General features: G+C 58.3%; 62 protein-coding genes, 1 tRNA gene and 2 pseudogenes (1 of these 65 running past the window's edge). 40 read left to right on the top strand and 25 right to left on the bottom strand.

What is annotated here, in order from left to right:
* Positions 1 to 374 precede the first annotated feature (374 nt).
* The 14 genes from BP846_RS01345 (at position 375) to BP846_RS01405 (ending at position 6,734) form a co-directional block, all read left to right on the top strand.
* Entirely contained in the window at positions 375 to 1,058 is a 684-nt protein-coding gene (locus BP846_RS01345) for a hypothetical protein (RefSeq protein ID WP_292392243.1), read from the top strand.
* Between the two features lie 88 nt (positions 1,059 to 1,146).
* Positions 1,147 to 1,278 carry a hypothetical protein gene (locus BP846_RS01350; RefSeq protein WP_292392244.1) on the top strand — a complete coding sequence of 44 codons (132 nt, stop codon included), beginning with the start codon at positions 1,147 to 1,149 and terminating at the stop codon, positions 1,276 to 1,278.
* A 312-nt stretch (positions 1,279 to 1,590) separates the two neighbouring features.
* Entirely contained in the window at positions 1,591 to 1,737 is a 147-nt protein-coding gene (locus BP846_RS01355; RefSeq protein ID WP_292392245.1) for a hypothetical protein, read from the top strand.
* Between the two features lie 112 nt (positions 1,738 to 1,849).
* On the top strand, positions 1,850 to 1,999 hold the full coding sequence (locus BP846_RS01360; protein ID WP_292392246.1) for a hypothetical protein: 150 nt from the start codon (positions 1,850 to 1,852) through the stop codon (positions 1,997 to 1,999).
* 11 nt (positions 2,000 to 2,010) lie between these two features.
* The gene (locus tag BP846_RS01365) at positions 2,011 to 2,256 is read left to right on the top strand and encodes a GNAT family N-acetyltransferase (RefSeq protein WP_292392346.1); all 246 of its coding nucleotides are present in this window, start codon (positions 2,011 to 2,013) and stop codon (positions 2,254 to 2,256) included.
* A 10-nt stretch (positions 2,257 to 2,266) separates the two neighbouring features.
* A complete protein-coding gene (locus tag BP846_RS01370; protein WP_292392247.1) occupies positions 2,267 to 2,431 on the top strand; it encodes a hypothetical protein in 165 nt (54 codons plus the stop codon).
* Positions 2,432 to 2,628: 197 nt separating this feature from the next.
* Positions 2,629 to 2,796, top strand: coding sequence for a helix-turn-helix domain-containing protein (locus BP846_RS13045; RefSeq protein WP_349680744.1), 168 nt, complete (start codon positions 2,629 to 2,631; stop codon positions 2,794 to 2,796).
* A 366-nt stretch (positions 2,797 to 3,162) separates the two neighbouring features.
* Positions 3,163 to 3,546, top strand: coding sequence for a nucleotidyltransferase domain-containing protein (locus BP846_RS01375; RefSeq protein ID WP_292392248.1), 384 nt, complete (start codon positions 3,163 to 3,165; stop codon positions 3,544 to 3,546).
* Complete coding sequence (locus tag BP846_RS01380; RefSeq protein ID WP_292392250.1) at positions 3,521 to 3,889, top strand: HEPN domain-containing protein; 369 nt, start codon at positions 3,521 to 3,523, stop codon at positions 3,887 to 3,889. Before BP846_RS01375 ends, BP846_RS01380 begins: the two co-directional genes overlap by 26 nt.
* 404 nt (positions 3,890 to 4,293) lie before the next feature.
* A complete protein-coding gene (locus tag BP846_RS01385) occupies positions 4,294 to 4,701 on the top strand; it encodes a hypothetical protein (RefSeq protein WP_292392251.1) in 408 nt (135 codons plus the stop codon).
* On the top strand, positions 4,650 to 5,366 hold the full coding sequence (locus tag BP846_RS01390) for an RNA-guided endonuclease InsQ/TnpB family protein (RefSeq protein ID WP_292392252.1): 717 nt from the start codon (positions 4,650 to 4,652) through the stop codon (positions 5,364 to 5,366). The genes BP846_RS01385 and BP846_RS01390 overlap by 52 nt, the downstream gene beginning before the upstream one ends.
* 250 nt (positions 5,367 to 5,616) lie before the next feature.
* Positions 5,617 to 5,763, top strand: coding sequence for a hypothetical protein (locus BP846_RS01395; protein ID WP_292392254.1), 147 nt, complete (start codon positions 5,617 to 5,619; stop codon positions 5,761 to 5,763).
* 319 nt (positions 5,764 to 6,082) lie between these two features.
* Complete coding sequence (gene mntA / locus BP846_RS01400) at positions 6,083 to 6,412, top strand: type VII toxin-antitoxin system MntA family adenylyltransferase antitoxin (RefSeq protein ID WP_292392255.1); 330 nt, start codon at positions 6,083 to 6,085, stop codon at positions 6,410 to 6,412.
* Positions 6,372 to 6,734, top strand: a complete 363-nt coding sequence (locus BP846_RS01405) for a DUF86 domain-containing protein (RefSeq protein WP_292392256.1) — start codon at positions 6,372 to 6,374, stop codon at positions 6,732 to 6,734. Before mntA ends, BP846_RS01405 begins: the two co-directional genes overlap by 41 nt.
* A gap of 213 nt (positions 6,735 to 6,947) precedes the next feature.
* Here the strand turns inward: BP846_RS01405 and BP846_RS01410 are convergent, their stop codons facing one another.
* Positions 6,948 to 7,061, bottom strand: a complete 114-nt coding sequence (locus BP846_RS01410) for a type II toxin-antitoxin system HicA family toxin (RefSeq protein ID WP_292392257.1) — start codon at positions 7,059 to 7,061, stop codon at positions 6,948 to 6,950.
* Between the two features lie 11 nt (positions 7,062 to 7,072).
* Entirely contained in the window at positions 7,073 to 7,462 is a 390-nt protein-coding gene (locus BP846_RS01415; RefSeq protein WP_292392258.1) for a hypothetical protein, read from the bottom strand.
* Between the two features lie 856 nt (positions 7,463 to 8,318).
* On the opposite strand from BP846_RS01415, the gene BP846_RS01420 reads away from it, so the two are divergent.
* Genes BP846_RS01420 through BP846_RS01430 form a run of 3 tightly spaced genes read left to right on the top strand, consistent with a single transcriptional unit; the run spans position 8,319 to position 9,394 of the window.
* Positions 8,319 to 8,747 (top strand): nucleotidyltransferase domain-containing protein, encoded by a 429-nt coding sequence (locus BP846_RS01420; RefSeq protein ID WP_292392259.1) that lies wholly within the window; start codon positions 8,319 to 8,321, stop codon positions 8,745 to 8,747.
* Positions 8,748 to 8,749: 2 nt separating this feature from the next.
* Complete coding sequence (hepT, locus tag BP846_RS01425) at positions 8,750 to 9,184, top strand: type VII toxin-antitoxin system HepT family RNase toxin (protein WP_292392260.1); 435 nt, start codon at positions 8,750 to 8,752, stop codon at positions 9,182 to 9,184.
* 51 nt (positions 9,185 to 9,235) lie between these two features.
* Positions 9,236 to 9,394, top strand: a complete 159-nt coding sequence (locus tag BP846_RS01430; protein WP_292392261.1) for a hypothetical protein — start codon at positions 9,236 to 9,238, stop codon at positions 9,392 to 9,394.
* A gap of 65 nt (positions 9,395 to 9,459) precedes the next feature.
* Here the strand turns inward: BP846_RS01430 and BP846_RS13090 are convergent, their stop codons facing one another.
* From BP846_RS13090 to BP846_RS01455, 6 genes and pseudogenes are all read right to left on the bottom strand, one after another.
* A complete protein-coding gene (locus tag BP846_RS13090) occupies positions 9,460 to 9,702 on the bottom strand; it encodes a type II toxin-antitoxin system HicA family toxin (protein ID WP_394339946.1) in 243 nt (80 codons plus the stop codon).
* Entirely contained in the window at positions 9,680 to 9,976 is a 297-nt protein-coding gene (locus BP846_RS01435) for a type II toxin-antitoxin system HicB family antitoxin (RefSeq protein ID WP_292392262.1), read from the bottom strand. The genes BP846_RS13090 and BP846_RS01435 overlap by 23 nt, the downstream gene beginning before the upstream one ends.
* 199 nt (positions 9,977 to 10,175) lie before the next feature.
* Complete coding sequence (locus tag BP846_RS01440) at positions 10,176 to 10,400, bottom strand: type II toxin-antitoxin system HicB family antitoxin (RefSeq protein WP_292392263.1); 225 nt, start codon at positions 10,398 to 10,400, stop codon at positions 10,176 to 10,178.
* A 16-nt stretch (positions 10,401 to 10,416) separates the two neighbouring features.
* Positions 10,417 to 10,734, bottom strand: a complete 318-nt coding sequence (locus tag BP846_RS01445; RefSeq protein ID WP_292392264.1) for a nucleotidyltransferase domain-containing protein — start codon at positions 10,732 to 10,734, stop codon at positions 10,417 to 10,419.
* 199 nt (positions 10,735 to 10,933) lie between these two features.
* On the bottom strand, positions 10,934 to 11,173 hold the full coding sequence (locus tag BP846_RS01450; RefSeq protein ID WP_292392265.1) for an arginase family protein: 240 nt from the start codon (positions 11,171 to 11,173) through the stop codon (positions 10,934 to 10,936).
* Positions 11,174 to 11,180: 7 nt separating this feature from the next.
* Positions 11,181 to 11,321, bottom strand: a pseudogene (locus BP846_RS01455) (agmatinase); the annotation flags it as partial.
* Positions 11,322 to 11,474: 153 nt separating this feature from the next.
* Between BP846_RS01455 and BP846_RS01460 the strand changes: the two are divergent.
* A pseudogene (locus BP846_RS01460) lies at positions 11,475 to 11,824 on the top strand (DUF86 domain-containing protein).
* 326 nt (positions 11,825 to 12,150) lie between these two features.
* On the opposite strand, the gene BP846_RS01465 reads toward BP846_RS01460, so the two are convergent.
* Positions 12,151 to 12,354 (bottom strand): hypothetical protein, encoded by a 204-nt coding sequence (locus BP846_RS01465; RefSeq protein WP_292392266.1) that lies wholly within the window; start codon positions 12,352 to 12,354, stop codon positions 12,151 to 12,153.
* Positions 12,355 to 12,824: 470 nt separating this feature from the next.
* Here BP846_RS01465 and BP846_RS01470 point away from each other — a divergent pair, with 470 nt between their 5' ends.
* The gene (locus BP846_RS01470) at positions 12,825 to 14,417 is read left to right on the top strand and encodes an IS1634 family transposase (RefSeq protein ID WP_292392267.1); all 1,593 of its coding nucleotides are present in this window, start codon (positions 12,825 to 12,827) and stop codon (positions 14,415 to 14,417) included.
* A gap of 282 nt (positions 14,418 to 14,699) precedes the next feature.
* Here the strand turns inward: BP846_RS01470 and BP846_RS01475 are convergent, their stop codons facing one another.
* From BP846_RS01475 to BP846_RS01495, 5 genes are all read right to left on the bottom strand, one after another.
* Positions 14,700 to 15,083, bottom strand: coding sequence for a hypothetical protein (locus BP846_RS01475; RefSeq protein WP_292392351.1), 384 nt, complete (start codon positions 15,081 to 15,083; stop codon positions 14,700 to 14,702).
* Positions 15,043 to 15,294, bottom strand: coding sequence for a type II toxin-antitoxin system HicA family toxin (locus BP846_RS01480; RefSeq protein WP_292392268.1), 252 nt, complete (start codon positions 15,292 to 15,294; stop codon positions 15,043 to 15,045). Before BP846_RS01480 ends, BP846_RS01475 begins: the two co-directional genes overlap by 41 nt.
* A complete protein-coding gene (locus BP846_RS01485; RefSeq protein WP_292392269.1) occupies positions 15,272 to 15,568 on the bottom strand; it encodes a type II toxin-antitoxin system HicB family antitoxin in 297 nt (98 codons plus the stop codon). The genes BP846_RS01480 and BP846_RS01485 overlap by 23 nt, the downstream gene beginning before the upstream one ends.
* A 238-nt stretch (positions 15,569 to 15,806) precedes the next feature.
* Positions 15,807 to 16,682 (bottom strand): agmatinase, encoded by an 876-nt coding sequence (gene speB, locus BP846_RS01490; protein ID WP_349680745.1) that lies wholly within the window; start codon positions 16,680 to 16,682, stop codon positions 15,807 to 15,809.
* Position 16,683: 1 nt separating this feature from the next.
* Entirely contained in the window at positions 16,684 to 17,061 is a 378-nt protein-coding gene (locus tag BP846_RS01495) for a translation initiation factor IF-5A (protein WP_292392271.1), read from the bottom strand.
* A 92-nt stretch (positions 17,062 to 17,153) separates the two neighbouring features.
* Here BP846_RS01495 and BP846_RS01500 point away from each other — a divergent pair, with 92 nt between their 5' ends.
* The 7 genes from BP846_RS01500 to BP846_RS01530 all read left to right on the top strand — a co-directional run bounded on the left by BP846_RS01500 (position 17,154) and on the right by BP846_RS01530 (position 22,968).
* Complete coding sequence (locus BP846_RS01500; protein ID WP_292392272.1) at positions 17,154 to 17,930, top strand: bifunctional fructose-bisphosphatase/inositol-phosphate phosphatase; 777 nt, start codon at positions 17,154 to 17,156, stop codon at positions 17,928 to 17,930.
* A gap of 7 nt (positions 17,931 to 17,937) precedes the next feature.
* Positions 17,938 to 18,750: an NAD(+)/NADH kinase gene (locus BP846_RS01505; RefSeq protein ID WP_292392273.1), complete on the top strand. Its 813-nt coding sequence runs from the start codon at positions 17,938 to 17,940 to the stop codon at positions 18,748 to 18,750.
* Between the two features lie 64 nt (positions 18,751 to 18,814).
* On the top strand, positions 18,815 to 19,531 hold the full coding sequence (locus BP846_RS01510) for a DUF169 domain-containing protein (protein WP_292392347.1): 717 nt from the start codon (positions 18,815 to 18,817) through the stop codon (positions 19,529 to 19,531).
* Positions 19,532 to 19,642: 111 nt separating this feature from the next.
* Positions 19,643 to 20,131: an amino acid-binding protein gene (locus BP846_RS01515; RefSeq protein WP_292392274.1), complete on the top strand. Its 489-nt coding sequence runs from the start codon at positions 19,643 to 19,645 to the stop codon at positions 20,129 to 20,131.
* Positions 20,131 to 21,117 (top strand): homoserine dehydrogenase, encoded by a 987-nt coding sequence (locus tag BP846_RS01520; protein WP_292392275.1) that lies wholly within the window; start codon positions 20,131 to 20,133, stop codon positions 21,115 to 21,117. Before BP846_RS01515 ends, BP846_RS01520 begins: the two co-directional genes overlap by 1 nt.
* Positions 21,101 to 22,228, top strand: a complete 1,128-nt coding sequence (locus BP846_RS01525; protein WP_292392276.1) for a helix-turn-helix domain-containing protein — start codon at positions 21,101 to 21,103, stop codon at positions 22,226 to 22,228. The genes BP846_RS01520 and BP846_RS01525 overlap by 17 nt, the downstream gene beginning before the upstream one ends.
* 92 nt (positions 22,229 to 22,320) lie before the next feature.
* Positions 22,321 to 22,968, top strand: a complete 648-nt coding sequence (locus BP846_RS01530; RefSeq protein ID WP_292392277.1) for a DUF2284 domain-containing protein — start codon at positions 22,321 to 22,323, stop codon at positions 22,966 to 22,968.
* Positions 22,969 to 22,979: 11 nt separating this feature from the next.
* Here BP846_RS01530 and BP846_RS01535 read toward each other — a convergent pair whose 3' ends face one another.
* Entirely contained in the window at positions 22,980 to 24,083 is a 1,104-nt protein-coding gene (locus BP846_RS01535; RefSeq protein WP_292392278.1) for an inositol-3-phosphate synthase, read from the bottom strand.
* 574 nt (positions 24,084 to 24,657) lie between these two features.
* Between BP846_RS01535 and BP846_RS01540 the strand changes: the two genes are divergently transcribed.
* From BP846_RS01540 to BP846_RS01575, 8 genes are all read left to right on the top strand, one after another.
* Positions 24,658 to 25,854 (top strand): radical SAM protein, encoded by a 1,197-nt coding sequence (locus BP846_RS01540; protein WP_292392279.1) that lies wholly within the window; start codon positions 24,658 to 24,660, stop codon positions 25,852 to 25,854.
* Positions 25,855 to 25,948: 94 nt separating this feature from the next.
* Positions 25,949 to 27,421: a hypothetical protein gene (locus tag BP846_RS01545; protein WP_292392280.1), complete on the top strand. Its 1,473-nt coding sequence runs from the start codon at positions 25,949 to 25,951 to the stop codon at positions 27,419 to 27,421.
* Positions 27,418 to 28,560 carry a glycosyltransferase family 4 protein gene (locus BP846_RS01550; protein WP_292392281.1) on the top strand — a complete coding sequence of 381 codons (1,143 nt, stop codon included), beginning with the start codon at positions 27,418 to 27,420 and terminating at the stop codon, positions 28,558 to 28,560. Before BP846_RS01545 ends, BP846_RS01550 begins: the two co-directional genes overlap by 4 nt.
* A 141-nt stretch (positions 28,561 to 28,701) precedes the next feature.
* Complete coding sequence (locus BP846_RS01555) at positions 28,702 to 29,856, top strand: RNA-guided endonuclease InsQ/TnpB family protein (protein WP_292392282.1); 1,155 nt, start codon at positions 28,702 to 28,704, stop codon at positions 29,854 to 29,856.
* A gap of 460 nt (positions 29,857 to 30,316) precedes the next feature.
* Complete coding sequence (locus BP846_RS01560; RefSeq protein WP_292392283.1) at positions 30,317 to 32,437, top strand: CARDB domain-containing protein; 2,121 nt, start codon at positions 30,317 to 30,319, stop codon at positions 32,435 to 32,437.
* A gap of 282 nt (positions 32,438 to 32,719) precedes the next feature.
* Entirely contained in the window at positions 32,720 to 33,922 is a 1,203-nt protein-coding gene (locus BP846_RS01565; protein ID WP_292392284.1) for a glycosyltransferase family 4 protein, read from the top strand.
* Positions 33,923 to 33,945: 23 nt separating this feature from the next.
* Positions 33,946 to 35,070 (top strand): glycosyltransferase family 4 protein, encoded by a 1,125-nt coding sequence (locus BP846_RS01570; protein ID WP_292392285.1) that lies wholly within the window; start codon positions 33,946 to 33,948, stop codon positions 35,068 to 35,070.
* The gene (locus BP846_RS01575; RefSeq protein ID WP_292392286.1) at positions 35,018 to 36,940 is read left to right on the top strand and encodes a hypothetical protein; all 1,923 of its coding nucleotides are present in this window, start codon (positions 35,018 to 35,020) and stop codon (positions 36,938 to 36,940) included. Before BP846_RS01570 ends, BP846_RS01575 begins: the two co-directional genes overlap by 53 nt.
* A gap of 40 nt (positions 36,941 to 36,980) precedes the next feature.
* Here BP846_RS01575 and BP846_RS01580 read toward each other — a convergent pair whose 3' ends face one another.
* Positions 36,981 to 37,745 (bottom strand): hypothetical protein, encoded by a 765-nt coding sequence (locus BP846_RS01580; protein ID WP_292392287.1) that lies wholly within the window; start codon positions 37,743 to 37,745, stop codon positions 36,981 to 36,983.
* A gap of 301 nt (positions 37,746 to 38,046) precedes the next feature.
* Here BP846_RS01580 and BP846_RS01585 point away from each other — a divergent pair, with 301 nt between their 5' ends.
* Positions 38,047 to 39,864 (top strand): KUP/HAK/KT family potassium transporter, encoded by a 1,818-nt coding sequence (locus tag BP846_RS01585; RefSeq protein ID WP_292392288.1) that lies wholly within the window; start codon positions 38,047 to 38,049, stop codon positions 39,862 to 39,864.
* Between the two features lie 116 nt (positions 39,865 to 39,980).
* On the opposite strand, the gene BP846_RS01590 is transcribed toward BP846_RS01585, so the two are convergent.
* The 6 genes from BP846_RS01590 to BP846_RS01615 form a co-directional block, all read right to left on the bottom strand.
* Positions 39,981 to 42,029: a sodium-translocating pyrophosphatase gene (locus tag BP846_RS01590; protein ID WP_292392289.1), complete on the bottom strand. Its 2,049-nt coding sequence runs from the start codon at positions 42,027 to 42,029 to the stop codon at positions 39,981 to 39,983.
* Between the two features lie 663 nt (positions 42,030 to 42,692).
* Positions 42,693 to 44,117, bottom strand: coding sequence for an amino acid permease (locus BP846_RS01595; RefSeq protein ID WP_292392290.1), 1,425 nt, complete (start codon positions 44,115 to 44,117; stop codon positions 42,693 to 42,695).
* 224 nt (positions 44,118 to 44,341) lie between these two features.
* Entirely contained in the window at positions 44,342 to 45,223 is an 882-nt protein-coding gene (locus tag BP846_RS01600) for a hypothetical protein (protein WP_292392291.1), read from the bottom strand.
* 336 nt (positions 45,224 to 45,559) lie between these two features.
* Positions 45,560 to 46,864, bottom strand: a complete 1,305-nt coding sequence (locus tag BP846_RS01605; protein ID WP_292392292.1) for a transglutaminase-like domain-containing protein — start codon at positions 46,862 to 46,864, stop codon at positions 45,560 to 45,562.
* A gap of 463 nt (positions 46,865 to 47,327) precedes the next feature.
* Complete coding sequence (locus tag BP846_RS01610; protein ID WP_292392293.1) at positions 47,328 to 48,392, bottom strand: hypothetical protein; 1,065 nt, start codon at positions 48,390 to 48,392, stop codon at positions 47,328 to 47,330.
* 31 nt (positions 48,393 to 48,423) lie between these two features.
* Positions 48,424 to 48,891 carry a hypothetical protein gene (locus BP846_RS01615; RefSeq protein ID WP_292392294.1) on the bottom strand — a complete coding sequence of 156 codons (468 nt, stop codon included), beginning with the start codon at positions 48,889 to 48,891 and terminating at the stop codon, positions 48,424 to 48,426.
* An 884-nt stretch (positions 48,892 to 49,775) separates the two neighbouring features.
* On the opposite strand from BP846_RS01615, the gene BP846_RS01620 reads away from it, so the two are divergent.
* Positions 49,776 to 50,564, top strand: a complete 789-nt coding sequence (locus tag BP846_RS01620) for a winged helix-turn-helix transcriptional regulator (RefSeq protein ID WP_292392295.1) — start codon at positions 49,776 to 49,778, stop codon at positions 50,562 to 50,564.
* A 37-nt stretch (positions 50,565 to 50,601) separates the two neighbouring features.
* Here BP846_RS01620 and BP846_RS01625 read toward each other — a convergent pair.
* The 3 genes from BP846_RS01625 to BP846_RS01635 all read right to left on the bottom strand — a co-directional run bounded on the left by BP846_RS01625 (position 50,602) and on the right by BP846_RS01635 (position 52,554).
* Positions 50,602 to 50,673 (bottom strand) — tRNA-Gly (locus BP846_RS01625).
* 139 nt (positions 50,674 to 50,812) lie between these two features.
* Positions 50,813 to 51,505, bottom strand: coding sequence for a PrsW family intramembrane metalloprotease (locus BP846_RS01630; protein ID WP_292392296.1), 693 nt, complete (start codon positions 51,503 to 51,505; stop codon positions 50,813 to 50,815).
* Between the two features lie 113 nt (positions 51,506 to 51,618).
* Positions 51,619 to 52,554, bottom strand: coding sequence for a DUF7544 domain-containing protein (locus tag BP846_RS01635; protein ID WP_292392297.1), 936 nt, complete (start codon positions 52,552 to 52,554; stop codon positions 51,619 to 51,621).
* 152 nt (positions 52,555 to 52,706) lie between these two features.
* Between BP846_RS01635 and BP846_RS01640 the strand changes: the two genes are divergently transcribed.
* The 4 genes in view from BP846_RS01640 to hemL are tightly spaced (each overlapping or abutting the next) and all read left to right on the top strand, a layout consistent with a single transcriptional unit that may run on beyond the window.
* Positions 52,707 to 53,333, top strand: a complete 627-nt coding sequence (locus tag BP846_RS01640) for a precorrin-2 dehydrogenase/sirohydrochlorin ferrochelatase family protein (RefSeq protein WP_292392298.1) — start codon at positions 52,707 to 52,709, stop codon at positions 53,331 to 53,333.
* Positions 53,326 to 54,597, top strand: coding sequence for a glutamyl-tRNA reductase (hemA, locus tag BP846_RS01645; RefSeq protein ID WP_292392299.1), 1,272 nt, complete (start codon positions 53,326 to 53,328; stop codon positions 54,595 to 54,597). Before BP846_RS01640 ends, hemA begins: the two co-directional genes overlap by 8 nt.
* Complete coding sequence (gene hemB, locus BP846_RS01650) at positions 54,576 to 55,559, top strand: porphobilinogen synthase (RefSeq protein WP_292392300.1); 984 nt, start codon at positions 54,576 to 54,578, stop codon at positions 55,557 to 55,559. Before hemA ends, hemB begins: the two co-directional genes overlap by 22 nt.
* Positions 55,546 to 55,676, top strand: the start of a protein-coding gene (gene hemL / locus BP846_RS01655) for a glutamate-1-semialdehyde 2,1-aminomutase (RefSeq protein ID WP_292392301.1). The gene runs 1,117 nt beyond the window's last position; 131 of the gene's 1,248 nt are visible here — the first part of the coding sequence; its start codon is at positions 55,546 to 55,548; the stop codon falls past the right edge of the window. Before hemB ends, hemL begins: the two co-directional genes overlap by 14 nt.

Here is a 55,676-nt window from a genome sequence, read left to right on the forward strand (position 1 = left end):
CTGACCTTAACCTGACGCCAGTGTCCTGTTACCGGAGTCCGAATGAGCGCCTCATCCGGACCGAAACGGTTACACGGGAGTATATGCGCAATCATGTATAAAATATTATTTAATTGCAAAGCAATTTTTGTCGTACGTGTTTTGATAATACTTGCTTGTAACAGCCCTTTTGCCGGCCTGAACTCCGGGGAGGCAAGTATTTCTAACCGGAGGTGTAACGATACGTAGAGCAGAAAACCTGTGCGGATAGCCGCCGTTCCCGGAAAAGGCGGGCCCGCGCCGGAAAAATCCCGAATTTCCCCTGCTGCAGGGAGTGCGGGCGGCAGGGGGCTGTGACCGCACTGGCGGGTCTCAACAGGTGGAGATGAACAGGTATGGCGGAGAAACAGGATTTCGTATATGTCGTTCTGGCTATCGCGGTCGTCCTCCTGATAGCCCTGGTCATCAAACCGGCGATGACCGGCGATGCGCCGGGCTTCCGGTGGCCCGGGGAGCCGGAGCCGACGGTCACCCCGGCATGGACGCCCGCCTACGTCCCCACGGCGCCGCCCGCAACCGCAACCCCGACGCCCACCCCGGTCCCCACCTGGGACGGGAAACCGCGGGGCATCGGGTTCGTCGACCCCGCGAAATATCATATCCAGCCCGGGGAGCCGCCCCTGAACCAGACCGCGCGGCAGCCGGCGGCCGCGCCCGGCATCACCCGGTGGGTGACCTACGCGACGATCGACGGCAAGTGGTCGGGGACCACCGGGATCGTCCGGATACCGTTTCCCATGTGGCGACTCGATTACTCCGGGACCACGACATCGAACTACGAGATCCCGCGCTTCAACTGCCAGGTCATGGACGCCGAAGACCCGAACCGGTTCGTCCGGATCATCACCTTGAACTTCCCCGAGTTCCTCGCCATGAAGGACAAACCCGAACTCCGGAACGAACAGTGGGTGAGCACATTCTATGAGGGAAACCACGACTACTACTTCGTCATCAACGCCCGGTGCATCGACGCCTACCACTTAAAGATCCAGGTGCCGGAGACGTATGTAGGTACATAGGTGGGTGTGATGATGACCCTCCTGGTCGAGACGGTGCAACCGGCGGCGAGGATCGAGAAGAATTTTGATAAGTTGACGATATAACGAAATGGATCTGCCCCTGGATTACGGCTCGCTGCTCCTCGAAGTCGAAGAACGCCCTACGCGCCGCTCGGTACCAGGCGTGCTCGGAGCAGTCAACAAGGAACTGGTCGGCCTGTACCGCGATATCAGGGGTTGATTTTGGAGCGACGGGCCGGTGATACCCGGGGCAAGTCAATTCTCCAACAACCGGTTGGAGATTTTCAAAAGGAGTTTCCCGGCATCGGCGGCTTTTTATCCTTCAATCTCCTGTGCATGAAGTCGTTTTCTGGATATGGTCGTCAAGACGGCGGTAGCGATTTCTCGCAAATCCGAACGGCCCGAAGGCGCTGGCTATCCCGCTCGATGCCCGGGCGAAGACGGCGATGAAGAACGGAGGAGAGATTTGACTGAGGGGAAACCTATTTGAGGTATCCGGGGACAGTATGCTGCATCCAGAGGAGAGATAGCGATGGCGAAACCGATCGAACTCGGATTGGTTCTGGAGGGGGAAGATGCCCGGCGCTTTCACGAGTACATGGAGCAGCCCACCTACACGGACGATGCGCGAAGACTGATCCGGTTCGCGGCACAAGAAGCGCAAAACCGGCGTCTGTGAACATACTATGCCTCTCCCGGCACTCCGTTTCTCGCCTCATTCGAAAGATCTGGATCTATCGTCCTTCAGTTGCGGCCATGCCGATCTGGACGGATTCCTGCTCGAGGATTCGATGGAGTATCAGCAGGAGCGGCTGTCCGTAACCCGCCTTGCGTATATCGACTCTGAGATCGCAGGATTTTTCACCCTCGTCGCCGACTGCATCGATGCGAAGCAGGTGGACCCGGAGGATGGGAACCCTACCGGAAATACCCGGCGATAAAAATTGCCCGGCTGGCGACATCGTCGAAGTACCAGAACCGGGGCGTCGGGTTTCTGATGCTCGGCGAAGTCTTGGCGCTCACGATAACGCTATCCAAGTACGTCGGCTGCAGGATCATCACCGTGGACTCGAAACGTGAATCTGTGGGATTTTACGAGAAGTTCGGGTTCAAGCGCGCAACCAGTAAACTCTCCGACCCGGTCCACCTGTACATGGACTATCATAAACTGCTGGAAGAGGAGCATCTGGCGGAGTGAGGGCTCGATTGTGTCGAGAGGGAGGAAGACGACGAAACCGATCGAACTCGGGCTTGTCCTGGAGGGGGAAGATGCCCGGCGGTTCCAGCACTACCTGGACCACCCCACCGACACCGATGACGGCCGCGAGCTGATCCGCGAAGCTGCCCTCTTCGCCCGCGAGATGCGGGTGTGACCCAAAAAATTACCCTTCGATCGTCTCTCTTTTTTATCTCTGCGGGGTGGAAGGCGGCATGAGCGGGAAGACTCTCTGCGCAAGCGGGGGGATGGGAGCGGCGCCCCTTCTTTGGTTTCACGAATCCCCCCGCACGGCTCATCGTTATGCCGAAGAACTGCAGATCGCTCATGTGATAACCGACAGGAGAGTTTCCGATGCACGTTGCCGCAAAGATCAGGATTCAGGTCACGCCCGAGCAGGAGGGCGTGCTCTGGCAGCTCTCCGAGAAGTGCCGGTTCGTCTACAATTTTGCGCCTCGCTCTGGAAACGCGTTATGGTATGTGAGTGCGGGAACACCCTTGACTCCCCTGCACCGTCGATAACTGAAAGATGGGGGCAGTCGGGGCGGGGTAAGCGTTTCCGCCGGAAATTCCGGATACAACCTTACGGTCTGGTTCCGGATCGTTGAGCCAAGCGCTCAGGTTCATGGGGCATACCGGAAGAAATCGGAAACTTACCCCGTTCCGGCAAAAGATCCTACTCGAAAACGGGCGACTTGAGGAGACCGCATCGCTGATGGCCCGAACGGGGATGATCACCTACTAATATGCATGCATCTCATTGGCAGGCCGGGTGGCCCTCTCCTCCTGCAGAGGCCATTCGAGAGGCGCCTGACCTGAAGTGCCCTCAGGTCCGTTCTTAGGAAACTGGTCGATATCTTTATCGCGCCGTCGACGCGATCAACATGTATGGTTGTCCCCGGCACCGCATGTGAGCGAAAACAGCAGCTCGAAGATGAGTTACAGGCGTTCGTCAATCGTTGGAGCCGGGATCCGTCGATCAAGAAGATCATCCTCTTCGGCTCGGTTGCCCGGGGCGATGTCCGTTGCGGTAGCGATCTCGATCTTATTATCGTCCAGGAGACGGATAAGAAGTTTTTAGCGCGCCTGGAGCCGTTCTACCGCGATGCCCGTGTCGCCATGGATATTCTGGTGTACACTCCGGATGAGTTCGCTGCCATGACTGAGGGGATCTTTCTTAAGAATGCGTTACAGGATGGTGTTTTGATATATGAAGCGGGAACCGGGAAAAGAAGGGATCAGATGGTTGAAACAGGCAGAACGCGACCTTGACGATGCGCGGTACACTTTTGCGGGCGAGAGGTATAATCTGGTCTGCTTTCTGTCCCAGCAGGCCGCAGAGAAGGCCGTCAAGGCGTTCCTTTACCTCTCGGGGGAGGAAAGAGTGCTCGGCCATTCCGTCGCGGACCTTCTTACCCGGGCCTCCTCACTCAACCATGCCTTTATTACCGTCTCGCGGGCAAGGACTCTTGACCTCTATTATATTCCCACCCGCTATCCGAACGGGATCCCGGGTGGCCTGCCGTATGAGGCGTTCGACCGGGAGGAAGGGGAGAAGGCTCTGACACTCGCCACCGCCGTTATCGACCTCGTCAAGAAAATGTTCACGGATTAGTGCATTGCAGGCGGGACTTTCGGGATTCACCATCACCTCTTGAACGCGTCGGTCTGGAGTATCTGGGTGCTGTTCCAGGAGTTACTGGATAATGATCTCTTGCGATCGTTCATGGAGAGGTTGCATGTCCGGGGTGAGCCGTATGAAATTGGGGTTTGATCGCGAGGAGAACCGGCAGTAGAGGCTGATTTTTGTCCGAAGACATGCTCTCCAGGTTGGGCGGGCTCCAGATGAGGTCTCGATCCGCCAGCGGGCCGATCTTTACAGATCCGGGGTTTTCGGGGTGCAATTCAGCCCCACGGCTCAAGCCGGGGGCTGAATTGCACCCCCTGGTCCGTACACTTTCACCCCACGCGGGATATCGTATAGACTGATGAGGCCCAACGCCTCTATTGGTTCAAGCAATGCGACACGTCACCCGGTACCGAGCATACCCCTCTCACGCCGTTGAGCAGCGGCTGTTCACCGGGTTTGCGAGGTGCTCCTTTGTCCGGCATTGGTGTCTTGAGACCAAGGTATACCGGGATTCCTGTCTTCCGAAGCTGAAAGAAGAGTACCCTGAGTTGAAGGAAGTCCACAGCAAGGTTCTGCAGAACGTGGTTCAGCAGATCGTTCACAACCTGATTGCCCTGAGAGGACTGAAGGCAAAGGGGAGGAAGGTCGGCAAGCTGCGGAAGAAGTGGCTTCACTCGATGATCTACGAGCAGACCGGGTTCAAGCTCACGGGCAACTGCCTCCGGTTGAGCAAGATCGGGGAGAGGTGCCGATCGAACTCAGCCGCCCGGTACCCGGGCGGATCAAGCAGATCGTGATCAAGCAGATCGTGATCAAGCACACGCCTGCTCACCAGTGGTTTGTGGCGATCATCTCCGAGACTCCGGACACGCCCGAACCGACGACCGGCACCCGGGCGGTCGGGATCGACCTGAATCTGGAGAACTTCTCTACCGATACCGAGGGCAAAGTCTTCCCGCACCCGCACAACGTCAGGAAGGCCGCGAAGCGGCTCCGGCGTGCTCAGCGGAGGATGTCGAAGAAGGTGCTCGGGAGCAGGAACCGCCGGAAACAGCGGATCAGGGTCGCCCGGATCCATGAAGCGGTCGAGAACCGGAGAAATGATTTCCTGCACACGTGGAGCCGGTACTATGTGGACCACTACGATCTCATCGCTCTGGAACACCTGAACATCAAACCGATGGTCGAATCGCTGGACGCGAAACTCCGCGGCAGATCCAGATCTATTCTCGATGCCGCGTGGTACAAGGCCCGGGAGTTCATACGCTACAAAGCTGCGAATGCTGGTAGGTATGTGCATCTGGTCGATCCGGCCTATACAACCCAAGACTGTTTCCTCTGCGGGCACCGGGAGAAGAAGGATCTCGCGCAGCGGACACACTACTGCCCGGTCTGCGGATACACTGTCCCGCGAGATCTGAACGCCGCGCAGAATATTCTGAAACGAGCAGCCGTAGGGTGAGGCACACCCGAATCTACGCTTGTGGAGATCAGAACCACTACACCACCAATCCTGGTGGTGCAAGTTCCGGTCAACGAAGCAAGAATCTCCAGGCGTTAGCCCGGGGAGAGTGTCAATTCCTGAGGATGGTCCCAAACGTGTGAACGAAGCATTGTAACCTGGAGGTGCCGGTAATCCTCGCGATAGAGAACAGCAGGAAAACTCATTTAAGGTACGCCGTGATACCTTACTATATCAGGAGTGAAGGAAGATGGCCAGACCGATCGAACTCGGGCTTGTCCTGGAGGGAGAAGATGCCCGGCGGTTCCAGCACTACCTGGACCACCCCACCGACACCGATGACGGCCGCGAGCTGATCCGCGAAGCCGCCATCCTCGCCCGCGAGATGCGGTTGTAATCAAAAAATTACCCTTTGATGTCCCTCTTTTTCCATTTCTCAACGAAGATGTTGACATTTCACCGTTCCGGTGCCGAGAGTCGGATCTGACGGAGTTCCTGATCGACGACGTGCTCGATAACCAGGTTGCCCGGCTGTCGGTCACGCGGCTCGTGTCATATGAAGGGCAAATAGTTGGTTTTTTCACACTCACCAACGACTGTATCATCAGGAAAGGGATCAGCGACGACGACGGCAGAGAGATCCGCTTCACCTTTCAAAAGGCTGATGATGGGGCGAGGTAATACTGACAGTATCATATGGATGAGGGTCGAGCGAAATGGCTGAATGCGGATTGACAGAGAAGTCCCGTAAGGTAATTGTTCGTATACTCACCCAGAACGACGCTGATTGGATCGCAATCTTCGGCTCCTATGCCCGGGGGGAAGCCGGCGTAACAAGTGATATCGATATCCTGGTCGGGTTCGTCCACAAAAAGAGTCTTTTCCAACTTGTGCGAATCGAGGACGAACTCCGACATGCTCTCGGGAGAGACGTGGATCTTGTCACCGAGAACGCCCTGAGCCCATACCTTGCCGATACAATACACCGTGATGCCGTGGTGATCTATGACGCCAGAGGACCCCGCATATCTTCGCCACATCCTTGATGCCATTATAAGCATCGAGGAGTTCTCTGAAGGCATTTCGTCGGCGGAAGGCCTCCGGAACCATCGGCTGGAACGCGCCGGGATCGAGCGCATGCTGACCATTATCGGCGAAGCGGCAAAGAAGGTCTCCCCTGAGTTGCGCGAGGGTTATCCAGAGGTTCCCTGGAGAGAGGCGGCGGGGCTGCGAGATAAAATTGTCCACCACTACTTCGGTGTAGACTACGAGGCAGTATTCCTGACCATACAGGACGATCTCCCGGCGCTCAAGCGGGAAATCCAGTCTATCCTCGAGGAGATCGACCGCATGCGTCCCACCGGATAGCACCGCGAAGGTGACACGCGTACGATCGGTTCGCCGGGGGAATATCTCAACGCCCGGCTGAACGCCGCTCAAAACATCTTAAAACGAGCATTGGTAGGGTGGGCACACCTAAATCTACGCTTGAGGAGATCAGGATCGCTACGCCGCCGATCCGGCCGGTGCAAGTCCCGGTCCATGAACCAGGAATCTCCAGGCTTTAGCCCGTGGAGAGTGTCAAAAAAGACCCTCGATCTCCTCCCGCTCAATCCCGGTCTGCTTGAGAATCTCCAGGAACGTACCGGCCGGAAGGTTCCGCCCGTGTACCGGAACGGTGACCCGACGCTTCATTGCGAACGTATTCAGGATATTGTGTAATCTTTCTCCCTTGACATTAAAGTCTTCTCAAGAAGTGTATACGCATCAATAGATTGTTTCTGGAAGATATACTGGAGTAGCGTGACAGTGGTCAACGGGGACATGTGATTAAGTTGATGATAGCGTCTGTATTTCTCTGCCACGTTGAAAATCATCAGGTCTGAGCTAACAACATAATCTGCGGCCAGTTCTCTTGCAAGACATACAACGTGTTTATCCTTCTTGCTCAGATGACACCGGAGGTCTTTCAATTCCTGAGAAAACACTGAAAATCGGTCCATATCATCCTCGATAATTTGGACATTATCGGAGAGTTCAAGAAGTCGCCTCGTCCTGAATGAGAGAATCTCAGCAAAATTTTCAGTGGATGTCAACTACCCCCGCTAACGCAGGGGGCTTGCAACGAGGATCTCATGGGGACCACAACGATGCAATTGAATTCGCACGAAGGTTGCTTTAACCAGCCTTATTCGTGCAGGCCGGCTGACACGGCCCCTACCGATTATCCGTGGAACCACGGAATCACCGGCTACTTGCTCCTCACCCAGCAGCGCACATCATACGCAAGTAGTAGTGTGGTTGAAAACCCCTCTTCAGGAGTCGGCGTCAGTGCGCTAGTAACCAGGGTATCGACTTCAGGATACAAAAACATTACTGATGGGGCAATTCCTCTCCCCGCTTGCGCAGGGGGTCTCCTTGCCCAATCGAGATGAATATTTGGTCGTCTCCCAGAGAACTGTAGAAATGCTTCTAGGAAACTTACCTCCGGGATTTCAAGATCAATTGCTACACAGGCATCGATAACAATTTTCTTGCCCACGAAACACGCTGATCAGAGTTCCAGATTGTTAATATTAAGCGTTTTGAGACGAATCAGGCAGAGGCGGTCTGGTGGAAGATTATAACCTATCAAATCCGCCAAAATTTCATCCCGAAAGAGTGAATCTGCCAGTTAAGGTTATCCCAATACACCCTTATCAGGTGATAAAACATCCGCTCGCACTTTCGGTGCTCATGCTCTGGCCCGCCGCATTCCGCGTGAGGTCGCGTCACCAGCCTCTACTGCCGGCTCAAATCCACCCGCGTGGGCACCCGCCAGCGGGAGCGCCAACCTCCCGGTGAGCGCCGCCGCGGGCCGGCCGATCGGGGAAGCCCTCCGCGACGGGAAGGGGAGGGGCTGCTGGTTGAGCGGGAAAGGATGATATGTGATGCGGGGAGATATACGACGGTATGAGACGGCGCCACCTGCTGGAAGCGGGGGAGAAAGAGGAGGTGCTCCACACCATCCGTACGATCCTTGCCGGATTTGACGAGGTCGAGATGGGGTATGTCTTCGGCTCGTTCTCGCAGGGGGATTTCGGCGACGTGGATGTGGCGATCCTCGTCGCCGGAGAACCCGCCCCGTACCAGGCGATGCGGTTCGCGCGGCGGGTCGAGCGGGAGCTCGAGCGGGGGTTTTGCTACCGCTTTGAGGCCGACGTGAAGATCCTCAACACCGCCCCCATCTCCCTCCAGCATGAGGTCATCAAGAGCGGCCGGCTCGTGTTCTCCCGCGACCGGGAGAGGAGGGTCAGGTACGAGGCAGGCGTGCTCTCCCTGTACCTCGACTATGCGGAGACGCTCGACTGGTTTGACCGGGTTCTGCTCACGAGGGCCTGACAATGGTCCATGATGAAGGAATCCTCGATCACCTCCGGGAACTGGATGGGGCAGCCGGGGACTGGGAGCGCTACCGATCCATCCCCCTCACCGAGCTGAGGACCGACCGGGACAAACGGAATATGGTGTTGCACGCACTCCTCGTCAGCATCCAGGCATCGATCGATATCGCGAACCACCTTATCGCGGCCTCCGGCTCCCGGCGGCCCGAGACCTACCGGGAGAGTTTTGCAATTCTCTGTGACGAGGGGCTTATCCCGGAAGACCTCGGGGTCCGGCTCTCCGACCTCGCGGGCTTTCGGAACGTCCTGGTCCACCTCTACTGCCGGCTGAACCTGGACGAGGTCTACGGGGTGTTGCAGGATGACCTTCCGGTTGTCAACCGGTACCGTGACCTGGTCCGGGCGATGCTCCGGGACCGCCTCCTCCCGGAGTGACGGCCGGGGTCTGCTACGCTGAACCCGGCCGATGCCGGCAGGGTGCCGGCGATGAGTCCCCACCCGGGGGCTGTGGTAGTTCACGAGCCGGGAGACGAAGGACTCCGCCTCGCCGTAGCCCCGGACCGTCGGGTGGTGTTGAGCCTTGCAAAGAGCGCCGGGAGCCCGTCGACGGAGAAGGGTGCGACAGGGGACGAAGGGGGTGGGTGAGCAATTGCCAGTTATATGCTGGAGCATTACCTAATTTAGCGCACTACCCGCACAATAAGGGCAGTCTATCTGATTGCGCCGATCAATTCATTCCGGGGGATCCCGGTTGCCTTTGAAACCTCATCGAGTATCGAGTATAGAGTTCCAACTCTTAGCTCGTTGTGCAGGGGGACGATGACATAAAATTTTTTGTCCCCTTTTTGGGTAACCATCTGAACATGACTTCCTGTTTGCCGAAGGTATGTGTAACCGAGAGATTCGAGGAATTTAACGATCTTAAATCCACTAACAACCGGTCGCCTTGGCATTATGATCAACTGTGAACTGACACTCGAACTGTTGAGTAAGTGGTTCGGAGTCGGCCTGGTTGAGTTCAAGGATGAAATCGGGCACAGGTTCGGTTGTAACGGTGATTGTGATCTGTTCTCCCTGTCCGATTTGATCTTCAAAATAAAGTTCTGTTGCTTCTATGATATTATCGACGAGTTCGCCGATAGTTTCTCCCTGGGTGATGATGCCGTGATCGGTAGCACGAGCGGTCCATCCTGCGTCGTAATAGAATATTTTAAATTTGACTAACATGGCGTTCACCTCAGATTAGTTGAGATGTGTGTGGTTTCCTATGATAAATGTAGTGATGATACCGGATCCGGCGTTCCAGGGAAGAATGCCACGTTTAGCCGATTTGATACTCTCCACGGGCTAAAGCCCATGGCGCTCTTGCACCCCTTGAACCCCGGTGTTGTATTTTTTGAGAACAACTCTTATGCGATCCTCACCACTAACAACCGGAAGATGTGGCAACGGGATGCACCTGGGATGTCGTCCGGGTCCGGATTGTGATCTGTTCGTCTGGCTCTCCTTCGCCTTCAAAATATAGAATCATGGTTTCTTTGATGTTTTTAAGCAGTTCTCCGAATGATTCTCCATCGGTGAAGATACTGAATCCTATTGTGCGGGCAGACCAGTATCCATCTTCATAACCAGTCTCAAACGTTACTATCATGATACAATCTCCCGGATTAAACCGCCACGCCATCCCAGAGAACATTTCTAACAAAGGGATACTGCCGGTGCGCCGCAACATCGGCACGGGATAGTACCTTGACCGAGAGCCGCTCGCCCGTCTGCATCAGCAGATCGAAGGCAAGTCCCATGAGGTATTCACGAAGATGAAAGTCCTCTTTGGGCGTAATCACAAGGATATCGATATCTGAGTCCGGCCGATCATCCCCCCGGGCCACAGAGCCAAAGAGTATGATCTCTTCTATCGCGTCTCCGCACGCCTCTCGTGCCTTTGCCGCGAACTCATGGACGATCGGCCGCCTGACCGATGGCATACAACGGAGTAGTTGTGGATATACAAGTATAACGGTTACTGCTTCGGGTATTCAGGGTCTTGAGATGCATAGAGTCCTCGCGGGCCGGCGACGCCGGAACCGTACCGGGGACCGGGAGACATAACCCCCAGATCTTTGAGGGGGGTGCGCTCCACCAGACGTATCATCGACGGGAACATCAAGAAAAGACCCCGGCTCTTCACCGCCCGGCAACCCAGTGCCGCGCGATGAACTCCCGCACCACCTGCGCCGCCACCGCCGCCGTCTGCCCGGAATCGAACGGAGCAACCTCGACGTAATCGAACCCGGCGGCGTGCGGCGCGAGGGTCCGCACGACCTCCCGGATGTCGAGCGGCGTCAGCCCGAACGGCTCGGGCGTCCCGAGGCCCGGGGGTGAGGCAGCAGTCGATCGCGTCGGCGTCGATCGAGAGGTAGACACTCCTCTCGCCGAACTCCCCGAGCACCTCCCGGAGGACGGCGCCGATCCCCCGCTCCCGCACCGTATCGGCGGTATATAGTTGAGTCTTCTCCGCCGCAACCGCGAACTGCTCGAAATCACCGCTCCGGGCGCCGATGATGATGACAATGGTCCAGGATGAAGGGACCCTCGATCACCTCCGGGGACCGGGAGCGCTACCGATCCATCACTCTCGCCGAGCTGAGGACTGATCGGGACAAACGCAATATTACTGCACGCGCTCCTCGTCAGCATCCAGGCATCGATCGATATCGCGAACCACCTGGTTGCGGCCTGTAGCTCCCGGCGGCCCGGGACCTACCGGGAGAGTTTTGCAATTCTCTGTGACGAGGGCTTATCCCGGAAGACCTCGGGGTCCGGCTCTCTGACCTCGCAGGATTCAGGAATGTCCTGGTCCACCTCTACTGCCGGCTGAACCTGGACGAGGTCTACGGGGTGTTGCAGGACGACCTTTTGGTTGTGAACACGGTTGCGGGACCCGGGTCCGGGCGATGCTCCGGGACCGCCTCCTCTCGGAGTGACGGTCCGGGTCTGCCGCGCCACGAGCCTTCCTTTGAGTGCGCACCGCCGGAAAAATCTTCTCTTCCGGGGAAATCGCACAAATTCCAGTAAGTTATCATGATCGCGTCCCGGTAGACCAAACAAAACACGTTCCGGACCTATTGCAAAGTTAGAAACGCCCATACCATTTGTGCGCCCGCTCTATCGGCATCACAGCAAGAACGTGAACTTCTTTTTCTGATTCGTAGATGCGATAGAAAGCCGTGAATGTATGGCTTATGTGAAGGCGATATGTGTCCTCCCGTCCCTGAACATATAGGCGTTCCTTATCGCCCCCGCTGCCGGGAAACGGATCCTCTTGAAGAGTTCCCAGTTTATCCATGATGATCCGTCGACTCTTCGGACGGATACTCTGGATACTCTCAAGGGCCTTGCGATTAATCAGTATCCGGAACGGCAAAGTCCAGCTCCACAAAATCCCCTTCCGCCTCGATACGATCCATTTCTTCAAGGAACCGGCGCTTCTTCTCCTGCTCCACCATCTGAGCGAGAAGGTCATCAAACGTCTGCCCCGGGCGCTTGAGCTCGGAGATGTCTTCCCATACCCCCTCTGAGACCGGGATCCGCTTCGTCGCAGCCATGATACTATTGTAAGTGCTTGTCGTATTTACAATGTGTGAAGGATCTTCGGTAGTGCTCTAAAAAACAACTGATAATAGAAACACTCTTGCCGTGCGAGTTTTTTGTCATGAGTACAGGTTGTTGCCCAACGTAATTCGGTCGGATCCTCTCAAAATCAATTATCAGTTATATACTGGAGCGCTACCCGTGAATGTAATTCTGCCAGGGGCGATAAAAACAGTGGGGTTAAAAGGATTTAGAGAGAGCAATAAAGGAGAGCAAAACAGTTGGGAAGATATAAAATCGAATATACGGAGATCGCAGACAAGCACCTGAACCCACAACTCCCGGATTTATAAGCGCATAGATCCCCTCCATCAAATCCATTATCTGCTGTAATTTCCGTTTTTACACTTCATACTCCCCCTGATTCCGCCAAGGCCAACCATAATCTATTAATATTATATGCGCTTATATTGTACCTGAAGGCATGAAGTCCACGATCCGCATCAAGACCATCAACGGCAAGGAGTACTGGTACGAAGATATCCCCTACTATGACAAAGAGAAGAAGCAGATCCGGCATCGGTCCAAATACCTCGGCAAGAACATCGATGGGCAACCCGTCCGGGTCCGAGATGAACCAATGGTTCCCGTTGCTAAGACCATCATCGACGCTCCGATCGGTGCCTATACCCACGGAAACCTCCTGCCCCTCCAGAAGATCACCCAGGAGTTGTCGCTCCAGTCAACGCTCGAGGAATTCCTGAATGCGGATGAGACCGATGTCGTCCTGGCTCTCGCCTATAATCGTGTTCTTCGGCCGCTTGCACTCCAGAACGTGCAGACCTGGTTTGAAGGATCCTCCCTCTTCCTCCAGAATCCTCATCTCCCCCTTGCGAGCCAACGACTCAGTGAGATCCTTGCATCGCTCGGAAAGAGCAACGTTCCAACCCTTTTCATGGATCGGTTCACTTCCCTTATCACCCCAAATGCTACGCTTTTCTACGACATTACAAGCCTCTCCAGTTCATCCCAACTCCTGGAACTCCTCGAATACGGGTATAATCGTGATAGCGACGGGTTACCTCAGGTCAATATCTCCCTCGTCATGGATAAGGATCGCGGGATACCAATCCAGTATGACCTTTATCCCGGGAGCATCGCCGATATCGGAACATTGGCCAACATGCTACGCCGACTGAAAACACGGGGAATCAGTCAGTTCCGGCTGATCCTCGACCGGGGCTTCTTCTCTCAGACATCCCTTGCAGAACTGCTGGATGAAGAGATCCCCTTCATCATCCCCCCGACGCTCCAGCTCACCTCGGTGAAAGAACTGCTGAGTAAGGCTCAAAAACAGGTGGCTAAGGCGGAATATCTGCACAAATACGAAAAAGAGGCGATATTTGCAATGCCGGTCACCCTATCCCATCTCTACGAACTCGAAGAGGAACCACGGGTGTTGACCGTCAAGGGGTACTGCTACTATGACCCCCAGCGTGAGCAGGATGAACGAAGTTCGTTCTACCGGCACCTGTATGATGTCGCTGAGAAACTGCGGAATGCACAGCCAAAAGCATGGAAACGGCCGGATGTTGTAGTGGGGGAGATTGCCGGCCATTATGCCCGCTATCTTACCTGGAAGTTCGCGGATGGGCGGTTTGAGGTCGCGATCAAGCAAAAAGCAGTGACTCAGCGGGTGAACCGGATGGGGCGATTCATTCTTTTGTATTCAGGGGATATGGACTGGCTCACGTGCCTTACCCAGTATCGGCAACGAGACGCTATCGAGAAGTGTTACGATGTGATGAAGAACGATCTCAAGGCCCTGCCCTTGAATCTCAGAACGGAGGAGACGCTCCGAGGTTACCTGTTCATTACATTCCTGGCGTTGGTTCTCAGGATGAGGTTACAGATGATGATGAAGGAGACCGGACTCATAAAACAGTATTCAGTTCAAAAACTCCTCCTGGAACTCGAAAAGATCAAAGTTGTTGAGTTATCTTCTGGAGAGATGATGGTTTCTGAGGTCAGTAAGAAGAACAGGACGATTCTGGAGGCGTTTGATTTATGCGCCTAAGGATCTGGGAGTTCAGGCTGAACCTAATAAAGCGTAGAGATGGCGATTTTCTCTCTAAAATTATTGATAAAATTGATTTCTGCCTGGGTGAACATTTATTCGATCATATTCAGCAGTGCGGTAAAAAGAAACTGAAGGGTAAGGAAAATACGCACCGTTTGCACGTTCAAAGAAAATACACTGTTTTTTATACTATTTCAGACGTGGAACAAAAATAAGTCTGTTGTGGTTCACATGGTTATGGACTACAAGACAGCTCATAAAAGATATTCACATAGAGATCTATAATCCTAATCGTTCCTTCATCTGCTCAGATGAGTATCTTTTAGTTTTTTCACTCCGGACTATATCTGCATCCAGTTTTTTAATATCTCCTTCAATCTTTGATTGCATTAATTCACGCTCTAAGGTCTTGCTTATTGGTTCCCCGCCTCTTCTACGCGAGAGAATTTCTTGATAGATCGTATCGGATGCCTCTATTATCCGCATGTTGTTTACCATCCAATAGGATATAATTTTCTTCTGGATACAACTATCTGGCTGGAACGCCTTCTTGACCTGAGGTGCCCGGGTGAAAACGGAGAGTCCCCTTCCGCTGTTTAAACAGATGATGCCCGGGTGAAAACTAGCATGTCTGTATCCGACATTTGAGGCTTGACGTGGCACTAGGGTCAGTCGCCTCGGAGACTATATCAAGAATCACGTAGAGGGTTCCGACGCTCACTTCGTTGTGGAGAGGGACGGTGACCGGAGGTGCATCGTTTTTATCGAGTCTGGCCATCTGGACATGACTCCCATGTTGCCGAACATACGAATACCCGAGAGATTCGAGTAGTTTGATGACTGCAAGGCCACTAACAACTGGTCGCCTTGACATTGCGATCGACTTTGAATTGACATTCAAACTGTTGAGTAAGTGGTTTGGAGTCGGCCTGGTCGAGTTCAAGGATGAAGTCGGGTACAGGTTCGGTCGTAACGGTGATTGTGATCTGTTCTCCTTGTCTGATTTCGTCTTCGAAATTGAGTTCTGTTGCTTCTATGATATTATCGACGAGTTCGCCGATAGTCTCTCCCTGGGTGACGATGCCGTGATCTGTAGCACGAGCGGTCCATCCTTTGTCATAATAGAATATTTTAAACTTGACGAACATGACGTTCACCTCAGATTAGTTGAGACGTGTGCGGTTTGATATACTAAACATAGTGGCGATACCGGGCCCGGTGTTTCGAGGGAGGATATCACGTTTAGCCGATTTGACACTCTCTACGGGCTAAAGCCCGGGAACTTTCTTGCACCCCTTGAACCCCAGTGTTGTAATGCAGCTGCAGGCCTTCGACGAGACGATGGCGGCGGGAAACCCGTAACACCGAAAAAAAGACCCCGACCCTTCACCGCCCGGCGACCCAGTGCCGCGCAATGAACTCCCGCACCATCTGTGCCGCCACCGCCGCCGTCTGCCCGGAATCGAACGGAGCGACCTCGACGTAATCGAACCCGGCGGCGTGCGGCGCGAGGGTCCGCACGACCTCCCGGATATCGAGCGGCGTCAGCCCGAACGGCTCGGGCGTCCCGAGGCCCGGGGTGAGGCAGCAGTCGATCGCGTCGGCGTCGATCGAGAGGTAGATCCTCCTCTCGCCGAACTCCCCGAGCACCTCCCGGAGGACGGCGGCGATCCCCAAATCGCGCACCGTATCAGCAGAATACAGCCGCGTCTTCTCCGCCGCAACCGCGAACTGCTCGGAATCACCGCTCCGGGCGCCGATGATGACGACATCCTCGACCGTATCGAGGACGCGCCGGGTGACGCAACCGTGGCTGTAGGGCGTCCCGTCGAGTTCGTTCCGCAGGTCCAGGTGCGCGTCGCAGACGACGTAGACCTCCGGCTCTACGGCCCTGACCGCGCCGATTGTGGCGGTATGCTCGCCGCCGAGCATCACCGGCACCTTCCCGTCGCGGACTATATCCCCTGTAACGTCGGCCACTTGGTCGACCAGGGCCTCGGGAACCTTTACAACCTCGAGATCGCCGAGGTCCGTGACCGGAACATCAGCGAGATCGATCCCGGTCGAAGGCTCGTAGGACTCGAAGTTGAACGACAACTCCCGGATCGCCCGGGGTCCAAACCGCGTCCCCGGTTTAAACGACGTCGTGCCGTCGTAGGGCACACCGAAGACGGCGTAGCGGGCGTCCTCATAGGACGCATCCGCATCCGCAAAATGGGGATGGGCAAGCTCGTGCATGCCCGTCTTCGAGAGCCAGAACACGTCACTCAAGCTTCTTCTTGCCCAGGGATGATATGTAAGCGATCTCCTTGCCGGGTTCCAGGTCGCTGGCCTGCTCCTCGGTTACGGTGAGCTCGAACATATCAAAGTCCTTGACATCCATGAGCTGGATGGTTGCGCCGGCGATCGATATGACCTGCGCCGTCTTTCGCTCCACAATAGGGACATAGGTCTTCGCCGATACCGGCTGGACGATCGAGCGCTTGACACCGTCAAAGATACCGATGCAGTCGATCCGGGACTTGGCTGCCCCGTGCTTCCCGGGCTTGGATATAGCGATGGAGACAATCCTGCAAGGCTCTTCATCAACGACGACGTAGCGTCCCTCTTTTAGCTTTCCAACTTCTGTCTGTTCCTTCATATTGTCCCACACTCAACAAACGCGTGCTTAATGTATCTGGATTGCATTACATAAATACACCGTAGAAAGAGAGGAGGCACGAGGAGTCTTTGATGGAGTTCATCCGGGCATGCGACGACCTGGCAGGGGTTGTCAGGGATGCAGTGGCCGGCATGGTCGGAATGCCGGAAGCGGGGGAGTGCGTGAAGATGGGCGCGGACGGCACGCCCACCAAGAAGATAGATCAGGTTGCCGAAGATATCATCGTGGACTACTTCGCGCGCCACCCGTTCTGCCGGCGCCTGATCAGCGAAGAACTCGGGTGCGCCGATATGGGCGGAGAGAAAGGCACCATCTTCCTCGACCCGGTCGACGGCACCTACAATGCTGTGGTCGGGATACCCTTCTACGCTCTCTCCATAGCGTATGCAGAGGAAGGGATTGTGCAGGCAGGATACGTCCAGAACCTCGCCACGGGCGAGACGTTCCACGCCGTCCGGGGACACGGCGCCTACCTCGACGGGCACCCCATCCATGTCTCGGGGACATCCCTCCTCGAAGAGAGCGCCATGAGCGTTTACGGGCGGAAGTTCGACCCAACCCGCGTGCAGGAACTCAACCGGAAGATCCGGCGGTGGCGCCTCCTCGGCGCCTCCGCGCTCGAGCTCTGCTACGTCGGGTGCGGCCGCATCGACGGCTTTGTCGACGTGCGGGGGACGCTCCGCGTCACGGATGCGGCGGCGGGGATGCTGGTCTGCGAGGAAGCCGGCGGAACGGTCTCCGACCTTGAGGGGAACACGCTCATCTTCCCGGACGAAGTCTCCGTCGGGCGGAGCCTCGTTGCCACGAACAGCGTCGTGCACAACAAGGTCATCGAGTATCTGAGGTAAGCCGCGTATGAAGATCGTGCTTGTATCACGTATCGACGATGCGGATGCGCTCCGCTACACAGCAGACCTTGCCCGGGACCTCAAAGGCCTGGGGCATGACGTCGTCCTCGAAGAGGGCACGGCAAGGCACCTCGGGGGGGATGGCATATCCTTTGAAGCGATCGACGGCGACCTGGTCGTGGTCGTCGGCGGCGACGGGTCGGTCCTCCTCACCGTCCACCAGATGAAGAAGCAGACCCCGGTCCTCGGTATCAACTGGGGGGAAGTGGGTTTCCTCGCTGACCTGGAGCCCGACGAAGCCCGCGCGTTCTTTGCCGCCCATGAAAGCGGGTTTCAGGTCGAGCGCCGGTTACGGGTCAGCCTCTCCGTCGACGGGAGATGGCTCGGCGACGCCCTCAACGAGGCGGTCATCGTCACCGACCGGCCGGCAAAGATGCTCCGGTTCGGCGTCTACGTCGACGGGACGCCTGCCGAGCGGTTCAGGGCCGACGGCCTGCTCATATCGACCCCGACCGGGTCGACCGCGTACGCCATGAGCGCTGGAGGGCCGATCGTCGACCCGCAGATCGAGGGGTTCCTCCTCGTACCGCTCGCGCCCTACATGCTCTCGTCCCGTCCCCACATCATCAGCACCGGGAGAAACCTCGAGATCACCCTCGAGACCGAGAAGCCGGCGCACCTCGTCATCGACGGGCAGAGCACATTCGAACTCGAACGGGAGGCTACGGTCACGGTCAGAAAGTCCGACGAGTCTGCCCTCTTCGTCCATACCGGGAAACCCTTCTTCGAGAAGGTGAACCATAAACTGCGCAACCTCTGATACCTCAAACCAAGATTTTATGAGTGACCGCGGGGACTATCTCCACAGAGGAGTGAGCACGATCATGGAAGACCAGATGCGCACGGAGGTCTCCTACGCGGAGATTGCAGAGACGCTCAAGAATGCCCTCGACCTCCGGGGGTCACCGGTCGCGGTGAAACTCGCAAAGAGTCCCGACGGCATCCCCGAAGGGGTCGGGCCGGTCGGGGAGACAGTCCGCCACTGCCAGATGGTCAGCAGAGCCCGGCTGGACGGCGAGATCTTCTACGCGACCGCCGACAAACACGTCTGCATGGGGGGCGGCTGGGCCCTCGGGCTGAAAGAACTCACGAAAAGCCTCCGCACGGGGGAGTTCTACTACAAACTCGGCAAGTTCGAGAGCTGGGCCGCCTGCATGCGAACCATCGAGCGTGTGCCGCACGTCACGGAACTCGAGACCTACGCGACGGTCTACGCGCCGCTCGAGAAGACGCCGTTTGACCCGCACGTCGTCATCATCGTCGCCCAGCCCCGTGCGATGCTGAAACTCGCGCAGGCCACGCTCTATCAACTCGGCGGGCGGATAGAGTCCACGATGTCGGGGATCCAGTCGGTCTGCGCGGACGCGACCGCGCAGCCCTATCTCACCGGCAGGATCAACTACTCTCTCGGGTGCGACGGCTCGCGCCGGTTCTCCGGCATCGAGGATGACGAGCTCGTCATGGGCATCCCTGCCGAGATCCTCCCGGAGTTTGCCCGGGCCCTTTCGATCGTCACCGGGGCGCCCGGGTCGGTGCGGTGACGGGGCCCCTCTCACCGCCTATCTTTTTGGGCGCGCCTCCCGTTCAAGGGTAAAAGGCTTATCTTCCCGGCAGGTCAACTATTCAGCAGGTGGGTTTTTTTGCAGGTATCCATGAAGCTCGAGATGAAGGACCAGCCCGGACAGCTGGTTGCGGCCCTCAAACCGATCTCGGCCGTCGGGGGAAACATTATTGCGGTTATTCACCAGAGGGAGACCTCAACAGCCACAGAGACGCTGGACGTCCAGATCGTTCTGGAGCTCCCCGAGGGGCGCCTTCCGAACCTCCTCGAACTGCTCCGGGCGCAGGGCGTCAGCGTCGTGCGCATCGGCGAGGAGCGGCTCCTCTACGAGTGCACGCTGATCATGATCGGGCACCTGATGCATACGGACCTCTCCGACACGGTCGACCAGATCGACAGGACCGGTTCAGCCGAGGTGACGGAACTCTCCCTCGTTATGCCGGCGATCGACGCTCCCTCTTCGGCCCGTATCACCATCCGTTCGACCACCCGGGCGGAGATGAAGAGGGCGATCAGGATCTTGCGCGCCGTCGCGGAACAGAAGAATCTCCTCATCATCGAGCCCCTGGAGGATGCATAATGCGGATCGCACTCCTGGGGTTCGGCTCCGTCGGCCAGGGCATCGCGCGGGCTATACTTGCAAAAGACCTCGATATCATCGTCACCGGCCTTGCCGACTCGCGGAGCGGCACCATCGATGCCGGCGGGATCGACCTTCTAGCGGCGCTTGCCCGGAAGGGGGACGGCGGCCCCTGCGGTAACCCGGGCGTCAGCCCCGCGGACGTGGTGGCGAAGGCTGAGTACGACGTCCTCGTCGAGGTGACCCCGACGAACGTGGAGACCGCCGAGCCGGCACTGGGCCACATCCGGGCGGCCCTCCAGCGGCATAAGCACGTCGTCACATCGAACAAAGGCCCGATCGCCCTCGCGTATCCCGAACTCCGGGATCTTGCGGAGGCAAACGGCGTCCTCCTGAAGTACGAGGCGACGGTCTGCGGCGCTATCCCGCTTATCCATGCCATGCAGGAAGGGCTTGCCGGGAACACCATATCCCGGCTCTACGGTGTCTTCAACGGCACCTGCAACTATATCCTCACCAGGATGGCCGCAGAAGGCCTCACCTACGAGCAGGCCCTTGCCGAGGCCCGGGAACTCGGGTATGCCGAGGCGGACCCGACCTACGACGTCGAAGGGATCGACGCAGGCGTTAAACTGGTCATCCTCGCAAACACTATTCTCGATATGCATACTACGCTTGACGACGTGGAGAGGACGGGGATCACTCTCCTCACGCCCGACGCCCTGCAGCTCGCTGAAGACCTCGACTGCACCATCCGGCTCATCGGCGAGATCATCCCCGGGGCCGGGGTGCTCCGGGTATCGCCGCGGATCGTCCCGAAAGTCCATCCGCTCGTCGTCGAAGGAACGCTCAACGCCGTCACCGTGGAGGCGGACCTCGCCGGGGACCTCACGTTCATCGGGAAGGGCGCGGGTTCCACTGAGACCGCCAGCGCCGTGATCGGCGACCTCCTCTACATCCGTGACCGGCATGTCCAGGGTTCTTGAACGGAGAAAACAGTATCTACGGCTGATGCGTCAGGTGACGCTTGAGAGAGGCTACTTTACGGTGGCCGATATTGCGGGGGCCTTCGATACCCCCCGGAGCACCGTCCAGGACTGGGTGAACCGCCTCATCGAGGAGGGATGCGTCCTTCTCACGGAGGAGCAGCGGGGACGGCACGCCGCCCACTACGCGGCGAGCAGTGTGGTCCCGGAGAGCGCCTGCCGCCGGATCTTCACCACCGTCGACGGCAGCGAGGTCGAGATCTACCATGAGTGCATGAGCGGGGGGTGCGCCGCCTTCTGCGAGTTCCACCATGCCCGCGCCGGCGGCGCCCTGCAGTCGGTCCACCGGGACGGGACCCTGCTCCGGGAACGGGCGATCCTCGGGCGGCGGGACGTCGTCGTCGGGCTCGACCCCGCGCCGGCGGTCGGGATTGTCGGCGTCTTTCATGAAGGCGACTACATCCACCAGCAGATCAAGTGCATAGGAGGCCCGGCCTACTCGCTCACCGATATGATGTCCCTCGCTGCGGGCGTCTGCGGCGTCACCGTCCACCGCGAAGGACCGGTGGTCGAGGGCGAGGTGACCACCCGGGCGCTCGTCTACGTCGCCATCGGGATCGACGACACCGATACCGAGACCGAGGGTGCGACGTTCGCCCTCGCCCTTGCCCTCCTCCAGCACCTCGCAGAACTGGACGGCGTCATGCCGATCGGCCACCGTGTGGCGATGCTCAACCCCCGGCTCGAGAATCGGACCGCCGGGAACTCCTGCAGTTACATCGAACTCGCTGTGGAGCCCGGCCAGGTTGCGCGGGTCGAGGAGTCCGCCGTGCGGTTCGTCGCCGACGAGGCGGCGTCCCGGGAGTGGGGGATAGCCGTCCGGCAGGGGTTCCGGATACCGCGAGACCTCCGGGCCTACGGGAGGAGCGCGCGAGAGGCGGTGCTCACCCGGGATACGGCCGAGGCGACCGCCGAACGGTTTGGGGCCCGTCTCCACGGTGGCCGGGGCGTCATCGGGGCGCTCGCGGCCGTCGCGCTCGTGGGGCTCCCGCACGACGTGCTCCTCGACCCGCAACTGGATGTCTGTGCTGATTGGGAATCGTCGGCGTGAGGAGCCGGGGTTTACCACCCCCGCGGAACCCCAGCCCCCACTACCCATAAATACCCGGATGCAGCAGATACCCCTCACTGAGGCGAAGCGCAGTGAGAAGCGAGCTTGAGCATGAGATCGGGAGACTCTCCTCCCTCGCCCGGGAGCGCGGCGCGGAAGCGCGGCGGATAGCGGCCCACGACGTTGTCGTTGCGGAGTGGGTGCGGTTCAAGTGCCGGTTCGGGTGCAAAGGCTACGGGAAACATATGTCCTGCCCGCCGTATGCCCCTGCTCCCGCCGAGACCCGGCGGCTGCTCGCCGAGTACAGCACCGGCATCCTCCTGCGGTTTGAGGGCGTGCCGGGGCATCCCGACCTGAAACCCGAAGAGATACCGCTCGACTTCCACCCGTTCTTCCGCGACCTCATCCTCTGGGTGAACTCGACGGTGCATTTCCTTGAAAAGACAGCTTTTTACGACGATTTCCCCAAGGCGTTCGGGTTCGGGGGATATCCCTGCATATACTGTGAACACCAGCACTGCGTCGCCGAAGAGCACGAAGGAGTCGTCGACGAGAGCATCCGCAGGCTTTGTCGGCACATGGACCTCGTCCGCCCGACGATGGAGGGCGCCGGGATGGACGTCTTTTCCACCGCCCGGAAGGCCGGGTGGGACCTGCACGTCATACCCTGCAGGGACCTCGAGTACGGAAAGATCGTCCACGGCAACATAACCTCGATAGGGCTCGTCCTCATCGAGTGATGCGTCGGCCTTCAGTCGTTCCGGAGACCCCGGATGAACTCCTCGGTCATGCGGCAGGCGTCGTCGTCCCTGACCTGCACCGGGGGGTGCTTCATGAAGTAGGCGGACGGGGACGTCAGCACGCCCCCGATGCCTCGGTCGAGGGCGACCCTGCAGCACCGGATGGCGTCGATGACGATCCCTGCGGAGTTGGGGGAGTCCTCGACGGAGAGGCGGAGGTCGATGTGCATGGGGACGTCCCCAAAGAGCCTTCCTTCCATGCGGAGAAAGCAGACCTTGTTGTCCTTCTGCCAGCAGACGTAGTCGCTTGGGCCGATATGAATATCATCATCGTCGAGGGGTTTTTCGAGGATCGACTGCACCGCTTCGGTCTTTGATCTCCTCTTTGAGGCGAGGCGGTCGCGATTGAGCATATTCAAAAAATCCGTGTTGCCACCGGTGTTCAACTGGTAGGTCCGGTCAAGTTTCACACCCCGCTGCCGGAAGAGGTCGGCGAGGACCCGGTGGGTGATCGTCGCGCCGAGCTGGGCCTTGACGTCGTCGCCGATGACCGGGAGGCCTTGTTCGCGAAACCTCTCCGCCCACGCCGGGTCGCTTGCGATGAAGACCGGCATGTTGTTGATGAAGCCGATGCCCGCCGCGAGCGCACACCCGGCATAGAATCGTGCGGCCTCCTCCGACCCCACGGGGAGGTAATTGAGCAGCATCTCGGCTCCCGAGTCCTCGAGCGCCCGGATGATATCCTCGCCTGATGCCTCCTCCTCGTCGGCGAGCACGAACCTGGCCTCCTCCTTGTAGTCCTGCATGTGCTCGGGAAAGCCGTCGAGCACCCGCCCCATCCGGACGGTCACCCCGGTCCTCGGCATACCGGGACAGAAGATGGTGGTGCAGTTCGGCGGGGAGAATATCGCTTCGGAGACATCCTTTCCGACCTTCCTCGCATCGATATCGAACGCTGCAACCACCTCTATCCCGGACGGCAGATAGCCGCAGAGGTCCCAGTGCATCAGACCGGTTGCATCCTCCTCGCTCCTCCCCCGGTAGTATTCGATACCCTGAAGCAGCGAACAGGCACAGTTCCCGACGCCCACAATTGCAATCCTGATCGTGTCCACGTTCAGCCCCCCCCGGAGATTCGGTATGCTGCTGAATGCACTCCTCTCACTGGACGGATGTGTTCAGCACCATTTGAGAAGACGCAACTGTGGAGGCAGTTGCGTTTTCGACTATAATACGGAGCGGGAAATATAAGGGTATGGTTCGGGAAGCGCGGGAGGGTCCATGCTCTGTGACGCGGGACGGGGTGCCGGGCGCTCTCTGCATACTTGAGAAGGGCAGCAGGGGCAGCTGGTTAATGGGAGGCCCGGGGACCCTGATCGATGGGGCGCGAACGGGGCGATCAAGATCATGCGAAAGGTAGCCGGGTCAGCCGACCGGGCGAAGAAGGCTCGCATGTGCATCAAATTGCCGGGGGACTCCCCCGGCAGGTCCCGTCCAACCGACGCGGGGTGGTTGTCCCGGAAGCAGCGTTGTGACGGTCAGCTCCTCCTGAGGACGAACCAGAAGATACCCCCCATCCCGGCAGGATATCTGGTTCCTCTGATTTTACCCGGAGGCGATGAGGTTGATCCTGCTCCCTGCAAAAGGTATATCTAGAGGAGATGCTATAGGGGGCCTTCGTTGTAATCCATGACAGAAGTATTCCTCTGCACAAACGGCTGCGTCGAGGGGCAGCTCAGGACAAAATTCATCGAGAGGTACCTGAGCGCTCACGCTCAGGATGTTCATGTGGCACCGGCGATAGGGGATGCTGATATCGTTCTCTTCTACGCATGCGGCCTCACCAGCGAGAAAGAGGGCCATTCTCTGAGCATCATCGGGGATCTCAAGGGGAGGATGCAGCGGGATGCTGAACTTATCGTCTGGGGGTGCCTCCCAAAACAGAACCCGCAGGCGCTCACAGGGATCTATGATGGCCCGATCATCGGTCCGATGGATACGGATCTCTTTACCTCTCTCCCGGGCGCGAATGGCATCTCTCTGGAAGGCATCGACCATTCGGCGGCCGAGAATGAACTGACAACCATGGCCGCGCCCAGCATCCACGGCTGCAATAGCATCGACCTGCTCACCACCGCGCTCCTCCTCTATAAGCGCGGGATAGACCTCTTCGGCTCCCGCAGGCAGGGACACTCAGCGATCTACTATATTCCTATTGCAACCGGGTGTACCGGGCACTGCACCTACTGTAGCGAGCGCCCGGTGTTCGGGAACGCGGTTCATAGCCGCCCGATCGAGGGTATCGTCTCAGAGTTCCGAAGCGGGCTGGAACGGGGATACAAACGTTTCTCGCTGGTCGCCACGGATCTCGGGAGTTACGGTGTCGACACAGGCTGCCGCCTCCCTGACCTTCTCGAAGAGCTGATCGGTATCGGCCCGACCGGCAACTGTTCAATCCTTCTCAACCAGATCGAACCGCACCATCTCCAGGGGATCTACGATGACATGGAACCCATCTTCGCTTCGGGGAAGATTGAGATGGTGATGTCACCCGTCCAGTCGGGGAGCAACCGGATCCTGAAACTCATGGGCCGGCACTATACTGCTGAGCAGTGGAGGGCGCTCATGCTGGATATCTACCGGAACTATCCCCGGATCCGGCTGAACACCCAGTTTATGGTGGGGTTCCCGACAGAGACGGAGGATGATTTCACCGCAACGCTGGATCTCCTCAGTCCGCCGCTCCGGCTCGATGAAGCCCATATATTCAGGTTCTCTCCGAGGCCGACGGTTGCGGCCTCCCGCCTTCCGGATCAGGTTCCCGATGACGTCAAGGAGGCACGGGCTGCACGCCTGTTGAGCGGGTTTGCCAGGAACGGCATATAGCGGGCGGAGGTGGCGCAGGCGCCCCGGGTCGTACCGTTGTTATTGTCCGGGGCAGTATTGCAGAATCGCCTTCTGGGAGATGGAACAAGTTCGTATGATTCGGAAGATGGCGTGTACGGGGTTCCTCGTGTTACTCGTGGTATGCGTGAGCACGACGGCCGTCCTCGCGTTTATCCAGGCAGGCGGTACATACGCCGGCCACGCTCCCGAGAAGAACGCCATACTGGTCGCAGCCCACGATAGCCCGGAGGCGTCAAAGATGCTCGCGGATTACACCTGCGACGGCATTGCCGATCAGGTGGAGATCCAGCAGGCCATAGACGCGTCCCGATCAGGAGGGGCAGCCGTCGTTCTCGCAGAAGGGACGTTCAATCTCAGCGGAAACCTTGTGGTGCCCGGCAACACCCTCATCGAGGGGAAGGGCGATACCCTGACCCGTCTCCGCTGGACAGCCGGCCGGCTCACCGCATACCGGGGAGAGAACATAACGCTCAGAAATTTTGAGACGAGTGGAACAGGGGCGATATTTCTCTTCAACTGCAACCACGTCTGGGTTCATAACATCACCGCACGCGTCGACGCCTCCCTCGGCGGAGGAGCGTTCTTCGTCTGGGTGCAGGATGGCGTCTCTGAGGATATCGAGTTTGTCGGCTGCAAGGCCATCGACTGCGGGCGGATGGGGTTCATGAACGACGGCGGGGGGTCCCCAAGGCTTATCCGGGATATTCGCTACATCGATTGTCAGGCCGTCAACTCAGGAAGGTATGCGAGGTTCACCCCATACGGGGAGTGGACAACCGGCTTTGCTATAGCGGAGAACAATGACCTTGCCGATGCGGTCCTCACCGGCTGCCTGGCCGAGGGTTCGTTCGAGTCCGGGTTCCATGTTGAGGATGCTCCTGAGATCACAAACCTGATCTTCAGGGACTGCATAAGCAGGGATAACGGCCAGAAGCCGGATACCTTCTACAACCCGTCAGAGGAGTCGCATGGGCTTCACTTCGGTTCAGGCTACTGGGTGCAGGGAGGAACCACGCTCTACAACTGCGTATCCGGAGGCAACGGGAATGCGGGTTTCTCCGTGGGCCCGGGAGCCCGCCTCTACAACTGCACCGATGACGGGTCGAGGGTGGGGTTCCGGCTGGTCGATACACACGATGTCTCTCTTGAGGACTGCTCCAGCCTGAACGCAGGGGCTTATGCGGTCTATGCGATCGAGGCAGAGAGGGTCGTGACGGAGGGTCTGAAGATGATCGACCCGGCCGGCGTCGATGGGAACGGTGCGTTCTTCGGCACAGCGGCGCACCCGGTCCTCGACAGCCGGTTCGATATCATCGGCCGGAACGGCGGGGCGATCCGCACAATCTACAGTGAAGGCTGCCGGGACATCACGTTCACAGGTGTTATACGGACCGACCACCCGGACCCGGTCGTCATCACGAGAGGCGAAGGTGTCGATACCCGCAGGCTGCAGATCCTGGCCGGAGAAGAGATCCCGGATCCCGGTCGAGATGGGGGCTGCGGGCTGAAAAATCTCCTGATGAGGATCATTACTGGGTTCCTATGAGGATAGTCCAGGTTACACCCTACTACCCACCGCACACCGGGGGCATCGAGCGGTACGTCCATAACCTGAGCAGGGCGCTTGCCGGTCGGGGCCACGATGTCACCGTCCTGACCGCGAACATACCGAAAGGCAGCCCGGTCGAGACCGACGACGGGGTCGTGGTGGAGCGCTGCGCCTGCCTGGCGCGGCCCTTCAACGACCCGTTTGTGCCCTCCTTCTTCAGGCTCGGCGGGGGCGTCGCAGGAGCCGATGTCCTGCATGCCCATAACGCCTACAGTTGTGCTGCGTTGAGCGCGGGCGTTGCCCGGCGGAGGTGCGGCACACCGACCGTTCTGACCCATCACGGACAGCATATGTTTGGGAGTCCCTTCAAGGACCTGTTCGTGACGCTTTACCGGAGAACAGTCGAGCACGGGCTCGTCCACCGGATGGACCGGGTTGTTACGCTCTCTCCTTCGGATGCGGACTACGTCTCAGCGTTCGGCATCAGGAAGGAGAGGATCTCCGTCATACCGAACGCGATCTGCCCGGAGGACTTCCTGCCCCACATCAATGAGGATACGACCGGGTTTGTGGAGGCGCACCGGCTCGAGGGGAAGAAGAGGGTGCTCTTTGTCGGGCAGATATCGACGAGGAAAGGCGTCGACGTGCTTCTGCGGGCGATCAACCTGATCGTACACGGGCAGGGCCGGGATGACCTGGTCTTCCTCTTCGTCGGCGACGGTGATTACCGGGATAAGGCCCGGGAGCTCGCCCGCGGTTACCGTATCGAGGGATATGTCCGGTTCCCGGGGAAGGTGGGGCTCCATGACCTCGTCTCAGCATACCGATCCTCGGACGCGTATGTCCTCCCTTCACTCTCGGAAGGGATGCCCACGGTGATACTCGAGGCCATGTTCTTCGGCCTGCCGGTCATCACGACCGACCTGCCCTGCCTCAGGGACAACTTCGGCGACCATGCGGTTCTGGTACCCGTCCGGGATGAGCACGCGCTGGCCCATGCCATCACCGGGCTCCTCGACGATGCTGCACGCTGCCGGCGGCTCTCAGAGCGGGGGAAGGAACTTGTCCGGTCGAACTACACCTGGAACAACGTTGTGCTCGCATACGAGCGGCTCTACGAGCAGATGACCGGCTGACAGAAAACTGGGGTTTTCGGGGTGCAAGCAAGCCCCCGGCTTGAGCCGTGGGGAGAATTGCACCCCCTGGTCCGTTCACGAATCCCCCCGCCTGGGATACTTTATAGCCAGGTGAGTGCCAACAGGTCTCTGGAGTCAGGAATGCGGCACGTCACCCGGTACCGAGCATATCCCTCGCAGAAGGTTGCAGGGCGGCTGTTCAACGGCTTTACGAGGTGTACATTTGTCCGGAACTGGTGTCTTGAGAACAACGTATTCCGTGATTCTTGTCTCCCCGACCTCAAGAAGCAGTATCCCGAACTCAAGGACGTACAGAGCCACGTTCTGCAGAAAGTGATCCACCGGATAACCCACAGCCTCAGCGCTCTGCGAGCGATGAAGGCGAAGGGAAGAAAGGTCGGCAAGCTCCGGAAGAAGTGGGTTCACTCGATGGAGTATGATTCGACCGGGTTCAAACTCACGGGGAACCGTCTCTGGCTGAGCAAGATCGGGGAGCTGCGGATCGAGCTCAGCCGCCCGGTACCGGGCAGAATCAAGCAGATCGTGGTCAAACATACCCCGGCTCACCAGTGGTTCGTGGCGGTCGTTTCCGAGACCCCCGATACCCCGGAGCCGACTGCCGGCACCCGGGCGGTCGGGATCGACCTGAATCTGGAGAACTTCTCCACCGACACCGATGGTGTGGTCTTCCCGCATCCGCACAACGTCAGGAAGTCTGCGAAGCGGCTCCGTCGCGCTCAGAAGAAATTATCGCGGGCCGTGAAGGGGAGCAGGAACCGCCGCAAGCAACGGGTCAGGGTTGCCCGGATCCACGAGCAGGTGGAGAACCGGAGGAACGACTTCCTGCATAAGTGGAGCCGATACTATGTTGATCGATATGATCACATCGCGCTGGAACACCTGAACATCAAACCGATGGTCGAATCGCTGGACGCGAAACTCCGCGGCAGATCCAGATCCATTCTCGATGCCGCGTGGTACAAGGCCCGGGAGTTCATACGCTACAAAGCTGCGAATGCTGGTAGGTATGTGCATCTGGTCGATCCGGCCTACACGACCCAGGACTGTTTCCTCTGCGGGCACCGGGAGAAGAAGGATCTCTGGCAGCGAACCCATGCCTGCCCGGTCTGCGGCTACACTGTCCCGCGAGATCTGAACGCCGCGCAGAATATTCTGAAACGAGCAGCCGTAGGGTGGGGCACACCCGAATCTACGCTTGTGGAGATCAGAACCACTACACCGCCAATCCTGGTGGTGCAAGTTCCGGTCAACGAAGCAAGAATCTCCAGGCTTTAGCCCGGGGAGAGTGTCAATGCCTATGTCGTCCCTCGCCGCGGCGTATCCAGACCCGGCCCTTATGGAGAATATTACTCCCGGACTGCCGCTACCGGGAGGTTCCGCCCCGTGAATGCATGGTGCGGGGAAGCGGACGGGGGATGGACGTTACCGTCGTGCACCGCCTCCCGACAAGCCCCTGAATGGCGATATGGCTATATCAATTTGATTTACGTTGAGGTCGATGTAAATTTAGTTTTATGCAAAGTATCCGGATTAAATAAGTCTTTTTCGTATAATTTTGGAGAATAGCGTGATTCTTAAAATCGAATTGCATATATATTATGAATTATTTATAACTCAGGTGCTGGGGCACCTGTGCTTCAGCCTGCGACTCAAGGAGGTATTGTACTTGGGCTATTTTAGCAGTAGACTTCAGAAGAAAACCAACGAAAGCCCGACAACTTACCGGAAGGTACTGATGCTTCTCCTGGGCTGCGCTGCGATCGGCTGCATCGTGCAGGCCGGCAGCGCCCTGGTCGTTGCTGCAAGTGACAGCCCCGACCTCTCCAGGGCGCAGGCAGATTACGTCTGCGATGGCGCTGCTGATCAGGTCGAGATCCAGAGAGCACTCAGTGCCCTCGGCAACGCGGGAGGCACAGTCACCCTGACCGAGGGCACCTTCTATCTCAGTGGAGACCTGAATATCCCGAGCAATGTGATACTCGAAGGAAAAGGGCCTGACGCTACATGGCTCAAGTGGTCCTCCGGCCTCGTGCAGTGCCAGGGGAAACAGAACTTCGTGCTGCGTGACTTCAAGACGACGGGAACCGGCGCAATCTTCATCTACAACTGCGACCGCGTGAAAGTCCACAACGTCACGGCAACCGTTGACAACTCCCGGTGGGGCGGGGCCTTCACACTCTGGGTATCAAACGGCGTCATGGAGGATATCGAGTTTGTCAACTGCAAGGCCATCGATTGCGGCAGGCACGGATGGCAGAGCGATGGAGACGGCTCCCAAAAGACAATCCGGAACGTCCGTTATATCGACTGCGAAGCGATCAACTGCGGCCGGGAAAGCCGTTTCGCTCCGCACGGTCAGTGGACGTGCGGGTTCCAGCTTGCAGAGAACGCCGATGTCGAGGATTGCGAGGTCATCCGCTGTTATGCAGAAGGCAACTATGAAGCGGGATTCATCGCCGAAGCCGCACCGAGCAAGAAGCGAATCGTCCTTCGGGACTGTGTCTCGAAGAACAACGGTGTTAAGCCCGACAACTACTACAATGGCCCGGATGAGGATATGTACGGAGCCCTCTTCGGCGCCGGGTTCTGGCTCCACGGTGACATGACCCTCATCAACTGCACCGCGGAGAACAACCGGAAGGCCGGCTATGCTGTCTGGTATCCGTCGTCGTACACCAAACTCTACAACTGCACCGATACGGGCTCCGAGGTCGGGTACAAGTTCGACTACACAGATAACGTCTACGTGGAGAACTGCACCTCGCGTGATGCCGGGAGATACGGCGTCTATGCCGCAAACGCCGGAAAGATAATCGCGAAAGGGTTGACCATCATCAACCCGCGGGGCGACGGTTCAAAGAACAATGTCTTTGGCGTCTCCGGATACCCGGTCCGGGAGAGTTCGTTCGATATCGAGACCTACGGCGGCGGAGGTGCCACGGTATCATGCCCGAACGGCCAGAACGTCCAGTTCTCCGGGACCGTGCGGTCGGACGCGGCCCGGCCGGTTGCCGTCTCAGGTTCGGTCGACACGTCCCGCCTGAGCGTACAGCCGTACTCCGGCGGGAACCCTTCGCCTGTTGCCCCTACCCCTACCCCGTCCGGGAAACCGGACCTTGTGGTGACCGACCTCTCCTGGGACCCGGCAAGCCCGGCCCCCGGGAGTGCGGTGACGCTCCGGGCGACGATCACAAACCAGGGGACCGCACCCACGCCTGCGGGCACGAAGCATGGCGTCCTCTTCACGTTCGATGACGGCGCCGCCGGTCCCGGTGTCTGGTCCGACACCCACACCGCGGCTATCGCCGCGGGTGCATCGGTCACCCTGACCGCGAACGGCGGCTCGGCCGGTGCAACCTGGACGGCCGCTCCCGGCACCCACACCGTGAAGGCCCACGTAGACGATGTCAATCGGATCGACGAGGGCGACGAGGCGAACAACATCCGCACCCGCCTGATCACGGTCATAGAGTCTGCACCGACACCCACCCCGGTCGGAGAGCCGGACCTTATCGTGACCCACATTGCCTGGGAACCCGCAAAACCGGTTCCGGGGAGTGCGGTGACGTTCCAGGCGACGATCAAGAACCAGGGGACGGTGCCCACGCCGGCGGGGGTCATCAGCGGCGTTGCCTTCCTCGTTGACGGCAGGCTTGCCGTCTGGTCGGACAGCCACACCAATCCGATCCCTCCGGGCAACTGGGTGACCGTGACCGCGAACGGCGGCCCGAGCGGTTCTGCAGTCTGGAAGGCGACCCCCGGGACCCACACAATCCAGGCATGGGTGGACGATGTCGACCGGATCGCTGAGGCGAACGAGAACAACAACCGGCGCGAGACGGTCATGACCGTGTGAAGCACGGGACCGATCGGACTGCAACGGGCTCGCATCCCTTTTTTCTCATCTTCAGGACCGCCCCTCCCCCCATGAAGACTCCCGGTGCTCAGTTCGCCGGACAGGAGTTTGAGCGCCCGGACCGCACTGTTCCGGCACCCTGCGCGTAGCCAGGGTCCGGTATCTTGATCGGGCGTCCCTCAACCTTTATATGTCAGGATGACGATTGGCACCCGTGCATTGCGTGATCAAACGATTCAGGCACCTCGATTGGATAACATAACAGTTAATCGGGGATATACAATGAAAGTAGCACTTCTCTGCCATTATTCCGGGGATATGACGTCATATCAGGGTTCGGATATCTACACATCGGAACTGGTATCACGCCTCGCCGGGTGTGATGATATTGACCTCCATATCATCACCCTGGGCAGCGTGAACGCCGTAAGGCGGGAAGGCGGGTTCACCTGCCACACCCTCCGGAAGAACGGTCCGCTCTCCCTCCCGTACTTCCATCCCCTGGTGCTCTTCAGGATGGTGAAGACCGTCAGGGCTATCCGGCCGGATATCGTCCATGCTCTCTCCACCCGGTATCCCAACTCCGCGGCCTGCATGCTCCTCGGGAGTGAATACCCGTCCCTCGTGACTGCGTTTGGCATCTTCGAGAGAGAGATTGCGCACTACCGGGAGGATATGCGCCCGCTGGAGAGGGCGCTCTCGCACGTCTTCCACACCTTCTTCATCCACAACGAACGATGGGTGCTCTCCCGGGCCCCCGAACTCGTTGTGGACGCGCCGTCGGTGGGTGAACTCGTCAGGACGCTGACGACCGGCCGGATCCACGTCGTCGCCGCCGGCCTCGACCTCGCAAAGCTCCGGTCGCAGGGCCCCCCTCTCCCGCCTGGGGAGGGGCCGGATATCGTCTTTATCAACACGCTCACCCGGCTGAAGGGTGCGGACGTCCTGTTGAGGGCCCTGCCGGGCGTCGTGGAGGCGTTCCCGGACATCAGGGTATACATCGGGGGGAGAGGCCCCCAGGAACCCGAACTCCGGAGACGCGCTCGGGACCTGGGGCTTGAGAGGAACGTCACCTTTCCCGGTTTTGTGCCGGACGAGGAGAAATACCGCTGCTACCGGCAGTGCAGGATGGTGGTCGTCCCGTCCCGGTGGGACTGTCAGCCATCTCCCCTCTTTGAGGCCGCGGCGTTCGGCAAACCCGTCATAGCGTCGGATATGTCCCACCCCGGCATCGTTGAGGACGGGGTGACCGGGCTCGTCTTCCGGTCCGAAGATGCAACCGGGCTCGGGGAGAAGATACTCCGCCTCCTCGCGGACGATGCCGCACGCGAGAGCATGGGCCGGGCGGCGGCGGCAAGGATCGGGGAGTACGATTGGCAGAGGGTTGCGGAGCGGTATGTTGCGATCTACCGGGACGCAATCAGGGAGTACCGCCAGCATGGAGGGCGGATTGCAGCGCCCACCGGCGCTTCCCCGGAGAGGTGATTGCACCGCACGCAGGGATTACTATGGGAGAGACTACTGTTGGACTGCTCATGTTCCCGATCGAGCGGTCGGGTGTACACCCGACCGCCAACCTCATCGGGATCCTGTCGGCCCTTACGCACGAGCGGATCCCCCTGGTGACGGGGAACGCCGGGCACGTCTTCGAGAACGACGCGCGGGTCAGGTTCTCCGGAGTCGACCACGCGGCCGGGGACGGCCTGGTATCGCGGATTCTGCACAACGTCGCAACGCAGGCGAGGATAACCTGTCGCATCAGAGAACTGAACCATACTGACACCTGGCTGTTCTTCTTCGGCGGAGAGGTCCTCGTCCTGCCGATGCTCGCGGCAAAACTCTCCGGGAAGAAGGTCGTACTGGCCCTCCCGGGCCATACCCCCATCATGATGGCGCCTGCGGGCGACCGGCTCCTTCTCCCGGCTGGAATACTCACCGGGATGACCTGCAGGCTCTGCGACAGGATCGTCCTCTACTCCCCGGCCCTCATAAGCCACTGGGGGCTCGAGCGCTACAAGGATAAGATCGCTATAGCCCGTGAGCACCTGCTCGACTTTGAAGCGTTCAGGGTAGAAACGCCACTTGAGGAGCGGCCTGCAACCGTCGCATACATCGGGCGCCTCGCCGATGAGAAGGGGGTCTGGAATTTTGTCCGCGCCCTCCCCCGGATCGCTGCCGCGAACGGAGACCTGAATTTCCTTATCGGCGGAGACGGCCCCCTGCTCCCGGCTATCCGGGAGTTCGTCCTCGAGAACGGACTTACGGGGCGGGTGACGCTCGCGGGGTGGATCCGGCACGAAGACCTCCCCTGCCACCTCAACAGCATCAGGCTGCTTGTGCTGCCGTCCTATACGGAAGGGCTCCCGAACATCATGCTCGAGGCTATGGCCTGCGGCACGCCCATACTCGCAACACCCGTGGGTGCCGTGCCCGACTTCGTCAGGGACGGTGAGACGGGCTTTATCCTGGCATCAAACACACCGGAAGGCGTCTCAGCCTCCGTCATCGGCGTCCTCGGGCGCCCGGACCTGGCATCCGTCGCAAGGACCGCGAGAGAGTGCGTGGAACGGGAGATCACCTATGAACGGGCGGTGGAGCGGTTCGCTGCCGTCATCGAAGGGCTCGGGGGTTGACCGCGGCATGCACCCGGATAAGATCCTCGCCTGCCTCGGCATCGTCGCCTCGACCATCCTCATCGTCTACCTCACGCTCACCATCGGGCGCCTGGTCTTCATCCTCGTCGGCGTCCTCACCATCCTCTCCTGTCTGCTCTGGCTCGCGATCCGGGAGCGGGCAATCAGGGAGTTTCCGGGATCGCGGGTTGCCGGAGCGAAGACCGGCAAAAGCCGGCTCTTTGTCGTGCTGCTCATCCTCTTCCTCGTCCTCTACATGCTGAGCATCGCCGCGCTCCACCTCCGCACCGCTCCGTATGAGCGGCCGGCCGGCTACTTCATCCTGACTTCGCTCATGGCCGGCGTCATCGCTCTCGAGACTCTCCTGCCGCACCGAAAGAAGGCCCTCTGGATCCTGCCGCAGGTCATCCTCCTCGGGATATCGGTCGCATGGTCGCAGATCCTGATCGTTCCCGGCATCCTGGGCTCTGATCCCTGGTGGCACAGGATGTTCGTATCGCAGATCCTGAACCTCCATGCCATCCCCGAAGGCTACTGGTACACCCACATGCCGCTCTTCCACCTGGAGGTTGCCGGGACCTCACTCCTGGCCGGACTCGACTACAGGCTCGCGGCGATGCTCTCCGTGAGCCTGGCGCAGATCGTCATCTTCCCGCCGGCAATCTACCTCATCGGAACGGCCCTCTTCAACGATGAGCGGGTCGGGCTGCTTGCCGGGCTCATGCTGATAACCGCAAACCAGCAGATTGGCATGAGCGCCGGGTCGATCCCCAATGCCTTCGCCGCGATATTCATGGTCCTCGTTCTCTACCTCCTCTTCAAACTGAAGTATACGAGGCCAGTGCGGGCCAGAAACCTTGCGTTCCTCCTCCTCGCCGCCATCATCCTGACGCACACCATCACGGCGGCATGCATGGCGCTGGTGCTCTTTCTGACGTGGAGCGCATCCAGGCTCTACGGTCTCCTCCGGGCTGATGCGGCCACGAAGGCGTATCCCGTCACGCTTGGCCTGGCCTCGCTCTTTCTGGCCGCCATGCTCGGGTGGTGGTACTTTGTCTCAGGGCATATCGCGGTCCTCTCGGACCTCGTCCGCCAGGGGTTCACCCGGGACTACTTCGTCCAGAACCCGGCGGTCGTCGACGCGTATCCCGGGCTTGTGCCGGTCCCGGAACAGATCTTCAACAACATCGGCATGTTCATATTCTTCACCTTAAGCCTCGTCGGCATCTTTTACCTGGCGGCACGGAGGGAGAGGAACGGTTTTGCCTTCGGGGCAGTGGGGCTCACCCTTCTCGGCCTCGGCTTCTTTCCGCTCATCACGGGTCTCTCCTTCATCGAGCACCGGTGGTGGTACTTCTCCCAGATCCTCCTCTCCGTCCCGCTCGCAACATCGCTGCTGCTGGTCGCGGGAAGGTCCCGGGTACCTGCGATGCTTCTCCTTGCCACGTGCGTCGGTCTGCTTGTCTTTGCCATGATCACAAGCCCGGCAGCCGATAACGACAGCCCGATCTTCTCACCGAACAGCGCCGTAAGGACCGGGTTCACGGAGTCGGAGTTGCGGGCGCTCGATACCGTAGATCGTATACGCACCGGCCCGGTCGGGGCGGACAGGTACGTCCAGGTTGTGAATTACGTCTGGTCGGACCCGGCGTTCATCCTGCCGGCCGATGCTATGTTCATCGAGGGGACCTACCGCTCGTACGGTATGAATGCCGTTCTGGTCCGGGAATACGTCAGGGGTCACCCCATCTTCTGTTACGACGGTATGTTCCGGCTGACGCATGATCCGGAGAGAGCGCTTGCCGGGGAGGGGTATGACCGGATGTATGCATCAGGTTCAGCCGGCCTGTTCAGGCTCAACGGACCGTAGCGCCGGTGCGGGTGGGTGTTCCGTTAACCCCCGGGGACTTCTATGCCAGGAGGAGGATGGCGGCATACCCGAATGCGCCGATGAAAAACGGCATAATATGGCTTTTGCGTTCCTCGGGGAGTTCTTCCTTGAGCACGTTGAGGATGACACCGCCGGAGAGGAACGCAGTGAGGACAGCGATCCAGAGCTCCGGAAGGCTCGCGAGGTAGCCCGCTGCGAGGCCCCCGAGGAGCGCCACGGAGAGCGCCCACCGGCCTATCCGGTCGTAGTCCCGGCGGTGGTCCTTGCGCAGCCCGTAATCGGTGACCAGGAAGTGCAGGGCCATGGCGATGGTATAGAATGCAAGGCTCATGAGGCCGGGTCGTATACGGTGGAGCAGGAGGTAGCCGATCAGGAGGTTATAGACGCCGAAGGACGCGATGTGGAGCCAGAAGACACCCGGGCCGGTTGTCGTACGTTCGGCATCCTGCGCCGCCGGCCGGTGCTCCTGCGATGTCCTGACGACCCGCTCCAGCCCGTAGAAGGTGACGAGGCCGAAGAGGGCTACGACATAAATGTGATTCTCAAGACCGACAAGCACCTCCCCGCTGATGGCCCTCCGGACAACCTCCTGTCCGGCGCTCAGTTCGGGGAGCAGGCGGACAAAGACGTAGGCTACGGCGACCCCGCCTGCTATCGAGAGCCAGCGGCTCCGGGGTATGACGTCGAGGAACCGTAACCTGCCTGCGACCAGGTGCATCGCCACCAGGACGGCCGCGGCAAGGAGCGGGAAGACGGTGGTTACCGTCCCCTGCTTTATCCTCACTACCCCTGTACAAACAAACTGGATGTCATGGTTCAGCTTCTCCAGAAAACCCGGACAACGCTCATCATCGTTAAATACTAGGAATGTACCTGTACCCGGTTTGAACCATGGTCGGAATCGATATAGGGGATCACCGCCCTGAGATCAACCTGTTCCTCATACCTTCCGGGACATGCCTTTCATTCACTCTCATACCCGTCCCTGCCGTGGTCGGGATCGTCTGTCTCTTGGCCTCGCCTGTCGGTCAACCGGTGACGGGTTCGCGCAAGAAACACCGCTCCGTATCTTCGAGGTGGGCTATGTGACAGGTCGCGACGATCATCCCTGGCAGGGTGTCCTGAAATCCATGGGCCTCGTCTTCGGAGATATCGGTACAAGCCCCATTTACACGCTCGCGGTGATCTTCCTCCTGGTGGAGCCCACACCCTCGAACATCATGGGCATCCTCTCCCTGCTCGTCTGGACTTTGATCATCCTCATCATGGTGGAGTACGCGTGGCTTGCGATGAGCCTGGGCAAAAAGGGCGAAGGGGGCACCATTGTGCTCCGGGAGCTGCTCCTCCCCTACATCAAATCCGGAACACTGGTGACGATCGTCTCCTCGATGACCATCGTCGGCGTCGCCCTCCTCGTCGGCGACGGGGTCATCACCCCGGCGATCAGCATCCTCTCCGCTGTGGAGGGCATTGTCCTGATCCCGGGACTTGAGACGACTGCTGAGAGCACGCTCATCGTGATCGCTGCGGCCATCGCCATCGGACTTTTCTCAATTCAGCGAAGCGGGACCGAGCGAGTAGCCTGGTCGTTCGGCCCCATCGCGGGGACCTGGTTCCTGGCGCTTGCCGTCTCCGGCATCATAGGGATCCTGTGGGCTCCAGCAGTGCTGCTCGCGATAAATCCCTACTATGCCATACGGTTTCTTCTGGACGGGGGATGGCCTGCGTTCTTCCTCCTGTCGGCGGTCATCCTGGTGGCTACCGGAGGCGAGGCCCTCTATGCGGATATGGGTCACCTGGGAAGAACTCCCATTATCCGCGCCTGGTATCTCGTCTTCTTCGCCCTGGTACTCAACTATCTCGGCCAGGGGGCGTTCCTCCTCACCCATCCCAACGCACACTTCGTCCTCTTCGAGATGATCAGGAGCATATCACCCCAGATCTACGTCCCGTTCCTGATCCTCTCCATCCTGGCCACCATCATCGCCTCCCAGGCGATGATCAGCGGGCTCTTCTCGATCGTGTATCAGGGGATCACCACCCGCATGCTCCCGATGCTGAAGATCGATTATATGTCAGCGGAGCTCCGATCGCAGATCTACATCGGTTCCGTGAACTGGTTCCTCCTCTTTGCCGTTCTGGCGGTGATGTTCCAGTTTCAATCCTCCGCCCGCCTGGCCGCCGCCTACGGTCTCGCCGTTACCGGGACCATGACCATTACGGGCATCATGCTCACTTCCATCTTCTTCATGCGAAAACTGGGCCTTCTCGTGTTTGTGGGCATCGGGGTAACCCTGGTGGATATAGCGTTTCTCATCGCCACCACATCCAAGATTCCGGCGGGAGCCTACTTTGCACTCATGATAACTGCGATACCGCTTGCGATCATCCTCGTCTATCGCGCCGGCCAGAATCGGATCGCCTATTCGTTCAGCCCGATGGATCTCCCCGCGTTTCTTGTTGTCTACCGGGATCTTTACCGGGAAGTTTCGAGGATCCGCGGCACGGCGCTCTTCTTCGCACGGGATATCCGGAAGATCCCGCCCTACGTCGCGCTGACGATGTTTACGAACAATATCGTTTACGAGGACAACATCATCATCTCCATCATCATCCGGGACACTCCCTTCGGAGTGAAGAGCGGGTTTAAGGAGAACCTGGCGCCGGGACTCCGGAGTTTTGAGATCGAACTCGGTTACATGGAGGTCGTGGACATCAAGAAGATCCTTCGGGATGCTGATATCCGGGAGAAGGCCATCTTCTACGGGCTCGAAGATATCGTCACGGACAACGTTGTCTGGAAGGCGTACTCCGTCATAAAGCGCCTTACCCCGTCGTTCGTCCAGTTCTACAAGCTGCCGGTGGATAAGATTCACGGCGTTCTCACCCGGGTGGAGATGTAGCCGCAACAATGGGATGCTCCCGGATGTTGTAACGGAAGAGCACGGATACCCATAAGGACGACTCGCGCGTTGTGCGTTTGAGAAGCGATCCCTGTCCGGAGGTTCCTGAAAAAAGGTCAGACGTAGAGCGGCACGAGCACAAGCGTCAGTGTCGCCAGGAGTTTCACCAGCACGTGCAGAGACGGTCCGGCCGTATCCTTGAACGGGTCGCCCACGGTATCCCCCACGATGGCCGCCATGTGGGCTTCCGATCCCTTTCCACCATACAGTCCCCCCTCGATACATTTCTTGGTGTTGTCCCAGGCACCACCGCCGTTGTTCAGGACAAGCGCCATCAGGAGGCCGGTGATCGTGCCGACGATCAGGAAGGCGGCCATCGCCTCGTACTTGAGGGTGATACCGACGACAACCGGGAAGACGACCGCGAGGGCGCCGGGCAGGATCATGTTCTTCAGGGCGCCCCGCGTCGTGATATCGACGCAACGGGCATAGTCCGGCTTGTCGATGCCTTCCAGAATCCTCATCCCTTTAAACTGCCGCCGGACCTCCTCGATCACGTACTGAGCGGTCTCGCCGACACCGCGGATGGCATACGCGGCGAAGAGGAAGACGAGCATCGCGCCGAGCAGGGCTCCGGCAAAGACATCGATGTGGGCGAGGTTGACGTCGGAGAAGAAGGTTCCGGTGTATGTCGAGATCTCGGTCATGTAGGCGGTGAAGAGCAGGAACGCCGACAGGGCTGCACTGCCCACTGCGTAGCCCTTGGTGAGCGCTTTGGTGGTGTTCCCCGCGGCATCGAGCTTCGCGACGTTCCAGCGTGCGGTCTCCGGGGCCCCGCTCATCTCCACGATACCCCCGGCGTTATCCACGATCGGGCCGAAGGTGTCCATCGCCAGGATATAGGCGCAGGGCATGAGCATCCCCATCGTTGCGATGGCGGTCCCGTAGAGGCCGCCGTTACTCACTCCCGAGAGTTCTCCGAATCTGAAGGCAAAGAGGAGAGCTGCGCAGATGGAGATCGAGGCGATCGCGGTCGTTTCAAACGCGACGTTGATGCCGGCGATGATGTTCATCGCCGGCCCGGCAGTCGAGGCCTTTGCAATCTTTTTGACCGGCCTGAACCGCTCGTCGGTATAGTACAGCGTCACGTAAAGGAAGACGATCGAGAGGGCGATCCCGATGAGGCCGCAATAGAAGAACCAGATGTTCTTGAGCAGAACCATCGTCGCGATGAAGAGGAAGGCCGCCGAGAGGAGCGACGTGATGTAATACCCTTTGTTCAGGGCATGCATTGGATCTTTGTGCTCCGTGTCCTTCATCCGCACCGAGAAGATGCCGACGATCGTTGCGATCAGCCCGAACGCCCCGATCACCAGCGGGAAGAGGATGCCGGCGAGCCCGAAGACCGGGTAGAGGGCGACGGCCAGGATCATCGCGCCGATGGTCTCGGCCGAGGTGGACTCGAAGAGGTCGGCACCGCGCCCTGCGCAGTCCCCGACGTTGTCGCCCACGAGGTCGGCAACCACGGCGGGGTTGCGGGGGTCGTCCTCGGGGATACCCGCCTCGAACTTCCCGACGAGATCTGCTCCGACATCAGCGGCCTTGGTGTAGATGCCGCCGCCGAGCTGGGCGAAGAGGGCGATGAGGGAGGCGCCGAACCCGAATCCGACGATAAGGAACGGCGTCTCACGGGGATCACCGCCGAACAGAGTAAAGATGATCGAGATCCCTATCAGCGAGAGGGCGATGATGGTGAGCCCGGAGACTGCTCCGCCGCGAAGCGCGAGGATGAGTGCTTTTCCCGGGCTCTTCTCGACCGATGCCGCGGAGACCAGGTTCGATCTGACCGCTATGCTCATCCCGATAACTCCGGAGAGGGCGCTCAGGAAAGCGCCGAGAAGGAAGGCCGACGCGGTATGCCATGCCCTGGTGAAATCGCCGGTCGAAGTGAAGGCGATGAGGATGATCACGGCGATGACCGCGGCGAGGATCGCGATGGTGGAGTACTGCCGTCGTATGAAGGCTTCCGCTCCTTCGCGGATGGCCGCAGCGACTCCCTGCATCTGAGTGGTTCCTTTGTCTTCGCCGAGGATCTGTCGTGTTAAGTATGCAGCAACGGCAAGGGCGATGACGCTGATCGCTACAACGACCGGAATGAGATCCATGCTGTGCCTCTTGCCCCATTCGACGGAAAAATATTTCTCCCACGTCAATCGCAGCAAAAAACACGAGGATTGTGCGGGGTGGTCATCGGTCACTCCTCTGATACGAGGGTAAACGCCTACTGCAACGATTCTCAATTACCGGCACTCTCAGCGGAGGAGAGTATCGATCTTTTTTCACACTATCCGGGTGTTTGCATCCCATGAGACGGCTTTTCCCCGGTATCCCCACGTACTGCCCCCCCCCTCCCGGGGGCGGGGGCTTTGAGGAGGAACATACGGGTACCCGCCTGCGGGGAGGGGGTTACAGGCGGATGGCAATCTGTAGGAATTGAGTCTGGACGCTGAAGGCACGAGGCAGAGACCGGGGCGGGGGCTCGCCCCCTCCCCGTCAGCCCCACCCCCCCTGGCGATAGCCACCACGGTCCACTGCACGGGGAGAACCTGGGGAAAGAGCCGGTTTCTGGCTAACTCCTGAACCTCATCTGACCCCCTCAGGGAAACCGCCGCCAGCCCCACCACCCCCTGGCGCGGCTTCCCGCTGGCTATCGCCATGACTGCCCTCGCCCCGGGAGGAAGCGCGGGCGGGGTGGGGGGACGGAGGGGGGCGCTCCGTGGGGGATGGGACGAAGGCCAGCTATGGTCTGTTAATTTGGAATCACTGCACTACCTCTCTCCGGGATCGCGGCTGCCCGACCGCCTGATCCTCCGGGAAATTGTGCGTATCAGGTCCAGCAGATTCGCAAGATACATCTCTCTCACCTCGAGCCTTCGCCGGAGCACGGCCTCTTCGGAGAGGAAGAGCGCTTTGAGGTGGTGTATGTCCTGCTTTGGGGAGTAGAAGAGGTAGACTGGTATTCCTGCCAGGATGACCAGGATTCCTGCGGCTTTATCGAAGGTTGTTGTGGAGTATATGAGAAAGAGGCAGATTCCGATGCCGGCGAGGGGGAGGATGTGCTGGCCGCGGAGGTTCGCGGCACTATCGCTCCGGAGAACTATGAGCGCGAAGCAGGTGAGCAGGAATGAGAATGCCAGGTTGAGGACGGCGAACGATATCAGCCCGGAGAGGTTTCCGAAGCTGGAGAGGACGAATGCAATGGCGCCCTGAGCGATGAGGACCACGTAGGGCGTATTGAAGCGCGGGTGGAGCCGTGCGAAAGCGCGGGGGAAGAGCCCGTCGATCGCCATTGCGTACGCGAGCCGTGCGCTGCCGAGCATCCCCGACTCGTCCGACCCGGCTACCGAGAAGAGGGCGCCGACCGTCATGATGAGCGCCCCTGCCGACCCGAATAGGGCGGTGCCGGCGACGACGAGCGGCACGGTGCTCTGGTCGAGTTCGGTCCAGTTGACGACCCCGAAGAGCACGAAGTTCGTGAGGAGGTAGAAGAAAGAGACGATCAGCATCCCGGTGATGATAGCGCGGGGGATGGCCTTCTGCGGGTTCTCGACCTCGCCGGCCGGGAGCGTCCCCATCTCGAACCCGGCGTATGCCCAGAAGACCAGGACGAGCGCATGGGCGGCGTTATCGAGCCCGAAGGGGAGCAGGGGGGTGTAGTTCCCGATGACTGTCTCCGGCCGGACGAGGAAGACGCCGAGCCCGGCCACGATGAGAAGGAGGAGCGGGGAGAGTTTGATGAGCGTGAGGGCATCGTTCAACCTCCCTGCGGCCCGGACGCCGACGATGTTGACGAGCGTCAGGGACGCGACGAAGAGCGCCCGGACGGCGACCTCTGCGGCCGGGGTGAGCGGGACGAGCGCCTGGAGGTAGTTCGCGAACGCTATTGCAAAGACCGGGAGAGCGAGGAGTTCGGCGATCCACATGCTCCAGCCGGTGAGGAACCCGTAGAAGTCGTCGAACGCCTCCGAGACATACGCAAACGGCCCGCCGACGCGGGGAACGTAATAACTGCAGTAGGCAAAGACCATCGCGATCGTTGCGGCGAAGAGCCCGGCCACCGCCCAGAGGACGATCGAGAACGGGCCGACCAGGCCTGCGGTGAGTGAGGACGCGATGTAGATGTCGGCGCCGACGATCGCCCCGACGATGATGTTCGTCAGGTCAAACTGCGAGAGTCCCCGCTTTAACTCCATGATTGCGGGAGGGGGAGGTGGTAGCGGGTATAAAGGTTCCGCACAGGGGTATCTAGCGGAGCATTGCATCTTATATTGGGGGTTCTGGCGTGGATCACGCGGAAGATCGCGAAGGGGTGTGGAGCGTTCATGGGGCAGAGCGAGAGGCTGTACGCAGGAAAACACCCCATTCCCCAGGCTCTCACCCCATGCTATGGACCGTGGCGGGCATCACCCTCGTGAGGTCATCTTCTTCTCCAGTGCAACGCCGCCGGGACCAGAAGCGCTCCGGCCGCTGTGGCGGAGGAAAAGCCGGGAACCTTCTCTCCCGGCGCCGGTGCCTCCCCGGCGTCCACCGGGATCGAGGAGTAGACGGGGCCGTCCATGTACGAGGCCATCCACACCACCCTCCCGTCTTTCATCTGGAGATGGATGTCGATGAGTTGTGCAGCAGGGGAGACGTCCTCCCGGGCGATTGCCAGCGCTTCGGTTTTATTGACCGCAAGGTGCTGCTCATCGAGGACCATCACACCTGTGACGGCCCCTGCCCCTACGGTAGCGATCAGCTCCCTGAAGGCCGCGTTCTCAGCGATGAGGTAGACCTGTACCGTTGTTTCGTTCTCGAACACCTCACCCCAGCGCTCCGGTCTATCCTCCCTGATGAACGCTTCTACTGCGGGATTCTCCATCACCCGTGGGTACCGGACAGAGAGGCTGGCAAGCGGATCGGACGCCTCTACCGGGAGTTCTTCGCCGCGGTCGACCCGGCCCACCCATACGATACTATCATGATCCTCTCGTTCGTTGACATTCCTGTTCAGGTACACCTGCGTCTGCGAGCATGACGTGCCCGGGACAAGGTAGACATAGCGGCAGGTTGCGTTGTAGGGTCTCTCATACCAACTGGAGAGACCGCAGGTCCGGATGTATCCCATAATCTCGGCGTTTCTCTCTACGTTCGGATGGGCACCCCGTAACTCCATCAGGGGATCTCCCCCCGGCGCGGGAGGGAGCATCCGAGCGGGCTCGGCTGCCGTCGCCCCTCTCCCGTCGCTCGCCGTCCGGATCACCGTGAAACTCCCGTCCGGGTTGAACGATACCTGCCCGGAAAAGTCTATGTCATGCATAGGCAGGTCCGATGAGTTGTAAAAGATGATATTCGGATACATTTTTTTCAGGGTTTCCCTTGACGGCGGCGTCACCTCAACCTGAGGCTCGTACCTGCTAAATTGAGATAAGTCTCGCATTCCAGCCCAGTTTGGGCTTCCGTTCACAACTCCCATATTCTGGAGTTCGGATTCATTGGGGGATGGTGCATCCCATTCTTCAGCCGTAACTGGCACAGTGAAAGCACATGTCGCCAGCAACAAGGCAAACAGCATCCGAGCATTTATATTTCTCATATGTCCTCCTGATCGTCTCACCCGCGAAATAAAACAAAGAGAATATTTAATATTATTCCTTCATAAACCTCCCATGGGTATTGTTTCAAAATCAAACCAATAATGCAGTAATTGATCCTCAACGTAGGGATCATCGGGACCAGTGTAGCGACTATCATCAGCGTGGATCAGATTTGTTATGGTTATATTCGAGTATCCATGCTGACTGTATATGTCTTGATTGTCAAATACTTCCCATGTAGGATCCGCATGAACCCAACGTTCACCATTCCAAATCAATGCCCACTCGTGAGCGACGGGCCCGCCGGTGCTATCGGTCATGGCCATATAATACTGCCGGGTAGGGATTCCAAGACTTCTTGTAAATGAATTAAATAATGTCGTATATTCATCACATACTCCACAATACTGATGGTTTTTGATCCAGATGTCGGACGCGGTATAATTCCCATCTAGGTCGTCTGAAGTGTAACACATTACATTTTTGGTGTATCCCAAGATCTTTTGTGCTGTAGCATATGGAGTTGTTGTGTCATCCCCTGCTGTTGCGGCCTCAATAGTTTGTCCATATGATTCACTGGAGAGAGATCCATAAGGGAAGTGGTAAAGATCACTTGTTTCAAGATTTGTGCCCCAATCAGGATCTGGAAGGTGATCGGCATCATTATTGTACTTTTCAATTCCATCGATCGGCATCAACCAAGAGTCAGTTCGTGTATCATCCGGATCCACCCATACTTCTAAAACAATAGGTTTTCTCCCAACAGAACTGCCAGAAGGCACCATATAAGCCACTGATACTGTTTCGCTGGCAGATGGAGGTAAATTACTAAATGTGTTATAGTAACCATATCCATCTTCAGGAGAGATGACAATGACTTTACCACTGGCAGGCACTGAACCGACGTTACGGACGGTAATCAAGTGCCTGACTACGGAATCCTGAACCCAATACCAGGCGATTTGAGCTTCCGTGATTCGAACATCAGTCGTTGCAGTTAGTTTATTTTGATTGCTTTGCGTTCTGAACACTGAAAAACTTCCATCCTGGTTGAATGTTACCTCTTCCGAAGAATTTCTTTCACCCATGGGTAAATCCAATGAGTCGTAGAAGATAATATTTGGGTACAATTTTTTCAGTGTTTCTCTCGATGGCAGCGTCACCTCAACCTGAGGTTCGTACCTGCTAAATTGAGATAAGTCTCGCATTCCGGCCCAGTTTGGGCTCCCATTCACAACTCCCATATTTTGAAATTTGGATTTGTTGAAAGATGGCGTATACTGCTCTTCAGCCGTAACTGGCACAGTGAAAGCACATGTCGCCAGCAACAAGGCAAATATTATCAGAGAATTCACATGTTTCATGGTCACTATCCTTTCTCAATTGCTCATACTCCAGAAGCAAAACAGGCGACCATGCATACGATTCAACGAAGCAAGCCATGTATATTGCTTCTAAAGCAATGCAGAGTTTTTCGAGATAGCAATATCTGCTCTCGGTTCATACACAGGGCACTTTTTAAGGTACCCACACTAAAACATTTTTGGTGTTCATTAAACGTTTTCTGTGAGAGTCATCTAATCGTCAGAATATACTTGATGCAGCATAAGGATTTAGGATACAGCAATTCACCTATATCCTTACGAAATCATAAAATAACCAATATGATGCGTTAAACATCCCTCGCGCGATCCGGGGTACGTGTAATGTAGTAATGAGATGTCCTCCCTTGGTGTGGGAAAGAGTGCTCCTATCTAATGAATAAGCCCCGAATATTTATGAAAAAAGTGGGAATCTAGAGAAAAGCAACTCGTGCTCACCTTAGAACTATCCTACATTCAACCCCACTCGGATGCTGGGTTGAGCCCATGCCCATTGATTAGGGCTTGCCGGCGCTTCGGGTAACCTATCCATCCTCTGATATGGGGCCGGGAGCCAGATGGCCATTAACTCATGTACGCCTTTCTCACGAGGAACCACGATTTTCGTAGGAAACGAGAGTTTCTCCCCAGCATCAAGTTTGCCAAAAATGACATCGTTAGGGCTGTTCGTCCATATAGGCACCTGGATATAGTCCACAAGAACAATAAGACCGAAGGCCACTGGATAATCATCTGCTGCTGCAACATTCATCCAGTAATCCAGAGTATCTCCCGATGTCACGTTTTCAGAGGTCCATGCCCTGGTCGAACAGGGCTCTTTTACTAGCATCACACCGTCATTACCGGGATATTGAGAGTCACATTGATGGCAATTAAGATCGCTGAAGTTCGTATAAACAACGGGAGGCATATTCCAATCATCAACGAACAGATTCAGTCTGATGCTTCCCAAATGTGAGAAATCAGTGGATAACCTGAACGACTGGTTGAGCGATGTTTCATATGGCTTCAGGATGAGAAATATCTCAAATTCATGGGTGCCGCTTTCAAGTGGTCCAAGATCGAAATGGTAAAATTTTTCTTCAAACGATTCAAGACGGATTTTGTGCAGGATCTCTGCATCACTTTCATTAAACGAAAACGGCACCTGCTTGTAGTCCATTAAACAGAAGATAAGGTAATCGTTCTCCGAGTACATGTTGTTGGCAATACAGAAATATCCTTCAAAAGTTTCGTTCTTAGTTAGATTTTTTGATTTCTGGAGAAAATATTTCTGCTCATGAATGGGCGCTGTGTACAGTCCAATGCAAAAATTCTCATCAACGCGATCTGGATCGTACACCGTGACACTCTCTGATCTATTAGACGAGTTAAAAGTCTCGGCCCATGCAGGTACAGGTTCCTTTTCGATTATCAATACCGAAATGCCAACCCATGAACTTAAAGTAAATATTATTACAGTGATAGCCAAATAAACGATTATCCGATCGCTCTTCACCTTTTTACCCATACCGATCCTCCATGAAAAAAGTGGTTGAGTGCTAGATACTCAATGTATCATCAGTCTGTGGATACTGATACTGGTTATACTCTGGAGCTTCGAAGATGTGATTTGTTTCTGCAGTCCAGGTCCCGCTTGCCGATTCACTGCCAGAGTTATAGTTTAATTCTGCTATGCCCGAGTTACGATTGATCAGATTTTCCTCATACTTTAAAAGGCCATTTTTCCAGACTTTCGCACGGACACCAATTTTGTCGATTGGAAAGTAATCTCCATTATCTGTCTTAGAGGTCGAGTAATGCCTACAAAGCACCTCATTTGAAGAATCCCTCGACAAAACTGTATCAGCCTTCCATGTGACAGGGATCCTTAACAAGAAGGGATTTTGATCATCTGGGAGCATTAAATCTTTTGTTGCCGGTTGAGCGCTCACGGGCACGATGGTCACACCCACCAGCAACAACCAGACGAGTGTGATGCCAAACCCAACTTTCTTTAAGTTAGCCATTTTATTCCTCCTTTTTGTATGATGCCTGAGGATGATTTTTCCTACATAATCACGCTTTTAAGGGGTAACCTTTTGTTCCAAGAGTGAATTCACCCAGACTTTTGAGATAACACAACTAATTCAACAGTTGCATCGAATTTACTTACGCTCCTGAAGTGTAAGTGGTACCCTTGGTTGGTAGAACACTGATAATTACTATCTCCTGAGTAGGATAGATGCTCCGGGGCGTTGTGATCCGCTTCTAAACCCTTGTAATACACCGAATCAGGCATCTGCTTCAGTAGTAATCTCATATCACTAAATATCTTGTGTGATATTCATCTAATCGTTAGAGGACAATTAGATGATTTACACAGAAGATTTAAGGTGTCTACTCTTAAAGTCCTAGATATTGCTTATGAATGCGTGTAGGATCCTGATCCCAGTACTGCTCATGGCGGCGTTGCTCACTCTGCCTGCATATGCACTGGAGTCCGAGGTAAACGACTGTGGCTATGAAATTGCCCCTCTACCTGAAGAACATCAATGGATGTCTGTATTACGAAATTATGCCACAATAACACAGGGGGGACCGATCGATATACAAAATCTGTCTCAAATGGTGAAACAGATCTGCCCCTTGATTTGAACTGGGGAAATTCCGCAAACTCCCTCTCTCTCACAGTCAGTTCTCCCACAACTGTTGTTGCAATATTTCACGATGCCGATGACGGGAAAAATGACGGTCGGATAGGTATGATCATTCGCAATAGCGGAGGGTTAGAACCCGGAACGTGGACGTTCCTCGTCCATGGCGAGAGTGTTCACGGAACCGAGGACTACACCTTTGAATGGTATTGACAGATCTGTCGGGCAGATCTTAAGGGCGCAGAGGTATCGAAGAAATGAAGCACTGGATCTTTGTCGCACTTATCATCACAGGATTTTCCTTCCTGATATGTCCTGCGGCGGCCCCAGGAGGTTACACATTTTCGCCGCTGGGTGAACCTCCGCCGGAAGGCGGCAATGATTTCACCGAAATATCATTCTGGGAGTTATCACCCCGCATGATGCTCGTCGAGCTGCTGCTCTTCATCTCCCCAATGCTTCTCTTCCCTGCTAAATTCTTTTACTCTTTTACTGTGGTGCCTTTTTTCGGCTACCGGCGCATCTTCCGGAGGAACGCCCTTGACCATGACTCCAGGAAAAGGTTGTATGAGTGTATCGGCCAAAGCCCGGGCATCTCACTTGGGGCGCTGACCCGTGCCTCCGGGGTCGCGAGGGGGGCGGCTCAATACCATCTCTGGCGCCTCGAATCGGTGGGCATGATCGTCGAGGTCCGTCGAGGCGGTCAGGTGGGCTATTTCAAAACCAGCGAAGGCTCCAGCGTGGTCAGTCGGAGTCTTTATCTTCACCTGCAAAACGGTACGACACGACAGATTCTCTCCCTGCTCCTGGAGGATCATCACCCCTCGCAGCAGGATCTTGCCGTAGCTATCGGCATCTCAGCCCCCTCGGCTTTCTGGTATATGAGGCGCCTCATAGCCGATGGGATCGTCGAACCTCACCGAGAAGGAAGGACAATGAGGTATTGTCTCACGCCCAAGGCCCGGGAACTTCTCAGGGAGAAGACCAGATATGACGGTACAGGCTACTGGAGATCGGGAGATGGCGAAAAAGGGATTATCGTATGAAACTCCGAAAAAACAGCGCACCGATGTGGTGTCTCTATGCGCCGACCGGGACTCGAACCCGGGTTTAGGCGTTGGCAACGCCTAGTGATAACCACTACACTATCGGCGCACGCCTGTGCTTTCGCACTGTGTGCCTTACAACGTGGGTTTTTCTGGCTAATAAGCCTATCGAAGCGCGGCCTGGATCGGGCGCTGCCGCCCCTGCAGGATCGCGAGGTCGGCCGGCCCCGCGGGAGGCCGATCGCGCACTATCGGTGACCGCGTTCGAGCGCCTGCTTGATGTTTCGGTTTGCCAGCAGCCAGAGCCCCGGTATCAGGACCAGGACGAATACGGCCAGGGCGTAGGTGACGATCTCAGCGGAGATGAGCAGGAAGTTGAAGATGCCATGCAGCACCATCCCGAGGACGAGTCCCTGGAGGACGATCCTCGAACGCTCTTCTGCGGGCGCGAACTTGGCCCGACCGAGGGCGTAGCCCCAGACACCGGAGAAAAGCGCATGCCCGGGGACCGAGAAGATCGCACGGACGACGATCGTGCCGAGAGCAAGCGACGGCGACGTCACGTACGCCGCAAAGACGTAGAGGACGTTCTCGAGCGATGCGAGCCCGAGAGCGGCTGCTGCGGCGTAGACGATGCCGTCCATCGGTTCGTCGAACTCGGGGTGCGGGTAAGCGAACCGTCGAACGACCCAGAACTTGCCGTACTCCTCGACGATCGGCGCAATGACGACGCCCATGATCAGCGGGAGTGTGATGAAGAGGCCGAAGAACCCCTCGACGAAGGCCACGGGGAACGTGACGAGGACGCCGAGGAGGAAGAGCTTCACGATCAGCGTCGCCGGTTCGGGATTGAGTTTATCCCGGCGGTAGAAGTACCATGCCCAGAAGACTCCCGGCCCCAGCGCCAGGGCAAGGATTACCAGCGGCTCGATCTCGACCATTTGCTCGATCGAATTCATAGTTTACGAGTCAAAGAGCCTTTCCCTTCCATTGGCGGCTCCATCGGCAGGCCGTGAAATGGCCGGAACTGCTCTTCTTCCGGATAAAAAAAGGGTTATTCGGGGAGGAGGCGGTACCCCGGTGCAACCCCCTCGAGCACCAGCAGCCCGTAGTACCGGAAGAACGTGACGAACGGCACCGCGATCAGGAGCGCGACCGGGATGGCGATGATGAGGTAGGGGATGAGGAGGACGAGCAGCAGCACGTAGTTTGCCATGACTGCGGCGAGGAGGACGATCCCGATGAGCACGAACGGTATTGCGATGATCAGCATCGCGAGGATGACCAGGACCGCCTGCACGATTCCGGCGATGAGGCCGAGCACGAATCTCGTGATGATGTAGGCGACGGTCTGCCAGAGGTTTTCTGAGATCATCCCAAAAAGCCGCCGCCATCCCTCGATGACCCCGCAATCTTCATGGATCATGATCGGGACGACGAAGTCGTGGGTCAGGAGGAAGACGATCCCGAAGAGGAGGGCTGCGACCAGGATGAATGGAATGAACAGGAGGATGAATGCAACACCGGCACCACCCGACCCCTCGAACCCTACGAGCATGAGGATGAACGCTATCATGGCGAGGATCAGGATCAGCGTGAGGGCTGCCTCAAAGAGGAAGAGCCGCACCCCTTTGCCGACCCGTTCTCCAAAGAAGCGCCTGATATGGATATCGCCCGTCCGGAGCATGTCGACGAAGACGAACTGCATCACCGTGCCGATGATCCACCAGATGAGCGCGATCGCAAGCACGACGAGGATGAGCACCACGAAGATCGTTGCGATCCCGGGGAGGGCCCCCTCGACGCCGGACGGGAGGTCGCCTTCGTTGAAGTTGTACCCGGAGGTGTTCGGGAAACTGACGCCCCCTCCCACAAAGAGCGCGATCAGGGCCAGGCGGAGCCAGATCCCCCACTTGAACGGCCAGAGCAGGCCTTTTGTGCGATGGAACGCACCTTCCAGCCTGCTGAATGCATACGTCTCTTCAGCCATAGTTGTCCCGGAGAACTGGATGTTTCTACCATTTAAACCTTCTTTGGGCGAATCGGTCTCAACGTTCGGGTTCAAAGACCCGTGGCTGCCAATTCCCGGGAAACGGGTCTTTCAACACCTTAATCTAGTCCGTTCACCACACTATAGAACGAATGATCCCTCTCATGCTTGACCTGACGGGCAGGAGGGTGCTCATCTTCGGGGGAGGCGACGTCGGTGCCCGGAAGGCTGCATACTTTGAGCATGAGGCGGAGGTGACGGTGATCAGCCGTTCCTTCTCGCCGGCCCTTGACGGTCTCGCGATCAGGCGGCAGGAGGCCGACCTCTCGACCCTCCCGGACGAGGCGCTCCGGGGTCTCCTGCAGGGCGCCTTCCTCGCGGTAGCCGCGACACCGGACACGGGGCTCAACGACCGTATTGGGAGAGTATGTGCCGGGTCCGGCGTCCTCTTCAACAACGCCGCCGGCGAGCCCGGAGATGTCATCATCCCTTCGGTCGTCCGGGGCAGCCGCTACCTGGTCGCGATCAGCACCCACGGAAAGAGCCCTGCCGTATCGCGGTATCTCCGCATGAGACTCGAGACGGAGTACGCAGACCTCGACCGGATGATTGATCTGCAGGACGAGATGCGCTCGATGCTCCGGGAGGTCGAACCGGTGCAGGCAGAGCGGTCCCGTATCCTCTGGAGCATACTCCGGGACGAAGAGGTCTGGGGAGCGCTTGCCTCCGACTACGAGAGAGCCCGAGCGATGGCGATCGAGAGGCACCTGCATGCCTGAGCCGGCCACGGCCCCGCTCGCTCTCGCGGGCCTGAACCATCATACCGCGGACATCGCCACGCTCGAAGCGTTCCGGTTCCCCGACGAGGCGACGTTCCTCCGGGAGGCGCGGGAACGGTTCAGGGGCGTCCTCCTGCTCCAGACCTGCAACCGCGTCGAAGTCCTGGTGCAGGGCGATGCACGGAGCCTTGAAGCGTTCCTGCGGGAGCAGGGCAGGCGCGACTTTATGGTCATCGAGGGCGACGCCGTGCCCCGCCACCTCCTGGAGCTGGCCGCAGGCATCGACTCTCTGGTCGTCGGCGAGGACCAGATCCTCGGGCAGCTCAAACGGGCGCTTGCGGCCACGGAGGAGGCGGGGGCTTCTAGCAGCGTCATCGGGCTCTGCATCAACAAGGCGGTGCATGTGGGGGTCAGGATCCGGCGCCAGACGCAGATCAACCGGGGAGCGGTCTCCGTCGGTTCCGCGGCCGTGACGCTTGCAGAGAAACTCCTCGGAACCTTACGTGACCGGCACATCCTGGTCGTCGGGAGCGGGGAGATGGGACTGCTCGTGGCGCAGGCACTGGCCGCCAAGGGCCTCACGGCCATATACGTCGCCAACAGAACCTACGAACGCGCGGTGGTGCTTGCGGATAAGATCGGGGGTCGGGCGGTCAACTTCAAGGACCTCTACCGCTACATCGCGCTCTCCGACGTCGTCATATCCTGCACCGCCGCGCCGCACCCGGTCATCCGCACGGAGGAGGTCCGGGGGGTGATGGAGGAGCGCCTCTGGCCGCTCGATCAGCACCCCCGCCACCTGGTCCTCATAGACATCGCCCAGCCCCGCGATGTCGAGGAGGGGGTGCGGTCCGTCGAAGGCGTGCATCTCTTCACCATCGACGACCTCCGGAACATCAACGACGCCGCCATGGACTCCCGGAGGAGCGAGGCGGACCGGGCACGGGGGATCATCGACGAGGAACTCGACCATTTCATCCGCCTCCTCCGGCGGACGGCGGCCGACGAGACACTCGCCCTCCTCTACACCTGGGCGGAGTCGATCCGGGCACGTGAACGTGACCGGGCGCTCGCGCGCCTGGGGGAGGAGGATAGCCGCACGGCGGAGGTCATCGATGACCTGACGCGGGCGCTCACGAAGAAACTCCTCTCCGACGTGACGACATCCATCCGCGCGAGCGCGGAGTGCGGCGATATAACGACAGCAGAGAGCCTGATGAGGGCGATTACCCGGGGAGAACCATGTTCCCAGAACGACGAATGAGACGGATACGGCGGCGGATAATCCAGCCGCTCCTCCGCGAAACAGAACTTCAGAAGACCGACCTGATAGCGCCGGTCTTTGTTGATGAATCGATCAGCACACCACTACCCATCGCCTCGATGCCGGGGCAGTTCCGCCACCCGATGGACGGGGTCGCCGACTACTGCGAGCGTCTCCAAAACGCCGGTATCCGGGCGGTGATCCTCTTTGGTATCCCGGCCGCAAAAGACAGCGAGGCGACCGAAGCCTATGCAGCGGACGGCGTCGTCCAGCGGGCCGTCCGGAAGATCAAGGAACGGTTGCCGCAGATGGTAGTCGTTACCGATGTCTGCGCCTGCGAGTACACCGACCACGGCCACTGCGGCATTGTTGGAGAAACTGCCGACGGCCCTGACCTCCAGAACGACTCCTCGCTTGCGCTGATGGCCCGGATCGCTGTCTCCCATGCCGAGAGCGGCGCCGATATCGTCGCGCCGTCGTGCATGCTCGACGGTATGGTGCAGGCGATCCGGGGGGCCCTGGATACCGCCGGATACCAGAACGTCCTGATCATGTCCTACTCCTCAAAGTTTTCGAGCGCCCTCTACGGGCCGTTCCGTGACGCTGCGGACTCGGGATTCAGTTTCGGCGACCGGACGACCTACCAGATCAACCCGGGCAACGCACGCGAGGCGGTGATGGAGTCGGAGCTCGACGCGGCCGAAGGGGCGGATATCCTGATGGTCAAGCCGGCTGGAATATACCTCGACATCCTCTCATCCATCAAGGAGTTCGGCCTGCCGGTGGCGGCCTACCAGGTCAGCGGGGAGTACGCTATGATCAAGGCGGCCGCAGAGCGCGGCTGGCTGGACGAGCGGGCCGTTGCCCTCGAGAGCCTCACCGCCATAAAGCGCGCCGGGGCCGACCTGATCATCACCTATTTCGCCGAAGATGTAACGAGGTGGCTCGATGAAGAGCAGTGACCTTTTTTCGCGGGCAAAGACCCTGATGCCGGGCGGCGTCAGCAGCCCCGTCCGGGCAATCAAGCCCTACCCGTTCTATGTGGAGCGGGCGGCGGGCTCACACCTCACGACCGTCGA

Origin of the sequence: Methanoculleus sp. UBA303, from assembly GCA_002501655.1 — an archaeon.
In the GTDB taxonomy this organism is placed as follows: domain Archaea; phylum Halobacteriota; class Methanomicrobia; order Methanomicrobiales; family Methanoculleaceae; genus Methanoculleus.

Excerpts from the sequence above, each read along its gene's own strand:
- BP846_RS01345 (WP_292392243.1), top strand. The coding sequence starts at position 375 with ATGGCGGAGAAACAGGATTTCGTATATGTCGTTCTGGCTATCGCGGTC.
- BP846_RS01350 (WP_292392244.1), top strand. The coding sequence starts at position 1,147 with ATGGATCTGCCCCTGGATTACGGCTCGCTGCTCCTCGAAGTCGAAGAA.
- BP846_RS01355 (WP_292392245.1), top strand. The coding sequence starts at position 1,591 with ATGGCGAAACCGATCGAACTCGGATTGGTTCTGGAGGGGGAAGATGCC.
- BP846_RS01360 (WP_292392246.1), top strand. The coding sequence starts at position 1,850 with ATGGAGTATCAGCAGGAGCGGCTGTCCGTAACCCGCCTTGCGTATATC.
- BP846_RS13045 (WP_349680744.1), top strand. The coding sequence starts at position 2,629 with ATGCACGTTGCCGCAAAGATCAGGATTCAGGTCACGCCCGAGCAGGAG.
- BP846_RS01375 (WP_292392248.1), top strand. The coding sequence starts at position 3,163 with ATGGTTGTCCCCGGCACCGCATGTGAGCGAAAACAGCAGCTCGAAGAT.
- BP846_RS01385 (WP_292392251.1), top strand. The coding sequence starts at position 4,294 with ATGCGACACGTCACCCGGTACCGAGCATACCCCTCTCACGCCGTTGAG.
- BP846_RS01395 (WP_292392254.1), top strand. The coding sequence starts at position 5,617 with ATGGCCAGACCGATCGAACTCGGGCTTGTCCTGGAGGGAGAAGATGCC.
- mntA (WP_292392255.1), top strand. The coding sequence starts at position 6,083 with ATGGCTGAATGCGGATTGACAGAGAAGTCCCGTAAGGTAATTGTTCGT.
- BP846_RS01405 (WP_292392256.1), top strand. The coding sequence starts at position 6,372 with ATGACGCCAGAGGACCCCGCATATCTTCGCCACATCCTTGATGCCATT.
- BP846_RS01410 (WP_292392257.1), bottom strand. The coding sequence starts at position 7,061 with ATGAAGCGTCGGGTCACCGTTCCGGTACACGGGCGGAACCTTCCGGCC.
- BP846_RS01420 (WP_292392259.1), top strand. The coding sequence starts at position 8,319 with ATGAGACGGCGCCACCTGCTGGAAGCGGGGGAGAAAGAGGAGGTGCTC.
- hepT (WP_292392260.1), top strand. The coding sequence starts at position 8,750 with ATGGTCCATGATGAAGGAATCCTCGATCACCTCCGGGAACTGGATGGG.
- BP846_RS01430 (WP_292392261.1), top strand. The coding sequence starts at position 9,236 with ATGAGTCCCCACCCGGGGGCTGTGGTAGTTCACGAGCCGGGAGACGAA.
- BP846_RS13090 (WP_394339946.1), bottom strand. The coding sequence starts at position 9,702 with ATGCCAAGGCGACCGGTTGTTAGTGGATTTAAGATCGTTAAATTCCTC.
- BP846_RS01435 (WP_292392262.1), bottom strand. The coding sequence starts at position 9,976 with ATGTTAGTCAAATTTAAAATATTCTATTACGACGCAGGATGGACCGCT.
- BP846_RS01440 (WP_292392263.1), bottom strand. The coding sequence starts at position 10,400 with ATGATAGTAACGTTTGAGACTGGTTATGAAGATGGATACTGGTCTGCC.
- BP846_RS01445 (WP_292392264.1), bottom strand. The coding sequence starts at position 10,734 with ATGCCATCGGTCAGGCGGCCGATCGTCCATGAGTTCGCGGCAAAGGCA.
- BP846_RS01465 (WP_292392266.1), bottom strand. The coding sequence starts at position 12,354 with ATGGCTGCGACGAAGCGGATCCCGGTCTCAGAGGGGGTATGGGAAGAC.
- BP846_RS01470 (WP_292392267.1), top strand. The coding sequence starts at position 12,825 with ATGAAGTCCACGATCCGCATCAAGACCATCAACGGCAAGGAGTACTGG.
- BP846_RS01480 (WP_292392268.1), bottom strand. The coding sequence starts at position 15,294 with ATGTCAAGGCGACCAGTTGTTAGTGGCCTTGCAGTCATCAAACTACTC.
- BP846_RS01485 (WP_292392269.1), bottom strand. The coding sequence starts at position 15,568 with ATGTTCGTCAAGTTTAAAATATTCTATTATGACAAAGGATGGACCGCT.
- BP846_RS01495 (WP_292392271.1), bottom strand. The coding sequence starts at position 17,061 with ATGAAGGAACAGACAGAAGTTGGAAAGCTAAAAGAGGGACGCTACGTC.
- BP846_RS01500 (WP_292392272.1), top strand. The coding sequence starts at position 17,154 with ATGGAGTTCATCCGGGCATGCGACGACCTGGCAGGGGTTGTCAGGGAT.
- BP846_RS01505 (WP_292392273.1), top strand. The coding sequence starts at position 17,938 with ATGAAGATCGTGCTTGTATCACGTATCGACGATGCGGATGCGCTCCGC.
- BP846_RS01510 (WP_292392347.1), top strand. The coding sequence starts at position 18,815 with ATGGAAGACCAGATGCGCACGGAGGTCTCCTACGCGGAGATTGCAGAG.
- BP846_RS01515 (WP_292392274.1), top strand. The coding sequence starts at position 19,643 with ATGAAGCTCGAGATGAAGGACCAGCCCGGACAGCTGGTTGCGGCCCTC.
- BP846_RS01520 (WP_292392275.1), top strand. The coding sequence starts at position 20,131 with ATGCGGATCGCACTCCTGGGGTTCGGCTCCGTCGGCCAGGGCATCGCG.
- BP846_RS01525 (WP_292392276.1), top strand. The coding sequence starts at position 21,101 with ATGTCCAGGGTTCTTGAACGGAGAAAACAGTATCTACGGCTGATGCGT.
- BP846_RS01540 (WP_292392279.1), top strand. The coding sequence starts at position 24,658 with ATGACAGAAGTATTCCTCTGCACAAACGGCTGCGTCGAGGGGCAGCTC.
- BP846_RS01545 (WP_292392280.1), top strand. The coding sequence starts at position 25,949 with ATGATTCGGAAGATGGCGTGTACGGGGTTCCTCGTGTTACTCGTGGTA.
- BP846_RS01550 (WP_292392281.1), top strand. The coding sequence starts at position 27,418 with ATGAGGATAGTCCAGGTTACACCCTACTACCCACCGCACACCGGGGGC.
- BP846_RS01555 (WP_292392282.1), top strand. The coding sequence starts at position 28,702 with ATGCGGCACGTCACCCGGTACCGAGCATATCCCTCGCAGAAGGTTGCA.
- BP846_RS01560 (WP_292392283.1), top strand. The coding sequence starts at position 30,317 with ATGCTTCTCCTGGGCTGCGCTGCGATCGGCTGCATCGTGCAGGCCGGC.
- BP846_RS01565 (WP_292392284.1), top strand. The coding sequence starts at position 32,720 with ATGAAAGTAGCACTTCTCTGCCATTATTCCGGGGATATGACGTCATAT.
- BP846_RS01570 (WP_292392285.1), top strand. The coding sequence starts at position 33,946 with ATGGGAGAGACTACTGTTGGACTGCTCATGTTCCCGATCGAGCGGTCG.
- BP846_RS01575 (WP_292392286.1), top strand. The coding sequence starts at position 35,018 with ATGAACGGGCGGTGGAGCGGTTCGCTGCCGTCATCGAAGGGCTCGGGG.
- BP846_RS01590 (WP_292392289.1), bottom strand. The coding sequence starts at position 42,029 with ATGGATCTCATTCCGGTCGTTGTAGCGATCAGCGTCATCGCCCTTGCC.
- BP846_RS01595 (WP_292392290.1), bottom strand. The coding sequence starts at position 44,117 with ATGGAGTTAAAGCGGGGACTCTCGCAGTTTGACCTGACGAACATCATC.
- BP846_RS01600 (WP_292392291.1), bottom strand. The coding sequence starts at position 45,223 with ATGCATGACATAGACTTTTCCGGGCAGGTATCGTTCAACCCGGACGGG.
- BP846_RS01605 (WP_292392292.1), bottom strand. The coding sequence starts at position 46,864 with ATGAAACATGTGAATTCTCTGATAATATTTGCCTTGTTGCTGGCGACA.
- BP846_RS01610 (WP_292392293.1), bottom strand. The coding sequence starts at position 48,392 with ATGGGTAAAAAGGTGAAGAGCGATCGGATAATCGTTTATTTGGCTATC.
- BP846_RS01615 (WP_292392294.1), bottom strand. The coding sequence starts at position 48,891 with ATGGCTAACTTAAAGAAAGTTGGGTTTGGCATCACACTCGTCTGGTTG.
- BP846_RS01620 (WP_292392295.1), top strand. The coding sequence starts at position 49,776 with ATGAAGCACTGGATCTTTGTCGCACTTATCATCACAGGATTTTCCTTC.
- BP846_RS01630 (WP_292392296.1), bottom strand. The coding sequence starts at position 51,505 with ATGGTCGAGATCGAGCCGCTGGTAATCCTTGCCCTGGCGCTGGGGCCG.
- BP846_RS01635 (WP_292392297.1), bottom strand. The coding sequence starts at position 52,554 with ATGGCTGAAGAGACGTATGCATTCAGCAGGCTGGAAGGTGCGTTCCAT.
- BP846_RS01640 (WP_292392298.1), top strand. The coding sequence starts at position 52,707 with ATGATCCCTCTCATGCTTGACCTGACGGGCAGGAGGGTGCTCATCTTC.
- hemA (WP_292392299.1), top strand. The coding sequence starts at position 53,326 with ATGCCTGAGCCGGCCACGGCCCCGCTCGCTCTCGCGGGCCTGAACCAT.
- hemB (WP_292392300.1), top strand. The coding sequence starts at position 54,576 with ATGTTCCCAGAACGACGAATGAGACGGATACGGCGGCGGATAATCCAG.